This is a genomic window from Pedobacter sp. UBA4863 (assembly GCF_002399615.1).
In the GTDB taxonomy this organism is placed as follows: Bacteria; Bacteroidota; Bacteroidia; order Sphingobacteriales; family Sphingobacteriaceae; genus Pedobacter.
Genome location: NZ_DHDZ01000041.1, coordinates 7,880 through 53,521, shown reverse-complemented (window position 1 = coordinate 53,521; position 45,642 = coordinate 7,880). Strand labels below are relative to the sequence as shown.

The following is a 45,642-nucleotide window of genomic DNA, read 5'->3' as shown; positions in this document are numbered from 1 at the left end:
GTTTTAAGTGAATTTAATGGGGTTTGCTAGGGCTTGACATGTGGCATAGCCTAAAAATAAGACCTAAAACTCACGTTAATTAAACCTCCCCATACACAAAAACGTCCTAATTTTCTAAAAAACGAAAAAACAAGTAACAAAACTGTCTTTTTGCTATCTTACTACCGAAACTAAACGATAGCTATGTTAAGCGTAAAGAATATTGTAAAACAGTATGCCACGCACCGTGCCTTAGATAAGGTGAGTTTGGAAGTAGAGAAAGGCAAAATCTTCGGGCTTTTGGGACCAAATGGCGCAGGCAAAACTTCCCTCATTAGAATTATCACTCAGATTACCGCTCCAGATACCGGAGAAGTATTCTTCAACGGCGAACGCCTAAATACCAAACACATTTCGCAAATTGGTTATTTGCCCGAAGAGCGTGGTCTTTATAAAAAAATGGAAATTGGCGAACAAGTGCTTTACCTTTCCAAACTAAAAGGATTAAACAGTGCCGAGGCCACCAAACGTATTAAATACTGGTTCGAAAAACTAGATATGAAAGACTGGTGGAACAAAAAAGTAGAAGATTTGAGTAAAGGGATGCAACAAAAAGTACAATTTGTAGCTACTGTTTTGCACCAACCAGAGTTAATTATTTTAGATGAGCCTTTCTCTGGCTTCGACCCCGTAAATGCAGATATTATTAAAAATGAAATTCTGGAACTGAACAAAAATGGTGCAACTTTTATCTTTTCTACGCACCGCATGGAAAGTGTAGAGGAACTTTGCGATAACATTGCATTGATTAACAAATCGCAAAAAATATTGGATGGTACAGTTGATGAAATTAAGGCCAGCTACCGCAGCAATACCTATTGGGTAGAATATGAAGGCGATTATAATGTTACCAACAACGAAGTTTACGATGTTTTGCAAACCGAAAATGTAAAAGCGAACACCTTGGTTAAGCTGCAATTAAAAGAAAACCGCAGGGCTAACGAGGCTTTATCGTTGCTGCTGCCTCATGTAAATATTCACCGTTTGGATGAAGTAATACCCACCATGAACGATATTTTTATTGAAAAAGTGAAAGGACAAAACCATGAATAAGATTTTACCCATTATCCAAAGGGAATATTTTTCGAGAGTGAAGAAGAAATCGTTCATTGTGATGACTTTCTTAACCCCCTTATTAATTGCTGGCGTTTATGCCATTATTGGGTATTTCACTTACAAAGGAATTAAGGATACCCATGATAGCGTAGCGGTAGTAAGCACCAACAAAACGCTTACAGAAAAACTGCAAACGAATGACAACATCGAATATACTTACATTAATAAAAGTTTGGATAAAGCTAAAAAAGGTATTGGCAAGGCAGAGTACGATTATATCTTGTATTTGCCAGAATTTACTTTAGATACGCCCAAAGGCATTGAGCTGTTTGGCACCAAACCAGCGGGTATGTCGCTAAACCGACGTGTTTCTGGTGATATTGAAGAACTCATTAGAACTCAAAAGCTAAAGGAAAGCGGTATTTCGCAGAGCGATTTAGACAAACTAAAAACCGATGTAGCTATTTCTACCAAGAAAATAGCCGAAACCGGTGCCGAAGAAGAGTCGAGCGCAGGTGCGAGTACTTTTATAGCCTTTACAGCCGGCGTATTAATGTTTATGTTCATCATGATGTACGGCATCCAAGTAATGCGTGGCGTAATAGAAGAGAAAACCAGCCGTATCATCGAAGTAATGATTTCGTCGGTAAAGCCTTTTCAATTAATGATGGGTAAAATTGTAGGTATTGCCCTAGTTGGCCTAACTCAATTTATGCTTTGGATTGTGCTTACCTTAGCCATCAGTACCGCAGCTGTAAGCTTATTTGTAAACAAAGAAGACGTTAAAGAAATTGCTACTGCCCAGGCACAAACTCAGGTAACTACTGCAGGCAGTACGCAAATGGCTGTTGCCACCCAAGCCGGGCCAATTGGCGATATCCAGAAAAGTTTAGCCGGCTTAGATGTAGGTAAAATTATATTTGTATTTATCTTCTTCTTCTTGGGCGGCTATTTATTCTACAGCGCTTTGTATGCGGCCATCGGTTCGGCGGTAGATAGCGAAACAGAAACCCAGCAGTTTATGATGCCGGTAATGCTGCCGCTGTTACTAGGCTACGCTTTATCGCTTAGCGTAGTTACCAACGACCCTTATGGCAATACCGCTTTTTGGTTGTCGATGATCCCATTTACCTCGCCCATTGCCATGGTTGTTCGTATTCCGTATGGCGTGCCTACTTGGGAACTGGTCCTATCAATGGCCATATTAGTGGCCGGTTTTATGGGCACCGTATGGATAGCTGGGCGAATTTACCGTGTAGGTATTTTAATGTATGGCAAGAAAACTACTTTTAAAGAAATGTTTAAGTGGTTTACCTATAAGAATTAAGTAGTACTACGCAAATCTATATTAAAGTAATAGTCCTTTAAAATGTGGGACATATCACATCTATTTTTGAAAAAAAGATGTAATATGAAAACAACAACAATGATAGGAGCTTTATTTTTTACAATCAGCGGCTTCTCCAATTTAAAAGCTAAAAGTCAACAGACATTACCTTTTGTAATAAAATCCACAGTTGACACAAAAGCTAAAGGCCATAAAATTAGTAAATGGGTAAATGACCACCAACGTAAAAAGTATATAGTAGTCATATCCAATGGTTCAGTAATAGAGATAGATTTACAAGGAAAATGGTTAAGAACTACTCAACCATTACCAGAGAACAAACTTCCTTCTGCACTTAAAAGTGCTATAAAGCCTTACTTGAATAAAGGATTTGAAATAGATAATTATATTTTGATAGATGACGCATTTAACGGAAAGTTTTACATGGTAGATATTACATCTGACGATGAGGATTCTACGTTATCTATTGATATGAATGGTAAATTACTTAAAAAAGAAAAAAGATAACAAATAACCCCAAAGTAAAGTTATTGGGGTTATTTTTTATCTAAAAAATATTTTTTCAATAGCAAGCGTTAGCATAAAACTTGCTTATACTTATCGATATTTCACCCCAAAAAACTGACACAAAGCTGGTTCTTGTATGACAACATGAGACGCACCAACGACGGCAAATACTCTTTTGCCATTTTTCACTTCTGTTACTAACAACTTAATCATATGTTTGTCTCTGATTTCATTAGAAGTTGCAGCTATTTTTTGCAACACATTAATATTAGAATCCTTTAAAGATTTTGGTGCAATCATATCTAATTTTACTTTTTTCCAATTGTTAAGGGAAGGAAGAATCTCGTCAACTGCTTTTTGAAAACTAGATAGGTCTGTAGGTACATCTGTAAAGTTAAATATTTTAGAACGTTGAAGATAAGTAAACACTAAACTATCTAGTGCAGTTTCTGAAGCTCCCTTACGTATTTGTTGTTCTACCTGCGTTAAAATCACTTGCACAAGTATTTCTTTATCATTAAACCCCCTCTGCAGTTCTTTTATTACTGTTATACTTGACGGCTCTAGTGTGTAATCTTTAATACCTCTTTTATTAGCCAAGAATCTTACAAAGCCAGGCTCACCCTTTTGAATTATTGCTTCATTTATATTTTCAGGCAAATTACTGTTCCGATCTGGATTACCTCCCTCCCATAAAACAACTTCTGGCTTAAAAGACAACCAAGCGCTATCAATTTTCTCTAATATCTTATCCTTTGGATCATAAGTGTGTGAAGATCCGAAATAAAACAATTCTCCTCCAGACGCATGCTTATATTTAACAATATAAGGTCTCTTATTCACTCGGTTCAAATCTCTTTTCCCCAACTCTTTGAACTCTTCATGACTTAGAGGTTTTAAATCTGAGAAATCTGCTTTCGTTTGAGAAAATCCATTTTTTACACATAAAAAAAGTAATAGAAGTAAAATATATCCTTTCATAATCATATTTAATTGTTTAAAAATATTTCTTTATTAATAAAATCAATAGTCACCCCTCGATATTTATCTAACAAATTATTGCCAAAAAAACCAACGGCGTCTGAACGAGAAAAATAGCCTCTTTCAGGCTGAACAATAACATATAAATTTCGCAGTTCAATCTTATCTAGCAAAACAGAGTTTATCTTATAAACAGGAATATCAATACTACCTCCAATCCCCTTTGCTTTTAGATTAGCTACTATCTTCATTGATGAATCTACATTCATTAGTGATTTAAAAATAGATGTTGTCGTATTTAAATATACTTCCTTTGTGTCAAATAAGGAAGATCCGCTATCGTATCTAAAATAAGTTGAAACAATATTGTTTATTTTTGCTTTAATCCGTGGAATTCCATTTTCTAATTCAAATGGAACTACAGTTGCTAATCTATCTGTTACCTTTTTAGACAATGTCATTAATCTATTTCTAAAATCAATAACTACCACAAAATGCTTAAGAAAATCCATACCGAGAATACCATCAACTTTTTGACCCGGTGGAGCTAGCGAGCTGCTTAAATCATATTTTGTAAAAATTAGATCATTTACAGTGTAACCTCCAGTTGAAACAGATTGTATTTCAACATATGGAACAAAAATTTTACCTGCACTACCTTCTACATAGTCTTTCTTTAAAGTGAGTAAAGAAAGACTATCAGCTATTTTTGTATCAATAGCCGATACATTAGCTCCGGTATCAAATAAAAAGAGTAAACTCTTCGAAGTATTTATTTTGACTTTTAAAAATATGAGATGCTGAAAATATTCAAATGAAAATGCCTGCCCTTGAGCATATGATTTGATAGTAGATGTAAATACTAAAAAAACCGCCAGTATTTTTAATATAGAATTAATCATTTAAATATTTACTAAAAAAACAAGCTTCTAAGTTAGGTCTCAAAACAAACAATAAAGGGTTAATATTCAAACAATCCATTTTGAATTATCAGAACAATTAATTTAATAATCAATTAATTTACAGCGTACACTTACAGTATTTTCTTACAAAGATAATCTAAAAATTGTCCTAAAAAATTAGTACCAATACCAATTTTTAAAACACTGTATTTATACGAAAACGCAAGTAACATAAGCAGGTTTAATATAGTTCCGTTATACGCCATACTCAAAGAAAATCACTTCTAATTTTTAGGCAATTAAGTATTTATACCTAATTGAACTTTATCGCAATTACCCTCTATTTTACTCTAATTGAATACTATAGTTTTACAATTCAATAAATTGATAATAATTAGTTTAAAATTAAGCAGTACTTAATTTATTTTAAATAAAGACTTTATTGAATCTACTTCTATAAAACATTAACCTTTTGAAGTGCTGCTTCCCATTTCCCTCTTTAACAATGAAACAATCCGAGTTTTATACACAGACAACATATTGGAAAAAATACAGCAGTTTTTTACCTCGAGAATTGCAATATAGGGAAACAAAATTACCTGTAGAAACCTATTGGAAATGGAAAGATTTCAATATCCATATAGACAAAATGGAAGTTAAGCACACACCGGTGAAGGTTATTATTCTACACGTTGCAGGAGGGAATGGAAGAATAATAGGAAATTTTGGAAATTACCTAAACGAAATTGGATATGAATATCTAGCTCCGGATTTAATTGGTTTTGGACTTACAAAAAACCCAAAGAAAAGAAATATAGAATATGCTGATTGGGTAAATTGCATTTCAGATTTGGTGGATGAGGAATATCAAAAAGATTTTAAGCCCCTTGTATTATTAGGTTTGAGTGTTGGAGGTATGTTAGCTTATCAAGTTGCGAGTAAAAATGCAAAGGTTAAAGGTATAATAGTTACCACTTTGGCTGACCCTCGACAAAAGAAAGTGAGAGACGATTTATCAAAAAACAAGTTTTTAAGTCGTGTGGGTCTGCCCATTGTAGAGTTTACAAAACCACTATCTGATCATTTCAGCTTACCTATTAAATGGCTTTGTAAAATGAATAGGATTACGAACGATCGTAATTTTTCTTCAATTTTTTTAAATGATAAACTTGCAGGAGGCAATAAAATTAAGCTTAGATTTCTACGGACATACATGACCTATCATCCTCCAAAAGAACCAGAACAATTAGCCAATTGCAAAGTACTACTTTTACAGCCCGAAAAAGACAATTGGACGACGTTGGAGACTAGTAAACCTTTTTTGACAGAATTAACACGACAAAAAAGTGCGTCTTACTCCAAAATTGCGGTCACTTTCCATACGAAGAGAAAGGATGGTCGACGATGAAAAAAGAAATACAAAAGTTTTTAGAAAATACAACTACTTCATATCAAAGCGTAAGCAAATGAAAAAAGCTAAGTTTTTAAAAAGTGAAAAATTATGGAACTTTAGCCTAAAAATACAAAAAAGATGCATATTAAATATAACAAAATTGGAAAAAACTATAATACTACACGAAAAGCTGATCCACACCTAGTTGAAAAACTGTCTCGGTTTTTACCTACTAAAACAGGTCATCTTAACCTTGATATTGGTTGTGGAACTGGAAACTATACCATCGCTTTAGCTAACAAAGGTTTCAGTTTTGTTGGCATAGACCCTTCAGAAAAAATGCTTAGCGAAGCTAAAATACGCAATAGCGACAGCAGTTGGCTTAAAGGAAAAGCAGAACGAATACCCGCAAAAAACAACGTATTTAATGGCATCATCGCCACTTTAACTATACATCACTGGGCAGATCTAGAAAAAGCATTTTCCGAAATTGATCGCGTATTATGCAATAGTGGTAAACTAATCTTGTTCACATCAACACCCGAGCAGATGAGAGGTTATTGGTTAAATCACTATTTTCCAAATATGCTTAATTCTTCAATCAACCAAATGCCTTCACTTATTGATATACAAAACGCCATTAAGCAAACAAATCTTCATATTACACAAGTAGAAAAATACTTTGTTAAAGAAGACTTACAAGACTGTTTTTTATATATCGGCAAAAATGACCCTACTCTTTATTTCAACGAAACAATTCGCAACGGTATTTCATCTTTTTCATCTTTAGCTAATATTGAAGAAGTAGCCCTAGGGTTATTGCATCTAAAAAAAGACCTCAATAATGAGGTGTTTTACAAAATAAAAACACGGTATGATAACGAACTAGGTGACTATGTTTTCATAACAATAGAAAAGAAGGAATGAAATAAAAAAAACTTGAATAAAACTATATTTTAATTTTAAAGAAATCAAAAACATGAAACCCTTAATAGTTTTACTCTTAGCATTTACCATTTCATCGTTAACAACAATGTTCATTAATAAGCAATGGAATTTTATACTATCAGGTAAAATTGCGATGTCAGTTATGCTTTTATTTACTGCATTAGGTCATTTTATCTACCCGAAAGGAATGTCGATGATGTTACCAGAAATTATCCCTTATAAAACACAAATTATCTATATAACAGGAATTATAGAAATTGCAGCCGCTCTTGGACTTTTTATCCCTGCTTTAAGAGGACTCACTGGTTGGCTACTGATAACGTTCTTTGTATTAGTGCTCCCTGCAAATATTTATGCTACGATAATACACCTCAACTATGAAAAAGGAACTTTTGATGGCAATAGTTTAAACTACTTATGGTTTAGGTTACCATTACAGCTTCTATTTATCATTTGGACATATTTTTTTACCATTAAACACCAGCAATCAAATAAGAAATAAAGCCCTACTTCTATTTAAAATAAACACTTAACTAGCAAATCAAAGCGCTCTACTGTAGTGTAGTTGTACTAAACCTGTATCAAATGACTCAACCCTAAACAACTTAAGCCGTTGTTCAAGCCTGCCTTCTTTAAAAAGTGCTATTCCGCTACCAAGCAAGACCGGAATAACAGAAATAATAAACTCATCAATAAGGTTATTCTTTAACAGCTCGTGTATTGTTTCCGCTCCGCCATCGCAATAAATATTTTTTCCATTTTTACCAGATTTTAGTTGTTGAACTAGTCCGATCAAGTTTCCCGTATAAAAAGTTGTTTTGCCTACATTTGGCCGCTTAGTTCTAGTAACCACGTAAACATCTCGATTCATATTGTCGAAATGAGAAGTACCGACTTGGCTCAGCACCCAATCGTAAGTTTTTCTTCCAAGAATTATAGTATCAATTGTTGCCATAAACTCTGCGTAACCATAATCCTCTCCTTCTTTTTCAACCAAACCTAAAAAACTTAGATCGTTACCTGGTTTTGCAATGTAACCGTCTAAACTTGCCGCTATAAAAACTGATAATTTTCGCATTACTGTTATATTTATTTAGCTTGAATTGCTTTTATTGCATACGCTTTTCTCCAAGAAATCCGCGGGGTATCTCATAGAGGCTATAAAAATCTAAAAAACACAGATAGCTTGTTGTAAAACAAGCTATCTGTAAGTTCAAAACAACCTATTAATTTAATCAATTAGCTTATTTTAACTTGACTCAACTTTCTTACTACTCCGTAATTAAAAATATACCACACAGTTAATCTTAATCTATCTTTAAAATTCACTATTTTGTATCAAAGGTTAACCCTAATCTAAAAGTTGAATTACTGCTCAAAAAAGGATTTCCGGCAACCCAACCTGGGGTTTTAAAATCAGATTCAACAAATGCTGAAAACTTCCTTCCTAGAATTAGATTTGCCTTTAAACCAACCATTCCCCCAAATTTTGCATCTTGGTCATAAAACAATTGATTACTAGGTTGAAGCCAAGCCATCAACTTCGGCTGCAGTGAAATCGGGCTATATTTTTTTAATTGATAATCGGGTAGATAAACTTCTACTCCAGGCAGAGTGAGCTCTTTATTTCTATAAGCATGCAAGCTCACTAAAAAGTTCCTTCCATGTTTAGAAAAAAACACGTCAGTGCTCAAACTATAACCAAAAGAGTTTAGATAATGCCTAACAGCAAAGTTAAAACTCATTTGATTTCCTAACTTGATACGGTTAATTCCCAACATAAATGGTGAAATAAAATTAAGATACTGCATTTTCCCCATTTTCTTTAGGTAATTATATTCATTATCGGTAAGCTTAGTAGATTTTACTGCCCTATCTATGCCCACACCAGAAGGATGAACACCTCTATTAGCATACGGTTCTAAAGGTCTATGTAAATCATATACCCAAGCTGTAAAATCCCAACCTACGTAGTCTCTATCCTTGACTTTTACTCCATAGTAATTCATACTATCTATACTGTTATTAAAATCGGGGCGCTTAAATTGATTTACATAATCTATCGCATGCTTTGTAAGTAAAAGATTTAACAGAACATTGGCATATTTTGTATCCTTAAAGAAATTATCATTCTGTAAACTCCTAATTAATAGAAATTCACTTTCAATTCCAGCCGCAAAACTACGAATCATCTCTTGTGGATTATCTCTTTTGAATCGCACCATATCTTCATCAGTAACCTTACTAATAGACCCATTGGATATACCGCCAGCAAATAAATTATAAGTTTCATCATAAGATGAAATTTTATTTATGGTTAGTCCGTTACGATGAAACTCCTCATGCAACCATTGAGGTGAAAACACAACTAATTTATAGGTCAACAACAGATCAACCAGTCCAGAAGACAAATTGGCCGTTACCCTATTCAAGAATTTATTTTTCTCTAGCGGTATGAAATTTTCCCAAATTAAATTATTCAGATAATAATTACCTGCATGCAAACCCTTAGTAAGCGATAATGCTTGCTCCATGGAGGTACTTTCGTAACTATTTAAATAATTCTTTAAGCGGATATCTACTACATCTATTTTTTTTGCATGCATCTTAGTAGCATGTTGTAAAAAAGGCAAATCAACCAGAGGTACATCTATCGCATAGCGATATTGTCCGTATTTACTTTCTTGTGCTAGCCCCTTAATGGTTAATAGTACAAGAAAAAACATCAATTTATACTTCATTTTAATTTCTTTTTTAGTACAAATTAATTTCAATAGGGTGTGATTGCATAATGCCATTTATAGCAGGCAACATCACTAATTTAGAAGATCGCCAGTAACAAGCTTTTCCAAACTGTGTTCCACCAACAAAGATTTCACCATTTAAGCGTTGTAAAAAACTAGCCTGCGCTACAGGAAATCTTGCATCCACTTCCAAATTTATTCTAGAAACTGGAATTTCCTCCAAACTTGTTTGCGTATCGATACGCAAATAAAAGGCCTTATTAGTATTTCTCTCCACTCCAGGCAAATACAAAACATTTCCTTCTACCATGCCTTTACCAAAGCTATATGAACGGTCATCCAAGAGTAACTTATGCCTCATCACTGTATTCTTATCAATGTTTAAAGCAAATACAAACTTTTCTTGCTTATTTGTGGTACTATTTACCGCAGTTATCATTATTAATACCTTTCCCTCAAAATCGCTATATGCATCCGAGATTACATATTGCTTATAGCCGTTTAAGCTTAAGTTAGCAAACCAACGTGTACCTCGTTGATGGCTCACTGTTAAGTTTATTGCATTCGTTACATGCTCAGCGTGCAAACTCACCAAGCCAGCTTTAGTAAACAGGCAGGCAAAAGAAGGTTCTAAAGGCATATCTATCTTGCTAATTTCTAACATAGTAGATATTTTGTAGATATAGCTTACTTTTTTATAGGTTACTGTTTCGGTATATGCATATACATATAGGTTGCCTTCTGCATCTTTAGAAAAAGAATGTAGGTACTCGTGCCTATTTGCCGCTAAAGCTATAGACAATTCATTTGACAACACTTTTTTACCTTCATAAGTAAATAAAACAATTCTACTATAATCGTTAATCAATTCTGTTCCAAAATATGTCAAATTTCTATATCCCAATGATATGATTTGATGTAAACCGTATAGTGTAATTTTATGGTGATTATTTGGAATAAAGTCTGTTACAGGCCGCTCATTATCTGTCCAAAGCGTAGCCATGCCCACTCCAGTAGTATTTGTCGCCGAGAAACCTAACACCTGTACCTTAAAGCTCTCTTTACGAGGTTCTATTATGTGATTTTTGCTCGATTTTTTACAGCTAAATAAACAAACGGTTAGGAAAATAATTATTAATCTCATATTCATTTTTTGTATTTGCCGACAAAATTCAACAAATGCCATGAAGAAATATTGAGTAGTTATACCTAATAAAATTTTCAAGTACTTGAATAAGCTTCTTACTACTCTCAATTAAAATCAATTAACGTTAAGCATGTAGTTAACCAGCTAATTATCTTACTATTTTTATCTATACTAAGAGAGTCTTTTATAAAAGCAAACAACTAGACTACAACAACTTAAAATATTTTATTAGTTTTGCTTAATCATTGTAAGAATATCGATGCTCTTAACTAAACTCCTATACCCTTTATATTATTTATTTAGTATTAACACTAGCCTTACCTTATTGGCATTCTATTTAAGAATAAAGAATCACTATCGTTATTTTCTGGCAACACTCGTTTTCATTTTAATCTATAGCAATGCTAGCAGCCTTACTATTAAAAAAGACACTGCCCAAGTTTATGTGTTGCTTCAAAAAGCTAAAGATATGGCCGTCCTCAATAAAAAAGATTCTGCAGAGGTTTATTTTGAAAAATCGGGAGCGTTAGCTCAAAAACTTAATTTTGATAATGGCTTTCTACAATATACTGGCGACTACACCAACTTTCTTTATACTGAATTACGCTATAAAGAGGCTTTAAAAATTGCGGAAAAGCAACTTAAAAAAAGCCTAACTATTGGAAATAAAAAAACACTTGCTAATGCCTATAATAACATAGGTTTATTATACTACAACATGTCAATGATGACAAAAGCCGTAGAGTATTACATGAATGCTCTAAAAATTTCAGAAAGTTCTAAAGATCTTTTTAATCAACGTAAATACAATTCCAATTTGGCTTCTCTATTTATCGATATAAAAGATTATAAAAAAGGATATAAATACGCTTTAAAAGGATATCAAATTGCAATGCAATTAAAGGACTCTACCACTATTGCAAGAAGCCTAGCTAATTTAGTTGTGGTTGAAGTACACCTACAAAAATATCAAGAGGCAATTGTACATTCAAAAAAACTGATAGAGATTTCCAAAAAAAATGAAGATCATGATACGATGACTACTGGCTTAATTAACCTGGGCGACATCTATAATAGGCAAGGTAAGTATGAACAAAGTATGCAAGTGTTAAAACTTGCAGAAAATAACCTGAAAAATGCATCCCCTGGATACGATGCTTATGTTTATCATAGTTTAGCCTCGAGCGCTAGAGCACTTGGAAATTATACTTTGGCAAATACTTACTTTGAAAAAACAATTATCAATGCTGCCCAAGTAATGCCCCTAGCTGATTTAAAAGGCGTTTATTTATTAGGTTCGGAGCTTAAAGAAACTAGCAAAGACTTCAAAAATGCTTTAAAGTTTAGCCAGCTACACCAAAAAATAAATGATTCTTTAGAGGATATATCGAACCGACAAGCGATACATGATGCCGAAACAAAATATCAAACCTCTGTTAAAGAACGTAAAATTGCCGAACAACATTTAGAAATTGCTAAACACAATAATGAAATTAATAAAAAGAATAACGTTATTTTACTTACATCCTTAATCATTTTAGTGCTGGTTGCTTTTGGTACAATTATTTTTATCAGCTACCGCCAAAAAAACCGAGCATTGCTAATGGAACAAGAAGTAAAACTATTAGAAGCATTACTAGCAGGAGAAGAGCGTGAAAGACAAAGAACTGCTAGAGAGCTACACGATGCCGTGGCCAGTACACTTTCTGCCGCAAAGTTACAGTTACACTTATTTCATCAATTTGGAGTACAAAATTTTGATGAAAACAAAACCAAAACGCTTGCCCTAATTGACACAGCTGTTAAAGAAATCAGAAACATATCACACAACATGGCTCCAAACCATCTCCTAGAAGAAGGTTTATTCTACGCTACTGAAAATTTCTGCAACAGTGTTTCAAATAACCAGTTACAAATTACTTCTTATTTTATTGGAGAGTTACCAAAACTAAATGCAGAACATGCTTTGTTGATCTACAGAGTAGTGCAGGAAGCTGTAAACAACATCATTAAGCATGCACAAGCAACCGAGGCTGTAGTGCAACTTACTACAACCTCAACTCATTTAGACATCACAATAGAAGACAATGGGCGGGGATTTGAGATAGATAAAATTGATAATAAAGGAATAGGAATTTCTAACCTCAACAACCGAATAAAACTTCTTAATGGCAGCTTTGAGCTACAATCTCGAATTGGGGAAGGCACAAATATTTACATCAATATCCCTTTACAGCTCATTACAAGGTTAACTACCGATAATTATCTAACTTTCTCTTAAGCGCTTTAATTTCTTTTTGTTTTACACCATATCCGTCAGTAATGTCCCAAATCATATTATCTATGTCTCCATATATTTTTAGCCACTCTGGCGTGATATAATCTGGTTCATGTGCCGCAACAGGATCCCAATGCTGCTTCACTCTAAGTTGAGGTTTATTTTTGACTACTTCTAAGAATTTCAACAAATTCACATCGGTAGTAACTACAAATTGTTGAAAATTATTCCTTGATATGGGATAATTCATCTCTTCTCCCTGATTATCATACCAAGGCATAGAACGACTCTTATTTAAACAGGCCATACCTATATAAATCGTTGTAGTGTCTCTACCTCCCCCTATTCGTTCGGTGGGTGGTACAGGTATCAAGTACCTTTCTATAGAAAGTCCATTTTGCTTATCATGATCCATACTAACACCAATTAAACCAGCAGGAAACTCAACATATACTGGTGGTGTTCCAGGCATTCTATCATTCACTAAATTTACATCAACATAAAAATAATTTACATGGGCATATAGCTTTTCTATATTGGGATCAAATTTATAGTGTTTACGTTCTACAATACGAATTCCCTCTGGCAAATGTAGAGGTGTACCTAAAGGCATTTCGTCGCTTTCGCCTAAACCTGGTCTGTCTTTAGATGAAGCTATTATAATTTTATCATCATCTGGATCATAAGCCTCCAAATCATCACCCTTTTTACTACATGCACTTAGTAATAAAAGACTAAACACAGAGAGTTTAAATAAAAAACTTTTCATTATTGATTATATTCTATTTTAAAACAATTATCACATTGTCCATCAATTTGCGGTTCAAAATCCAACAGCAATTCATTTACAAAATCATCTTCTGTATTCCATTTTCTTAACTTGAGAATTTCTCCACGATATTTAGCTGTTATTTTATAGGTGCCTATAGGAATATCTTTTAGTTGATACCCATCTGCAGCTTTAAGAATCAAAATTGAGCCTTCGGTATCATCTATTAATTTGCCTTGTGGCACCAACTTAAATTCAATATCAGCCTTATCAATATACACCCCAGGATAATTATCTATAGTAATTAAACCTCCGTAAAAACCACTAAGAGGAGAAGCCTTCTCCCCAGTTAGCTTCCATGTAAAATTCCTCTCAGCCCCCTCCCCTCCAAAACTCGCGTTATCGTTTGGATGCAAATAAAATTTATAACGTTTACCTCGATACTCTTTCTCAAAAATCGCAAATGCGTACCAAGAACCATGAGGCACCTTTAAAAGATATTTGCCATCTGAACCTGTTTTTGTCCTGATAGTAGTATTAAAGAAAATATCATGATCTATAATTATAGTAGCATGAGACAAAGGCACTCCGAAATCATTCGAAACTAACCCTTTAACCTCTCCTTCCTTCGTACTTCTTTTATCTTTTTTACAGCTAAGAACAGTTAACAATAATAGTAATGCTATCGTTATTTTCATTTTACAAAATTATTGGTTGAGCACTCGCAATTCTATAGCGCATTTACTTAAATAAAAAACATCGTAGTATTACTTAAATTAACATAATTTCATTTCACTTTCTTTGTAGGATTAATACTATATTTGACTTACCATGACCCAGTTAGCTATTGCAGATGATCATCAATTGATAATAAGCGGATTAAAAACGATATTAAGTGATTGTACACAGGTTGAAATCATATTTACAACAACTAGTGCAAAAACACTTTTAGAACAACTCGAAAACACATTACCGGAAGTTTTACTTTTAGATATTGAGTTTCCTGATGGTGACGGCATCACACTTTGTAAAACCATTAAAGCTAAATATCCGCATATTAAAATCGTAGCTCTTACCAATCACGAAGAAACAGTTTATGTTAAGAAAATGATGAGAAATGGAGCTGATGGCTATATTTTAAAAGGTGCTGACAAAAACTTACTTTTAGAAGCAATAAATACCGTAACTAACAACGTTCAATTTATTGATCAGGCTATTAAAAAAAATATTTTAGAAGAAACACTTTTGGGTAAGAAATCAGCTAGTAAAATTAAACTCACCAAAAGAGAAAATGAAATTTTAGCGTTAATTGCGAATGAATATTCTAATCAAGAAATTGCGGACAAACTCTTCTTGAGTGTTAGAACAGTAGAAGCTCATCGTTTAAGCTTGAGCCAAAAATTAAACGTAAAAAATATAGTTGGTCTTGTAAAAGAGGCTTATCTCAGGGGCCTAGCAAAATAGTGTTTTACCTCTCCCATTATCACAGTTAATTCAAAAAACATTCATATAAGGAGTTTTTACTTAAATCACACTTGTTAAAAAATGTAAAAAGCGACCAACGCCATTCGTCGTGAGCTGATTTTTAATAGTTTAGACTCCATAAACACACAATATGAAATCTAATTATTACAAATTACTTGGGCTTATCACGTTGTTTATAAGCTCATGCGCAACCATGCAAATCGATGTACCCCACAGCGAATTGGTACAATATCCCGTTAAAGGCACACAAGGCTTACAAGTTAACCAAACCGTAACCTTTGCCAATTATCAAACCCAATACATTAAGCGTTCATGGAACAAGGGCAGCAGCAGAGCTTTTGGCTTTAGCACCGGCCAACAAAGCTTTATGCTAGGCGCCGAAAAGAAAAAGAACGAAATGACTTTTGCTTTAACTACTAAAACAGGAGAAAATGCGGAAGTTTTCATGACCAATGCTTTAAGAAGTCGTAACCTTTTTGTGGAGACCAGCGATAAAGTTACCCTGAATGCTAAAAGATACCGAGCAAAAGATTCGCTTTTAAACAGCTGCTACGCTCACATCTATCTGGCAAACGCAGAAAAACCTTGGCAAATGCAAATAAATAATGCAGAGGTAGAAATGTATAAAAATGGCGTTGTTGGTAAAATCACACTCGATAAAGACAATTATTACACGGTTAAAACAGTCATCAAAACTAAACCGAAATCTATTAGCAAAATTCCTGTTGGCTTTCAGTTCGAGAACAAAAACGGAGAAATTGTAGCTGCAGTATCGTTAATAGACAATGGCACAATCTTCTTGAAAAAGGATGATGATAAAGAAAAATTATTGTTAAGTAGTGCTGCTTTGGTTTTGTTGCTACGTGATGATTTTGTAGATTAACAGCCTAAAAAACTGTTACATGAAAATTGCCGCCATAGACTTAGGCACCAACACCTTTCATCTCATTATTGCCGACACTAGCATTAATCAACTCAATATTATTTACAAGACCAACAAACCCGTAAAGCTAGGCGAAGACATTATCAAAGAAAACAAAATTATTCCATCAGGATTTAAAAGGGGCTTAAACTGTTTAAAGGAATTTCAAAACACCCTGAACGAGTATAATGTTTCGGTAGTGCGAGCCGTAGCAACCTCTGGTGTACGTAGTGCCACCAACGGCCAAGAATTTATCGATACCGTTAAAAAAGAAACGGGAATTGCTATTGATGTTGTTGACGGTGAAGAAGAAGCCAACCTCATTTACGAAGGGGTAAAGTACAGTGGGGCTATTCAAGGCAAATCGTTAATTATGGATATTGGCGGTGGCAGTACCGAGTTTATTTTTTGTGATGAGAACCGCTTTTATTGGAAAAAGAGCTTCGATATTGGTGCCGCTAGGTTAATGCAAAAGTTCTTCAAATCAGACCCAATTAATGCACTAGACCAAGCTAACACCCATCAGCATTTGCAAGAAACATTAACTGATTTAGTAGAATTTGGAAAAGACTTTGGTGCAACTACGCTCATCGGCTCTGCTGGTGCTTTCGAAACTTATGCCACAATGCTAAATCCATCTGTTGACGTCAATAAAATCTCTAGTGGAAAAATTGATATTGCAGCTTATCATCAATTAGCAAAACAGCTGATTAATTCAAATCATGAAGAACGCAGTCAAATGCCTAACCTCATTCCACTGCGTGTAGATATGATTGTAATGGCTGCCATAATTACCGATTATGTTTTGGCAGAGTTAAATTTAAAACACCTCGTTTTATCTACTTATGATTTAAAAATGGGCGTTTTAAAAAGCCTATCGAAACCGTAGGCAAACACGATTTATTTAAACCTAATTGCCTTTAGTGGGCTAATTCTACTCACTAACATGGAAGGAACAATTAGCACCAGCGTACAAATTACAACGGTAGCCAAGTTCAAAAGCAATACATCAGAAAAATGCACTTCAATAGGTACATAATCTAAATAATAATTAGTTTGTTCTAGCTTAAACAAATGTGTGTATTGCTGTAAAAAGCAGAGGCCTAAACCTAAAATATTACCTAAAAACAGTCCAATTCCTACCAAATAAATGGCATTGTAAAGAAATATTTTTCTAATACTACTGTTTTTCATACCCATAGCTTTTAAAATACCAATCATGTTGGTACGTTCCAATATCATAATCAGCAAAGCGGTAATCATGTTAATTACGCCCACAATGAGCATCAATATAATAAGTACCTTGGTATTCACATCTAATAAAGATAACCAAGTAAATATTTCGGGCGTGCTTTCCTCTACAGATCTAGACTTTAACCTGAGCTCTAAATTACTGTAAACATCATCGGCCACCGTTTTTAAAAGTTTAAAATCTTTAATACGTACTTCTATTCCACCAGTTTCTTCTGCTTGCCAATTATTTAAGCGCCTAATTAGGCTAATATCGCCTATTACAAAGCCTTTATCTATGTTTTCTATACCGATTTTATAAATCCCAACAATGGTTAGCTTTCTTTTTCGGGGCGGATTTTGAACAAAGTGCATCACAAAGCTATCGCCCGTCTTTAGCATCAATCGTTTGGCAGTATATTCGGAAATGAGTATTTGTTGTGCCCCTTTTGTGCTATCGCTAAAATCAATTACATTACCACTTACCAAATGTTTCTTGATATAAGCCCAATTGTAGGTAGAATCTATACCTTTATAATTTACCCCCTCAACCTCGCCATTGGCAACTATAATTGCGGGCTTAGTAGTAAACGGATAGAAGGAGGCAATTTGTGGATTATTCTTTAATCCATTAATGGTAGTATCGTTAGCAATAAATGGTGATTTTTCGAATGAACCATTCAAATCAAATCGGTAAATCTGGACATCACCCACAAAACCTCTTACTTTATCTTGTATCTCGGTTTTAAAACCTTTAATAATAGCTAAAGAAAGTATCATCACCGCTAAACTTAACATTACACCAGCTATGGCAATGCGAACAATTAGCTTTGAAAAGGTTCTTTCTGCTTTTAAAGAAATTCGGTTCGATATAAAATATTCTACATTCAACTTTTTGCAATAATTTGTAACTTAGCAAAAGTGCTAATTCAATTCCGTTTTAACCCACAAACATTCATAAAACCTAAAAATGAACAAGTTCACCCTCCTTTTAAAAATTTTCATCGTTATTTTTACACTTTCGGCCTGCGGACAAAGCAGCAAAAAAACGCAAAAAACAAAATCAACCGTCACTACTAAAAACCAAGCATCAACACAGTTTAAAACTGGGGCCGAACAAACCGAGCTTTATCTTCCTCTATTAAAAGGAAAACGGGTAGGCATGGTAGTTAACCCAACTTCGGTAATAGGTAAAACTACTACGGTTGACAGTTTGTTAAAACGTGGGGTAAAAATAGTAAAGATTTTTGGACCTGAGCATGGTTTTAGAGGCAATGCAAGCGCAGGCGTACACGTAGCTAACGAAGTAGATGCCAAAACAGGCATAAAAGTGGTTTCTCTTTATGGTAAACAAAGTACGCCTAGCAAAGAAAACTTAGCCGACATCGACATCATGATTTTTGACATACAGGATGTGGGCGTTCGTTTTTACACTTATATCAATACTTTACAACGAGTAATGGAAGCTTGTGCCGCCAATGGCAAAGAAGTAATGATTTTTGACAGGCCTAACCCGAACGGATTTGTGATTGATGGCCCTATTTTAGACCCTCAATTCAAATCGGGCATTGGTTTTCAGCCCATTCCTGTATCGCATGGCTTAACCGTGGGCGAATATGCGCAAATGCTAAATGGCGAAGGCTGGTTAAAAGACAAACTAAAATGCAAAATTACGGTAATAAAAAACACAAATTACCACCACGACATGCCTTACGAGCTGCCTGTTGCCCCATCACCAAACTTAAATACGGCACAATCTATCTTACTATATCCGAGCACCTGCTTATTTGAAGGAATTTACGTCAATTTAGGTAGAGGCACAAAATTTCCATTTACGGTTTTGGGTGCGCCATATTACAAAGGCATTTATGATTTCTCTTTTACTCCTACCGGGATAAAGGGCATGGCAGAAACACCACTTTTTAAGGACGAGGTTTGTTACGGTATTGATTTAAGAAATTACGACACCTCTATTTTTAGAAAAACCAGACAAATAAACATTCAATGGGTAATAGAACTTTACAAGGCATCGCCTAAAAAAGAAACTTTTTTCGACTCGAAGTTGAGCAACCAAATGCTGCCTATAGAAAAGTTAATTGGTGTAGCCAGTTTTAGGCAACAGATTATTGCAGGCAAGAGCGAAGCTGAAATTAGAGCAAGCTGGGAGCCAGGCCTAAGCAAGTACAAAGAAATGAGGAAGAAGTACCTACTATATCCTTAAATTGGAGCAAGGAATAAAGAACAAGGAGCAAGGAACAAAGATTATATGTCAAAGTCTTTTTTCCTTGTTCCTTTATCCAAAACTACCACGCCTGGTCGCCAACCAAAGGCACAAATCTAAAAGTATCTAGTTCAATTCTATCGTATTCGTTTTCGCTAACGCGAATTACGGTAATCATTTTCTGAGATTTTTCATCCCCTACCGGGATAACCAGAATACCGCCAATTTTTAACTGTTTCAACAATATTTCTGGTACAAAAGGCGCACCGGCCGTTACAATTATTTTGGCATAAGGAGCATGCGCTTCAATGCCTTTAGAGCCATCGCCCAAAAAGAAATTGGCATTGTACCCCATGCCAGGCAAAACTTTAATAGTTCTGGCATATAGGTTTTCTTGTCGCTCAATAGTATAAACATTGGCGCCAAGCTCCATTAAAACACAAGTTTGATACCCCGATCCTGTACCAATCTCTAGTACCTTATCTCCTTTTTGAATATGCAGCAACTCCGTTTGGTAAGCTACCGTATAGGGTTGCGAAATGGTTTGGCCATCACCAATAGGGAAAGCAATGTCCTTATAGGCTTGGTTCCAAAAAGTTTCATCAAAAAAGAAATGACGGGGAACTTTACCTATTGCCCTAAGCACCTTAGCATCAGAGATGCCTCGTTCCCTTAAAATTTCTACAAGCTGTTTTCTTGCTCCTTTTTCTCTGTAATTATCTACGAACTTATACGCCATTTGTGCCAAAAATAAGTTTAAACTCCATATTTAAGCAAACTAATGTTTACATTATTTACCAACAATCAACTTTAACATACTACTAAATGCGTTTTAACAACACATAATCTACAGAGATTTAAGATAATGTAACCTTTAACAACGTTCGGTGATAAATATTTTCTATTTTTGCGCAAACAGCATTGTACAGATGAAAAGATTTATTATCGGTATTCTTATATTAATTAGCGCTAAATCATTTGCCCAAGTAGATGGCAATTATAACTACAGCATTGGTATAAAAGCTTTCAACTTAATGCAAATGCCTAAAATATTACAGCAAGCAAATACCGACGACAATATAAAGTCTTGGGTAAATGGTGGCATCATTAGATTTAACGACAATCAGATGGCCTTTAGAATAAGCGGCTATTATCTTTATAAGAGAGATTTCACATTTAACAACCAATGCGATAACTGCGAAACGGCAAAAGGCAGTTTAAATGATTATGCCATTAAATTCGGATTTGAGAAAAACTTCAATTACTCCGTAATACAACCTTATTTTGCTGCAGATTTTGGTTTTAGATCCCATAGTTTCCGAGGCAATCTACAAGCTAAAAACCCTGCTCGTTTAAATAGTTCTTACGCTGCTAACACCAGTAAAAACGGAGGAACATTTAGCCCTCTGTTAGGTTTAAAATTCAATGTACTTAATCAGGTAAGTTTATTTGCAGAGTCGAGTATCGAATTTTACTATTCTTACGAACGTCAGGAAACTGTAATGGATGATTTATCAAATACCAGAACCTTTGCTAGGTACAACAAGTTAGAAACCTTCCTAAATCCAATTTCAATAGGCATACAATTTCATTTAGTAGGTAAAAACTAATACGGATCTACATCAATCTGCGTAATTACACTACGAAAATCTTTTTGCGAGTTAAAATCTTTGATAGTATCTAACAAGACTGTTTTCACTTTCTGTATGGCAGCCGTTCTTTCTATTTTAAGGATAATTTGTTTGATATAATAATTTCTAACACGGGCAACTAAAGGCTGTTCTGGCCCTAACACTCTTTTCCCTAATTGTGCACGCAAATTAACCGCCAAAGTTTGTGCTGCTAGGTTCAGTACATTTGCGTCTTTGTGTTTTACATTAACAAAAATTAAACGTGAGAAAGGCGGATAATTAAACTGTTTACGTTCTTCCAGCTCGTCGTTATACATTTGCTGGTAATCATTGTTAATTACTTGCTTAATAATCCGATGGTCGTCTGCATAAGCTTGTATGCAAACCTTGCCTTGTTTATCCCTTCTACCTGCCCTACCTGCCACCTGGGCCAACAACTGATAGCTTCGTTCAAATGCTCTAAAGTCTGGAAAATTCAACAAAGTATCTGCGTTAATTACGCCAATTAAACTCACGTTCTCAAAGTCCAAACCTTTGGCCACCATTTGTGTACCTATCAATATATCGTTTTTCTTTTCCTGAAAATCGCTAATGATTTGCTGCATTCCGTTCTTGGTACGTGTACTATCTAAATCCAATCTGGCTATTTTGGCATCGGGAAAAATCAGGCTCAATTCTTCTTCTATACGCTCGGTACCAAAGCCCTTTTGTTCTACATGCACAGAACCGCAAGCAGGACAAACATTGATACTACTTTGATGATAACCACAATAATGACAATGTAGCTTGCCGCTAGATTTATGATAAGTTAAACTCACATCGCAATTCACGCATTTTGGGGCATAGCCACAAGTAGCACAAATTAAAATAGTGGCGTATCCCCTACGGTTCTGAAATAAAATAACCTGTTCCTTTTTCTCTAGCGCATCGGCAATATCATCAACCAAAACACTGGTAAAGTACGAAATCATTTTTTTTCTCTTGGTTTCTTCGGCAATGCTTACCACTTCTTGCAAAGGTAATTGCACGCCCCCAAAACGTTCGGTAAGTTCCACCAAACCATACTTATCTGTTTTAGCGTTATAATAACTTTCTAAAGATGGCGTAGCCGATCCTAAAACTACTTTAGCTCGATGCAAATGCCCTAGATAAACGGCTGCATCTCTAGCTTGGTATCGTGGCGCAGGATCATATTGCTTGTAAGAATTCTCATGTTCTTCGTCAACTACCACCAATTTTAAATCTGAAAAAGGCAATAGCACCGCAGACCTTGCTCCCAAAACTACCTGATAAGCGCCACTAAGCACTTTGTTCCAAATTTCAACACGTTCATTATCGTTAAACTTAGAATGATAAACACCAATTTTATTGCCGAAATAAAGTTTTATTCTTTCTACAATTTGCGTAGTCAAAGCAATTTCTGGCAGCAAGAACAACACTTGTCCGCCATTAGCAATGGCTTCTTCAATAAGTTTAATATAAAGTTGGGTTTTACCTGCGGCAGTAACACCATGTAGCAAAACCACATCCTTGGTTTCAAATTGTTCTTTAACTTTTGCTAATGCCCCTTTTTGGTGATCGCTCAGCTCAAAATTAATATCAAACAGCTCGCCATCGCTACTTAACCTGCTTACGGGTCTTTTTTCTATATAAAAAACACCTTTATCGGCCAATGCTTTTAGCGCCGCTTGCCCGCTCCCACTTTCTTCTATTAGCTGGTTTTTAGCTACAAAACCTTTACCCTTACTTAACTTTAGGTATGCCAACAAAGCGTCTAATTGTTTGGGGGCTTTTTCTAATTGCTCAAAAAGCGCTTTCAAATTAACATCGTCGTGGTAAAAATCGTGCAACTTTACAAACGATTTTAACAGTGGCTTGTACTTATCAACCACTTCTTCGGCAGCTACAATTACTTCTTTGGCAATTAAAGAGTTTACTATCGGATAAACTGTTTTTTGTCCTAAAAGACTAGCAACCTCATCAATACTGATACGATGCTGCTTGTGCAACACCTCGAAAATAAGTTGTTCTTTATCGCTTAAATCTAGTTCTTCAGGCAATTCTTCCCTCAATAACAATACTGTTTCGCTAGCTAACTTTAATCCGGTAGGTAAGGCCGCCGACATTACATCGCCTTCGTTGCACAAATAATAAGAGGTAATCCAGTTCCAAAATTCAAATTGCTTTTCGTTAACTACCGGATAATCATCTATTACATCAATAATATACTTTGCTTGGTAATGTGCTGGTGGGTTTTTGCCAATGCTTTTTACCAGAGCCGTGTAAATCTTGTGCTTACCAAATTGCACCACTACCCTTTTTCCTACGGCAACTGCCTCATTAAGCTCATAAGGCACTCTATAAGTGTAGTTAATTGCTAAAGACAGCGGCAAAACTATCTCTACAAACAAGGTTTCCCGCTCCAAAAAATCCGACTCCGCAAAATGCATTTATTTATCTTTTAAAGCCGCCAAGAACAAGAAAATCCAACCTATAATAAAACAAAGGCCACCAATTGGAGTTACAGGACCTAAAAACTGCGCAAAGGAAAGACCATAAGCGTCTTTAATAGCAAGCAAGTACAACGAACCAGAAAACAGTACAATACCTATGCTAAAAAACACGAACGACAAACCAATTAGCTTATTTTTATAACGGGCAAAAGTAGAGAGGTACAAAATAGCAAAGGTATGGTAAAACTGGTATTCTACCCCTTTTTGCCAAGTTTCGAGTTGATTTGCAGCAACAATGTTTTTCAGTGCGTGAGCGCCAAACGCACCTAATATTACCGCTAATGCACCAAACAAAGCAGCAGTTAAAATTATTCGTTTATTCATATATGGTAACGGCTTTAAATGATGCTAATTTAAGAAAATGCCATTACAATCCCGCTAATCATAAAATTAAATTAAATTTGCTGTAGCTGTTATGAGAAAGATTATTATCCTACTAATTTTATTGACGCTTGGTGTAGCAAGCATGACTTATTTATATTTTTCTAATTTAAATAGAGAAAATACCGCTTCTGACAATGCCTTAAATATACTATCGGCCAATGCGCCAATTATTTTTGCTTTCGAAAACGACAAAACCTTTTACGATATTCTTAGCGGGCAACAAATTATAGACCACATACTTGGCCCAGAAAAGAGCAGGTTATTGAGCTTATTAAGAGAAAATGTAATAAAGCATCACAAAATCAATCAAATTATTGATGGCGAAAAAATTATTATTGGGTTTTTGCCTAGCAAAGCGAACCATGTTGATTTTGTATTGGCTACCCAAACTAAATTAAAACAGATAGACCTCTCTTTACTAAAGCAACTTAAGGCTACTGTTAACCAAGAAAAAAATATTTACGAAGTTAAATTTGGCGATAGTGCTAAATGTTATTTAAGCTTTAACGGGCAATCTATTTTACTCTCTAACAATGCAGCAAGCTTAAATAAGCTAAGCGCTTTTAAAAATGAAAAAAATGATTTCGCTTCCTATATCAAGCAAAACAGTAGGATTAAAAACACACTGGCAAATATCTATATCAACTACCAACAATTGCCCGTACTTCTTAAAAACATACTAAATACCAACCTAACGGGCGAACTAAGTATTTTTAACAAACAAAACGCCTACGCTGCGCTAAGCTATAATTTTAGTAGCGATAAGTTTTTACTAAATGGCTATACCAATTTGCAAGAGAAGCAAAGTTATTTAAGCCTGTTTGTGGGGCAAAAGGAACAAAAAATAAACATAGATCAGTTTTTACCAGAACAAACTGCCAATTATACTTTTTTTGCAATAACCGATTACAAAAAATGGAGCGATGATTTAAAAACGCAACAAAAAGAGCAAAAAGAATATGCCAAAATTGAGCAGCAACACAAAGCAATCAACGAAAAATACAGGGTAGATATCGCACAAACCTTTCCTCAATACTTTAATGAACAGCTCGCTGTTTTTCAATTAAAAAGCGGAGAAAAACTAGGGATCATTGAAATAAAAAACGGCGACAAACTTGGACAATTACTTTTAGACTTGAGCAGCGAATATGCGCCAGACATAAGAATTTTTAAAGAATCTGCTATACTCTACCATTTTTTTGGAGAGCCTTTTAAAAAATTCGAGCGACCATTTTACACCATTATCGACAATCATTTTGTAATGGCAAATTACGCCAGTAGCATTCAGGTATTTTTAAACAGCTACAAGAACAACGAGCTGTTAATTAAAACCGATGATTACGCACATTTTAAAGACCAAACATCGAGTACGGCAACCGTTGCTTTTTACATTAACCATAAAAACAGCAACAACATTTTAGGAAGAAACCTAAAGCCAGCTTACTATAAACAATACAAAGCAACGAACGGCCTTAAAAACTACAACGCTTTTGGTTATCAATTATCTGCCGACAATGGTAAATTTCTGAGTAATATTCTCCTGCTTAAAAACCAAACAAAAGTTGATATAGACACCTTACAATAGCTTATTTACATGTAACATCAGTTTTATGAAAAGATGCCTAGCTATATTTCTTCTAGTTGCGCTTGCCCACCAAGCACAAGCGCAACAATATGCACTCTTTAACACTAAAACTTTGTTCGATTCTTTTGAGAATCCCGCACAAAAATCTTTTACACTGGACTCTTCCCGTAACATTGCATCCAATTTCCTTATCCCCTACATGGATTTAAGTAGCTTAAGCAAAGGCGCCTCAAATGAAGCCATAAGAAAGCTAATGGAGCGTGGATATAGCCAAAGCAGAATTGGAGCCTTTAAAAATCCTGAGGTGATGCGTGAAAACATAAATGTATATTTAGTAGCACTGAGGTTATTCAAATACCATAAGTACCACAGTGAAATGGGCTTTTCATGGCAAATAAAGTCGGAAACACAGGTTGACTACGACAAAAACATTAGCCGTGGACTTTTTTACGACACTTTTCAGCAATTTACAACCATACCCAGAGCTAATATATTTAACAACAACGGCAAGCTGCAAACCTATCACCAAATCAGTTTTACCTATCGTGAAAACTATACCAAAAGATGGGCATTGGGCGCAAAAGTTAGTTTATTAAGCGGTATCGGTTACGCAGCATTTAATGCAAGTAAATCATCGGCCACCGTTACCACTAGCACTATGGATGTAGCTATGGCCGCAAAGTTTAGGCTCAATTACCCAGAAGGTGGCGAACTTAACTTTAAAAATGCCCTACCGTTTAAAAATTTAGGCACAGCAATTACTTTAGGCACCACCTACACTACCAAATCTGGTATTTTTTTAATGGCCAATGTAAAAGACCTCGGCTTTATTAGGTGGGGCAAAAAATCGTACTCTGGCGCTTTTGATATTACGGCAACCAATGTGCCTCTTGTTGGAAATACAGGCGAACCGGCAGAAACAAAACTTCAACGAGCCTTAGACGAAATGGCCAAAAACAATACACAACAAAAAAGTTTTATTGCCCCTATTAACAGCAGGGCCGATTTTCTGATCTCTAAAACTTTTGGACCTTATATACCCAGTTTAATCATTACCAAAACAATATTTAATAAATATGGCGAAGCTGCTTTAGTAAACACCCTAAAATCTGGCACTTTTTCTTTTAGCGTTATACCAAGCTACAATACCGACAAAAATTTTAGGCTAGGCACCCAAGGAATGATACAAACCCCAAACTTTGAAATGTTTTTAGGCACTAATGACCTATTGCAAAGCTATTATGCCAGCAAAGACATCATTAAGAACAACCAAGCTATAGAAACTGGCTACAACAGGGGCTCTGTTTATTTAGGGATGGCCTTTAAAATTGGCTACATTGTAGAGCACCCCATGAATAGGAGTTGGATGCCGGGCGTTGGAAAAGAAAAAGAACGGAAAAGTTTCTTCGGCAGTATCTTCGGTGTTTTTAAGAAGAAGAAATAAGCCTTTGGTTCGTAATTTTCGGTTAACAATTCGCAACACTAAAATCATGAATTTATCAAGCCTTTTTCTTAGGCGTAGTAAATACAAAATCTTTTAGGTAAAAAGGTTCGAAGTAAGCCACATCTTCAAAATTTTTAACTTCATATGCCGCAAAAGCCAAATTGCTCATACAACTTGCACTATTAAAATTTTCGAGGTTAAAATGGGCATTCGGATTATCAATTACTGCTTTACATTTTTCTGCACCATCGCCAATAAACGAAATAAAATGGCCTTGCAATTCTAACACAAAGCTTTTATCATCTACAATTTTTGCGTGGGTATGTTCAATTTCGCCTAAATGATGGTCAAAAACAGCTGTAAACACTTCCATTCTACGGGCATCAATCATTGGGCAAACTAAACCACCAAAATTAGCGTGCTGCAACAAATAGCCATTGGCCATCATTTTCAACGTATTAATTGCGATTAAGGGCTTATCCAATGCAAAGCACAAGCCTTTAGCCGTAGAAACGCCTATGCGCAAACCCGTGTAAGAACCCGGGCCTTTGCTTACGGCAATGGCATCTAACTTATCGTAAGTTAAACCTGCAGTTTTCATCACTTCTTCTATAAAAAGCGTTAAGCTAGCGGCATGTATATTGGGTGCTTTTTCTTCCTTTAAGGCAATAGTTTGTCCGTTTACCGAAATTGCTACCGAACATACGGGCGTTGCTGTTTCTATTTGAAGTATTGTTGACATTGGATAGTTGAAAGTCTGATAGTACAAAGTTAAAAGTTTAATCCGTTTTCAACTTTTAACTTTTAAATTTAAGGCACAGGATCGTGGCCATGGCCACCCCAAGGATGACAGCGGCCAATACGTTTTATTGTTAGCCAGCCGCCTTTAAATGGGCCATATTTCTTAATTGCTTCTACCCCATACTGCGAACAAGTGGGCGTGTACCTACAACTAGGTCCCAATAGTGGAGAAAGCAACCATTGATATAATTTAATGAGCCCTAAAAATAGCCACGAAAACAATAGTTTAATTATTTTCATTGTTAATTTGCGTTAATAGCTTCTTAAACAGTTGGGCCAATCTTTTTTCTAAGAAAGCGTAGGGGTAAATTTCTTTTCCTACATATTGTAGGCTCAGCAATAGCAGTTCTTCTTTGTTGGCCAAGGGCTCATATAATAAAATTTGCTTTTGCAGGCGATACGCTTCTCGGGTACGACGCTTAATTAAATTTCGGTCGTTAGCATGCTTATAGCGCTTTTTAGCTACATTAATAACTACCTGAGCGGGAAACTTGTGAGGTTGGGCATCGAAAATAAAAGTTGCCCTATAAGGATATAATAAAAAAGAAGAGCCTTTTTTGAATAGCAAGTCTAACGACTTTTTGCTACATAAACGCTCTTCTTTAAAAAATTTATTCATCTTTTTGATTGCTAAATGCAGGAAATTAATTGCTGCTCTCACCTTAACAGGTGGCAATCAAAAATTATGCTTTATGACGACGCTCGTCAGAAACGGTCAATCTTTTTCTTCCTTTTGCACGGCGAGATGCTAATACTCTTCTACCGTTAGCTGTAGCCATTCTTTCGCGGAAGCCATGTTTGTTTCTTCTCTTTCTTTGCGAAGGTTGGAAAGTTCTTTTCATAACAATATAATATCTTAACTAGAGTTTTTAAATAAGAGGTGCAAATATAAAGTGATTATTTCAAAAATGCAACAACTAACCGCTTTATTTTTAATAAAATCAAAGATAGCAATTATTAGCTTAGCATAGTTCCTTTATTGGCCACTATATTTCTGTTTATTTTTCAAAAACCGCAATGAGCTGCCCCATCATGTTCAATCGTATGCGTAAACTCCTTAAGTTTAATGATGTGCGTAAACAGTTTCTAGCTCGGCAACTTCTACTTCGCCATCTGCGGTAAGCTCAACTAATTTTACGTTCTTAAGCTCATTAACCATTAAGGGATCGTATTTTGCTTTAACTTTTACATAGTTTTTGGTAAAGCCGTGCATAAAACCATTTTTCTGGTCGTCTTCAAACAATACCTGTGCTTCGGTGCCAATTTGTGATTGGTAAAAAGCTCTTCTTTTCTTATCGGACAGGATATGGAGCATTTTATTACGCTCAAAACGGGTGCTACCAGCAACTTTACCCTTCATTACAGCGGCTTCGGTTTGCTCACGCTCCGAGTAAGTAAATACATGTAGATAAGAAACCTCCAATCCGTTCAAGAACTCGTAAGTAGTTAAGAAATCTTCTTGCGTTTCGCCCGGAAAGCCTACAATTACATCTACTCCAATACAACAGTTAGGCATTAGTTCTTTAATTTTCGCTACCCTATCTACATATAGTTCACGCTGGTAACGGCGTTTCATTAAACCCAAAATCTTGTTAGATCCAGATTGTAGCGGAATATGAAAATGCGGCACAAACCGTTTTGAAGTGGCCACAAATTCAATAATATCATTACTCAGCAAATTAGGTTCTATAGACGAGATGCGAATTCTTTCAATTCCTTCTACTTCATCTAAAGCTTTCACCAAATCAAAAAAACGATCTTCACGTTCACCTTCCCTGATACCAAAATCGCCAAGGTTTACCCCGGTAAGTACAATCTCTTTCACCCCACTTGCGGCAATTTGCTGTGCTTTTTGTAACACATTTTCGATGGTATCGCTACGGCTACCGCCACGAGCTAAAGGAATGGTGCAATAGGTACATGGGTAATCGCAACCATCCTGAACTTTCAAGAAAGTACGGGTCCTATCGCCAATAGAATAAGCGGCAATAAAATTATGGTTTACTTTTTCAATATCTTGCTGGTGTACCACCGCTTTGGGCTGCTTGGTTAAATCGGTAATAAACTCTACAATCCTAAATTTTTCGGCAGCGCCCAAAACCATATCTACCCCCTCTATTTCGGCAATTTCTTGTGGTTTTAGCTGCGCATAACAACCTACAATGGTAACGTAAGCATTTGGAGAATATTTAAGCGCTTCCTTCACTACCTTTCTACATTTTTTATCTGCATGATCGGTTACAGAACAGGTATTGATGACGTAAACGTCTGCCGCATCGGTAAATTCTACTACGCTGTAGCCTGCATCGGTAAACAGCCTACCTATTGTTGAGGTTTCAGAGAAATTCAGCTTACAGCCGAGGGTATAAAAAGCTACTTTTTTCATTCTTTAAGGATGCAAAGATATGAATTAGATGTGATTATCGAGATAGGAGAACTGAGACTAAAAAAAAGTCTTACAAATAGCTAACAATTATTTTTTTTGATTATAAATTCTAATGTATTTCCTTTTAACTGCAAAACTGTATTTCTTTTGGCTTTGCTACTGGGCCAAATACCAATAACCAAGTACAATGCTAGCCACTTATGCTCCATTAAAACTTAAACAGTTTCTTAAAATCAAAAAAATAGGTACATTTATATGGAATGTTCCGTAAGCTATTAATTATAATATTACTTATATGCGCCGTTTCGCCACTTAATGCACAAAAAGTTGGTTTAGTTTTTAGTGGTGGTGGGGCAAAAGGCTTGGCGCATATTGGTACCTTAAAAGCCCTAGAAGAAAACAATATCCCGATAGATTACATTACGGGCACTTCAATGGGCGCTATTGTTGGCGCCATGTACGCAGCAGGCTATTCGCCCCAACAAATTGAAAAAATTGCCTTGAGCAACAACTTTCAAAACTGGGTAAACGGGCGTTACCAAAGCGACTATAATTTCTACTTCCAGAAATCTACATCAAATCCATCGGCAATAACTGCAAAAATGGCCATCGATACGAGTTTACGACTTAGCTTTAGGCCCAACTTAATTAATGACATACCTTTAAATTTTGCCTTGCTAGAGCTTTTTTCGCAAGCATCGGCAGTTGCCAAAGACAATTTCAACAATTTGCTTGTCCCTTTTCGTTGTATGGCTTCCGATATTTTATCGCAAAAGAGTATTGTAGTGAGCAATGGAAGTTTGGCCGAAGCCGTTAGGGCCAGCATGACCGTTCCTTTTATTTATCGGCCAATAAGGTTAGACGACAAGTTTGTGTTTGACGGCGGCATCTATAACAACTTTCCTGCCGATGTGATGACGAAAGAATTTAAGCCCGATTTTATTATAGGCGCCAACGTTTCTTCAAAAACCTTTAATGAGTACCCCAAAGATGATGACAGGCTATTGAACCGATTCTTGATTTATATGTTTTTGGCAAAATCTGATTCTACCTTAGTTGGCGAAAACGGGGTGTACATAGCGCCAGATCTTACCAATTTTAGTTCTACCAACTTTTTACCCGTAGCAGAGCTGATTAAACAGGGCTATGATGCTACCATGGCAGAAATGGACAAAATTAAAGCTAGGGTTAACAGAAGAGTTACAGCCAAAGAAATACTTCAAAAACGATTGGACTTTAACACCAAAAAAGCAGCGCTGATTTTTAGCAGCGTATCGGTAACTGGAGTAAACTCGCAACAACGGAAATATGTAGAACGTCTTTTTAAAAGCAACAGTAAAACTTTTGATTTGGACGATATTAAAAAAGGTTATTACAAATTGGTTGCCGATGAGGTTTTTGAGGCTATATATCCTAAAATTAGCTATAATACCCATACCGATAGCTACATTTTTGAAGTAGTGGCACAGCCTAAAAAGGCCTTAAAAATAGACTTTGGCGGCAATATTTCTACACGCCCCATTAGCAATGTATTTTTAGGCATACAATACAATTACCTTAACAGAAAAGCCTATACTTTTTCTTCTAATTTTTATTCGGGACGTTTTTACGAATCGGCACAGCTTGGAGGCAGAATAGATTTCCCTACTAAACTGCCTGTGTTTTTAGCCGCAGAACTCACCTACAACAATTGGAACTATTACAATACCAGTAAAATATTTGTAGAAAACCCATCGCCAACCTATATAGACCAAGCCGACCGTAAAATTGATTTAAAATTTGGCCTACCTCTAAATCGAAATGCACGAATTATACTAAGCTCTTCATTTATCAACAATAGCGATAATTACAGCCCTACCGGAACTTTTGTTGTTGGCGACCTGCTGGACAAGACCATCTTTAACGGGTTTAGAACTAGCCTCAGCTTTGAAAAAAACTCACTGAACAGGAAGCAATATCCAACTAGAGGGCAGCACCTGCTTTTTAGTGTAAATTACACTTCTGGCAAAGAAAACTATTATGCAGGTAATATTCAGGCTAACCAGTTAGGCTTAACAACTGCACCACCGTGGTCAAGAAATTTAAGGCAATGGTTTCATGCCAAGTTTAGCTACGAGAACTATGTTTTGCATACCAAAACCTACACCCTGGGTTATTTGGCAGAAGCGGTGGTTTCAAACCAGCCACTTTTCAGCAATTTTCATGCAACCTTATTGGCATCGCCCACCTTCTATCCGCTACAAGATAGCCGTTCTACATTTCTGGAAAACTTTAGGGCATTTAACTATGCTACAGGCGGAATTAAAAATATTATTAATATTCATAAAAAATTTGATTTACGTGTAGAAAGCTATGTATTTTTACCCTATCAGGAATTTAAAAAAATTAACACCCAACAGGTAGGTTTTGAAGACACTTTTAGCAAATGGCATTATGCCGGTACAGCCGGGCTAGTTTATCAATCTCCATTGGGGCCAATTAGTTTAAGTTATAATTTATACGATGAAGCCAAACACCGACATGGGGTGCTTTTACACATCGGTTATTTAATTTACAATAAAAGATCTTTAGAATAAGATGAGATTAGCCGTTTTTATTTGTTTATTACTATCATCAGGCCTAAGTTATGGCCAAGCTACAGGTATTAATAACTTTATAGTTAAAGAAAGTTTACTAAAGAATAGCAAAATAGCTATTATAGCTACCGATAGCTTAGAAAACCCCATAGAAACCATTAATGGTTCTTATACTTTTAGTGTGAGCGGTTTTACACAAGAACTGAACTTTAGTAATGGTGTGGCCATTGTTCCACTTGCCATAGATAAATCTACCTTTATATACATTAAGCATCAGAACGACAATGGCACGCACAGTAAGCTGATGTATATTTATAAAAAAGATGGTAATTTAAGCCCTATTACCATTAGCAGAATTTTCTTCATCATTGTGCCGCTAATTGTTATTGTATTGGCTTTTGCCTTCAAGAAGTTTATTTACATGGCGGTAATACTGCTGTTGATTTTCTTTTTCTTTGGCTACAATAAAGGCTTAAACATTGGCACCTATTTCGAAACGATATTTGATTATTTGAAGAACCTGATATAGAGTTATCACTGGTTAAAAAGGCATTCCAATACCAAAATTATACTGTAAGAAACGGTACCTATCGGGACTGTGCGTAACAAAGTAATTTGATTTAAAAGCCTTGCCGCCATTAATAAACTTCCCAATTACCCATTGCTCGCCGCCCACAAACTGTGGATCTTTAATTTTTAACCCCACATCGAACCGGAACACAAAAAACTGCACATCGTACCTAAAACCTAAGCCTGTACCCAGCGCTATTTGATCGGCCAATTTATCAAATTTGAAATAAGTTTGCGGTTGCGGATTACCGGGTGCCACATTCCATACGTTACCTGCATCTAAAAAGGTGGCTCCGTTTAACTTACCGCCAAAAAATTTACGAGCCAACAAAAATCGATATTCTAAATTGGCTTCTATGCGCATTTCGCCTAGTTGGTCGATACCATAAGATACTTTTCTAGCTTCTTCTGTTTCAATAACATCTCTATTGTAGTTGCCTGGCCCCAATGTTCGTGCCTGCCAAGCTCTAACGCCGCTAGAACCTCCGGCATAAAAAAACTTTTCGAAGGGAATAAAGGTAGAGTTGCCGTAGGCATAGCCCACCCCTGCATTAATTCTGGCCACAAATTGATTTTCTCCACTTAGTTTTTTATACCAACGTAAATCTATTTCGGGCCGTACATACTGATTAAATGGCAAACCCAAAATAGTGCCAAAATCTCCATTTGCGGGATCGTGCTTACGTCCCAAAGTAGTATTGGCAAGCTGCAATAAGTTGCCTGCACTTTCTATATTTCCTCTAAAATATAAGAAATTTGCTTTCTGCAATAGTTTATCGGCATTTAGCACAAAAGCATATTTGGTGCCTAAAGTAAAGTCTTTTCGGGCCAATAACGCGGTGTAATATAAATTATTTAACAAAGTGTTTTCATCTATATTAGAGGCCAAGGTACCAAACCTGTACTCGAAATTTAAAGGCGTAAAAGAGTGAAATTTAGATTTTGTTTCGAACCAATCGTAGGTAATATAGTTAATAAAAATACGCCTAACGGAAACGTCTTTTTGCAGGGCATACAAATAACTCGACGAAAAAGTAGTGGTTGGAATTCCGTTTTTACCCATTAGCGGAATTCTAAAAGGAACCATGATACGTGGTACAGTTAAGCTTGCACTAATAGAAAAATCTCGTTGATAAATATCAGAAAAAATAGAGCTCCCAGCTACGCCTAGCCTAGATTGCAAGCCACCTTTAACCTGAAGCTGAAATTTTTCGCCTCCTTTTAAAAAGTTGTTATTGGTATAAGTATTACTTAGCGTAAATCCAATTGTAGCATTGTTAAAAGGTATTTCACCCTCTATTCTATTGCTCATTCTTTTTTGTGGCGTAAGCAAAATTATTGGATTTAGGATGTCTGCGCTATCCTTATCTTTTAAATAGTCTATTTTTACGTTTTTAAACAGGTTAAGTTCGTAAAGCCTATCGTAAGTAAGTGTTTCGTTAGTGATGTTGTAACCATCGCCCTGCTTAATAAAATTATACCGCACAATAGGGTTACGCCTAAACTTTTTTGATAAATCTGTAAAACGAACACCATTGAATATTTGCTTATTTAACTTAAGCGAATCGGTAAAACCATCGGTATTTGGCGCAATAACAATATTTATTTCGCCAATTCTATATTTCTTATGCGCTTTTTGAGCACTGTCTATAGGCTTATCTATAATAAGGTTAACCTTTACTTTGTTATTGTTTTGGTTCGAATCTGGTTCGAACCTAACGTACGGCCTTACAAAATCGTAATATCCATTTTGGCGCATTAAATGGTAAATCTCTTCCCTTTCGTAAGAAAGTGAATCTTCATCGTACTGCATACCCTCACTAAGATGCGAAAACTTATTTTTTGATCTTAAATAAAGCGACTTAATAGAATCATCGGGTATTTCGCGGGTAATTTTATTTATCATAAATGGCTCACCCGTGCTGGCAGTAAACTTTAGCTTTGCTTTTTTATTTTTAACTGCTATTTCTGATTGTACCTTGGCATTAAAAAAGCCTTTACTTTTTAGAAATTTCTCAATTTGGGCACGAGATATTTCTACCAAAGTACTGTCTAATATTGGTGGTGGCGAACCCAAAGGTTTAATATTTGTTTTTCGGTATTTACCATTTTTAGTATTAAAAATATTATAAATGGCCACATTAATACCAAACCCTTCTATGGGCTTAATATCTTTCTGTACATATAAATAGGCTGCCTCTTCGTAGGCTTTGTCAATACTATCAATCTTTACATCTCTAACAATAGCCTGATAATCTTCAATATATTTTGTTGACGCACACCCTGCTATAAAAACAAGAATAAATAGTAATATTGCAAGAAGTTGAATGTCCTGTTTATTGTTGTTAGTATATGCTTTCAAAATCTCAAATCAGTTTTATAAAATCGCTTCATCAAAAAAAGTACCGTAAAGAAAACGGAATTTTTATTATTGAGGGAATAAAATCTACAGTAGAATTTTTAAAATCTGACTATCAGACACATAGCATTTACTACACCCCAAAAATATCGGCAGCTTTACCTAAAGTTAATGCAAATATAAGGTTATTTGAAGTAACAGAAACCGAACTGCAAAAGATTAGTACACAACAAACACCACAAAGCATACTGGCTTTAGTACACCTCCCCGCTCCACAAGACATCAACTTAACTTTATTAAAGAATAAATTTTCATTGGTATTGGACGATGTACAAGACCCGGGCAATTTGGGCACTATTATACGTACTGCCGATTGGTTCGGTATCAAAAACATTATTTGCTCTGAAAATACGGTAGAAGCCTATAACCCTAAAACTGTACAGGCTACCATGGGCTCGCTGTGTAGGGTTAACGTTGTTTATACTTCATTAAACCGTTTTTTAACTGATGTAAAATTACCCATTTATGGTGCTTTACTAAATGGTAAAAATATATACCAAACCAACTGGGGCAAGGAGGGCTTGATTTTATTGGGGAACGAGGGGCACGGTATTGGCAAGGAATTGATTGAAAAGATTAATGTACCCGTTACCATACCTCGTTTTGGCGAAGCAGAATCTTTAAACGTAGCGGTATCGGCAGCTATTTTTTGTAGCGAGATTAGCAGGCAGTTTTAAGTTTAGAGTTTACGATTATGCGAATAGGCAGTTAACCAAATAATATAAGTAAAAATAATTCTACATATTAGTTTGCAACCTTGCTTTTAATTGTTATTTTTGCAACCTTGAAAACAAGGGTCGAGTGGCCGAGTGGCTAGGCAGAGGTCTGCAAAACCTTGTACAGCGGTTCGAATCCGCTCTCGACCTCAAGATTAAAAAATTTAAAAGAAATAAAAGTTTATTGTTATGGCAGTTACTAGATTAAAAAGAAAAGACAGATACAACAAAACTGTTTCTCGTTTAGAAGTTAAAGCTTTAAAATTGGCAACCAACCTAGAGTTAGGCAGCCGTTCTACACAAGCTAAAAACGACCAATTAGCTAAAAACAATGCGGTATTAGCTGCTTTAGCTAAGTAATTAAGCGCAAAGAAAAACAAAAGCTCAGGGTTTTAAAAACTCTGGGCTTTTTTTGTTTATATGTAAAAACTTACCAAATAGTGCAAGCAAAACAAATAAAGGATTGTTAAGTTATAGCAAAACTAATCTTGTAAGCATGAAAAAAGACAGCATTTTAGTAGAAAGAACCTTTAACGCCCCAATAGACAAGGTATGGCGTGCTTTAACTGCTCATACCGAAATGAAAAAATGGTATTTCAACATCGAGAAATTTGAGCCAAAAGTGGGTTTCAAATTCGATTTTATGGGAGGCTCTGATGCTGGACCACAATATTTGCATTTATGCGAAATTACCGAAGCTAAAGAAAATGAAAAACTTGCACACACTTGGCGCTATGACAATTACCCTGGGAATTCGCTAGTTTGTTGGCAATTAATGGACAAAGGAGAGCAAACCTTGGTAAGGTTAACACATACTGATGTGCATACGCTAGCTGAGGGTGGGGCAGATTTCGCCAAAGAGAACTTTATTGAAGGCTGGAATTACATTGTGCACACCAACCTAAAAAACCACCTAGAAGGCAAAAGTGATTAAAGTAAAGTTTTACAAATACGCTTAATTAAGCCCGGACCTTCGTATATAAAGCCGGTGTACAACTGTACCAGCGAAGCTCCTGCTGCTAATTTTTCTTGTGCATCTTGTGCCGAATGTATCCCTCCAACTCCAATAATAGGGAAAGCTTTGCCAGATTTTTCTGACAGATAACGGATTACCTCTGTAGAACGTTTGGTTAATGGCTTACCACTTAAGCCCCCCATCTCTCCTTTTAAGTTCTCGGGAGCGTACAAACCGTCTCTACTAATGGTAGTATTGGTAGCGATAACCCCTGCAATACCCGTTTCTTTTACAATTTCGATGATATCATCCAATTGTTCATTGGTTAAATCTGGCGCAATTTTTAATAGAATTGGCCTCGAAATATCATTTTTACTATTCCGTTTTTGCAAGGTATTTAAAAGCTCCATTAATGGTTCTTTTTCTTGCAAAGCTCTTAAACCTGGTGTGTTTGGCGAACTTACATTTACCACAAAATAATCAACCACATCAAATAGACTGTCAAAACATTTAACATAATCAGAAACGGCATGTTCGTTAGGCGTATTCTTGTTCTTACCTATGTTTCCACCTACAATAATGTCGGGATGCCTATCCTTTAGCAAACGTAAGCGCTCTGCCATGGTATCTACTCCCTTATTATTAAAGCCCATACGATTAATCAAGGCCGCATCTTCTGGCAGACGAAACATACGAGGTTTATCATTACCGGGCTGTGGCAAGGGCGTAACGGTACCCACTTCTATAAAACCGAAGCCCAAATTGCTCAACGCTTCTACATATTCGCCATTTTTATCGAAACCGGCAGCCAAACCCACCGGATTTTTAAACTTCAGTCCGAAAACTTCACGCTCTAAGCCTTTAAAGCTTACATCATAACTGCCCCTTATCACCGATTTTCCAAATGGAAGAACATCGTTAAACCATTTAAGGCGTTTAACCACAAAATGGTGCACATTTTCAGGGTCGAATTTAAAAAAGATAGGTTTTACCAAACGATACATGATGCGAAGATAATAAAAAAGGAAAATTATATTTTCTCAAGAACTGTTTAAATTTTTAGCGTAAAAAACAACGAGCAGAAACATCAATAAATTTGCTATTAGCATTGCCAAATATTAGGCTTAGCTGCTGCAATAATTACTATTTTTTCTATTTGTAGCGTTTAACAGAGTTACTACGTAATAACTAAAAACCTAAATCAAATGAACCAGATTAAAATTTTTCATTATTGCCTAATTCTTTTCATGGCTTTTTCAATTAGTGGTTGTAGTAAAGAAACCAGCAAGAATAAAGACGAGCAACAACTTGAACAACTCTATACCAAAATCAAAACCTTGGCAGAAAGTAGCATTTGCGGAACAACTACAAATTATGAACTTAAATTTATAGCCATAGGCTCAAAAGCATGTGGCGGGCCAACCGGATATCTGGCTTACAGTTCTAGTATCACCGTTGAAGAATTTGAACATTTCGTTAAAAGATACACTGCTCTTCAGTCAAATTATAACAAAAAATGGGGCATTGTATCAACTTGCGACATCACCCCTCTTCCAAAAGCTGTAACCTGCGAAAATGGAAAGCCTAAATTAATTTACTAACCAACCCTAAATTTAACTCAACATGGAAAACCTCATCTTGTACGTCAAAATATCAATAGAATTCTTTTACAACAAATATTTATCCTAATTTCATGCTAACTTTTAGGAATAACCATTAGATGAAAAATTTGTTTATCGCAGTCTTATTATTGATTGCCAATTTCGCTTACGCACAAAATTTTAAATATGCCTTTGTAACCGACACCCATGTTGGCACAGCTACCGGCGAAGAAGATTTGCGCAGAACAGTAGCCGACATCAACACCCAGAATGATATTGATTTTGTATTGGTTACTGGCGACATTACCGAAATGGGCACCAATGAAGAACTGAAATTGGCCAAGGAAATCCTCTCTGGCTTAAACAAAAAATGCTATGTTATTCCAGGCAATCATGATACTGGCTGGTCAGAATCGGGCGGAGTTTCTTTTATTAAAGAATTTGGTTATGATAAATTCACTTTCGATCATAATGGTTTCCGCTTTATAGCTTGTGCCTCGGGGCCTTATGTACGCATGAGTGATGGGCATATTCCAAGAGATGCTACGGTTTGGCTAGATAGTTTGTTAAAAAAAACACCGAAAAACATGCCTGTAGTTTTCATTAACCACTATCCTATTGATAACAGCCTAGACAACTGGTATGAAGTTACCGACAGGCTAAAGAAAAAGAATATCCAGTACGCCATTTGCGGACACGGGCACCAAAACAAAGCATACAATTTTGAAGGTATTCCCGCTACCATGGGGCGTTCTAACCTCAGGGCAAAAGACAGCATTGGTGGCTACAACATTGTGAACATGATGAAAGACACTGTTTATTTCGCTACCAAAAAACCTGCCCAACAGCTTTTGCCTACTTGGCGAAAAATTGCTTTAAAAACTTTTGTTAGCGACACCCAAACATACGAAAGACCTGATTTTACCATCAACCAGAAATACAATAATGTAAAGGCAGTTTGGACTTACCACTCGAGTGCCAATGTAGTAAATACACCAGCTTATGATAAAAACCTGGTTGTTTTCGGTAACAGCATTGGTTTAATTGAGGCTTTAAATAGAAAAACTGGCAAACGTGTTTGGTCTTATCAAACCCAAGGTGCAATCTATTCATCGGCAGTAATTAACCACGGCTTGGTTATTTTCGGTTCGGGCGATGGCAATGTATATGCACTAACCTTAGCTAACGGAAAATTAGCTTGGAAAGCCACTGCACAAAAATCGGTATTAGGTACGCCAGTAGTTCACGCTAGCACGGTTTTTATTGGTGCCAGCGATCATACTTTTAAAGCACTAGATGTTAAAACAGGCAAGCAAAAGTGGAGTTTTACAGATGTTGAGGGCAGTATTGTGGGCAAACCTTTAATTTATCAGGACAAGATTATTTTCGGTTCGTGGGGCCGTCATTTATACGCCTTAAACATACATACCGGTTCGTTAGTATGGAAATGGAATAACGGCAGTGCTAACAGAATGTTCTCGCCAGCAATGGCTACACCAGTAGCAGTAAACAACACCATTTACATAGCTGCCCCAGACCGAGTACTAACAGCAATAGACGCTACAACTGGGCAAACCTTGTGGCGTAATAATGAGGCAAAGGTTCGCGAATCTATTGGTCTGTCTGCAGATAGCACCTTAGTTTATGGCAAAACCATGCAAGACGAGATAGTTGCTTATAAAACTACCCGTACCGATGAGGGGCTAGCCTTAAAACTAAATGTGGGCTATGGCTACGAACATACGCCATCAGATTTGATAGAACTAAACGGCAAACTATTTTTCGGCACCAAAAACGGAACTATTTATTGCATTAGCCCAAAAGAACAAAAAACATTGTGGGTGCATAAAATAGATAACTCTATGGTAAATACTTTTAAAGTAATTGATGAAAACACTTTATTGGTAAGTACTATGGATGGAAAGGTTGCAGTTTTGAAAGCAAATTAAAGCCTAAAATGCCGTTAGTTACAACCAGCGGCATTTATCAACACATTTGTAACCTGTTAGAAACTGTTTAAATTTGGTTCAAAGAAAAATTCATAAACAACGGGGACTTCCGTTTATCAGCTCAAAGCTGTTTTTGTTAAAGACGTCAAAAAAATCTGTATTCTATTTTAAACCGTTTCTTATTTCACCATTACAAAAGCTTCTTGCTTGCTACCTACCCATTTGTACTTATAAATGGTAGCCTCTTGTTGGCCGTCTTTAGATTTTCCGTTATGGGAAATATAGAAATAGCCATCGCCCAGTGGGCATAAACCTGTAGCGCCCCATTTAAACCTCCAACCATTTATCCCAGATTTTTCGTCTTTTGGCCCAGCATTTAATAAGGATAGGGTTTTTACTTTTACCTTTTTATTATTAACAATAGCAAAACCGCTTTTAGATTTGGTTTTGCCATCAATTACAAACAAATCGTAATTTGGAAATTGTGATTTTGAACCACGATATACCGCAGCAAAAAAATGTCCAGAATGTGCATCGTAGGCCAAGTTTTGAACACCATACCGACTGTTTCCTGTGTACACAAAGTATTTTTGCGTGGGTTTGCTTGGTCCAGATTGATGCAACTTTTCTTGCGACAAAGGTGCTGCCAATTTATCCCAATTAGTTAAATCGTATTGTAAAATTACTTGGTTATCGTTATCGTTTCTAGTAGTATCGCCATACACACCATAGGCTACGTATAGGTATTTTTTACCATCTTTGGGGTTATCTACCGATGGCGCTATGGCCACACCATCAATTCCAGAACAAGCAAAACGATGTTCTACTTCTTTTTCGCCAACTTTAACTTTTGCTAAATAATCAACCACTGCTTCTTTAATATAAACGGTACGCAATAAATCTTCTTTCTCAGCGTCCATGTCTATTTTGTTAATACGTTTCGTATCGAAAATAGCTACGTAAAAACCTACTTCTACCCTATCTGTAACACCTAAATGTTTGTTAATACCTTTGCCAATGGCATCGTTTTTATATTCTAGCGAGCCATAAATTCTACCCGTTTCTGCATCAAAATCTAAATCGCCCAAATGTCCTACAAACCCGGTAACGCTACCTAAAAGCTTTCCACTAAAATCCATTTTAAGTAATTTATTGGTAAACGAGAGATAGACAAAACCATTAGCGTGATCTACAGCCACGCCCTGAATGTGCATTTTACCCTGCTTGCCAGAATAAAAAGAATTTGGCAACTTACTCAGGTCGGTTTTTTGAGCTAAGGCAAAAAAATTAATTAGCAATAAAAATAAAGGCAGCAATAAGGTCTTTTTCATTTTGGTTCAATTATTCCGATAAGTATTAGTCAAAAATAATATAGTTTTCGAAATGTTTACAATATTTTACATTTTACTTTCGATATATTTAAAATCATTTCTATTTAATTTGAATAACCCTACCACATACCTCTATAAAGCGCAAAAAAAACCGACACTATTTATTTTAATGTCGGTTTAAATTTAATGTATTGCAAAGGTTACTTCTTGCCAACCACTACCCTAGTCATGGCATTACAATCTAGGTATTGGTTTGCAACGGCTTTTAATCGCTCTGCGGTAATATTTTTAACGGTATGGATATAATTATCGTAATAACTATAATCTAAACCTGCAAAATGGATATTCTTAAATTTATCGGCATGGGAGAAAGTATTCTCTAAACTGCCCAAAAGCGAGCCTAACATATAATTACGAACCAAGCCAAGTTCTTCGTCAGTTATTAAATCGCTTCTTAAAATATTAATTTCTTTCTCTATTTCTGTTAGGGCGCTTGCACAAACATCAACCCCTACTTCGGTAGCTAAAAAGAAATAACCTGCATGCTTTAACGAAGCAATTCCAGAACCAATACCGTAAGTATAGCCTTTTTCTTCTCTAATGTTTGCCATTAAGCGAGAACCGAAATAACCACCCAAAACACAGTTAAGAATTTGCAACGAAGGAAAATCTGCATGCGTACGGTTGATACTTAAATTACCCATTCTAATTGCCGACTGTAATGCCTCTGGCTTTTCGATGTATAAATCTCTACCTGCTGGCGCCTCAAATTGGAAATGGTTTTTAGATGCTGGTGCTGTATTTTGCCAATTGCCGCCAAAAACAGTATCTAATACTTCAAAATCTTTAGCTAAAAACTTGCCTGCTATAATAACTGTACAGTTTTGAACTTGAAAAGCCGACCGAAAATAAGCAACCAAATCGTCTTGCTTTAACTGGTCGTAGTCTGTTAAACTGATATCGGAACCATACGGCGTTTGACCAAAAATAGCGTTAGCAAAATTTTTACGTGCTAAAAAATCGTTTTTTTGAAGGCTCACCTGCAATTTTTGCTTTTGATTTTGCTGGTAAATAGCTAACTCGTGCTGAGGGAAGGTACTTTCGTTTAAAACCGACCACAAAATTGGCAACACCGATGGCAGGTGTTTAGTTAACGAATAGAGTGTAATAGTTGTAAAATCGGCATTGTATTCTGTTTGCAAAAAAGCCCCGTAATAATCTACTTTTTCGGCAATTTCCTTAGCTGTTAAGTGTTTTGTTCCACTATTGATTAAACCATTTACTGCAATAGCTTGTAATGGTTTTTGTGCATCCCAATTTACGTTTTCGAAGATAAACTCGATACGCACCAATTCTTGTTCGCCAGCATTAACAACGTACACCGGCAAGCCATTTTTTAACTGTTTTACTATGGGTTTAATAAAATTGATCTCATTTACCTGCTTAAAGGCAGGAGCAACTGTTCTGTTAAGCATTGGCTAAGTAATATAAGGTGGATGATTTTTCTTTCTTAAAAGTAGCTTGTGCCGCTTTTTGGATTTGCTCGGCAGTGATACTCAAATACTTGTCAAGTTCTACATTCAACAAAGTTGCGTCGCCCAAAAGTTCATAATAAGCTAAATTCATGGCTTTATCCAACAAACTCATTTCGGTAAATACCATAATCGATTCTGATTTGTTTTTTACTTTCGTTAGCTCGTTTTCGCTTACTAATTCGGCAGCTACCTTATCAAGTTCTTTCCAAATGGCACTTTCAGCATCTTCCATGGTTACTCCTTCTACCAATTTACCCTCTACAATAAACAAACCTTCATCTAAACTGCTGGTGATATAGGCATTAATATCGCTAAACAATTTCTGCTCTTTTAGCAAACTGTTATATAAACGAGAAGATTGGCCTTGCGATAAAATATCAGATAACAGATCGAAAGTTTGGTAGCTCGCAGCTAACCTTGCTGGCATTTTAAACGCCATGTAAATTGCGTTCAAAGGCACATCAGCATTTACCGTTAAGCTCCTTGCGGTGGTTTGTTCAGGCTCTGAAGGTAAGTTTCTTATATATTTTTCTCCTGGCGGAATTGGGCCAAACCATTTTTCGGCAAGTTCTTTTACTTCTGCTGTTTTTACGCTTCCACCTACTACCAAAATTGCATTTTTCGGGCTGTAATGCTTCTTGAAAAACGCTTTCACATCTTCCATTTTTGCATTTTCTATCTGCGCCAAATCTTGTCCAATAGTTGCCCAGCGGTACGGATGTTTCTGGTAAGCCAAGGGGCGTAATTTTAACCAAACATCGCCATAAGGCTGGTTTAAATAACGTTGCTTAAACTCTTCACAAACTACATTTCGTTGCGTTTCTAGGCTGTTTTCAGAAAAAGCCAAGCTCAACATCCTATCACTTTCTAGCCAAAAAGCAGTTTCGATATTAGTTGCTGGCAAAGTAATGTAATAATTAGTGATATCGTTACTAGTGAATGCGTTGTTCTCGCCACCAACTCGCTGCAAAGGCTCATCGTAACTTGGTATGTTAATGGAGCCACCAAACATTAAATGTTCAAAAAGATGCGCAAAACCCGTCTTTCCCTCCTCTTCATCCCGTGCGCCAACATCGTACAATATATTTAAGACTGCCATTGGGGTTGTTGGGTCTTCATGCACCAAAACTTTTAAACCATTGGCCAGTGTAAAACGATTAAAATTTACCATAGGCGACAAAGATAAATGAATTGTTGTAACCCCCCAACCCTAAATGGGATATAGCCAATAAAACAACAGCCTAAATAGGTTATTTAACCCGTAGTGCATTATCAA

42 protein-coding genes and 1 tRNA gene are annotated in these 45,642 nt (G+C 35.9%); 22 read left to right on the top strand and 21 right to left on the bottom strand.

The window, feature by feature from the left end:
- Nucleotides 1-183: 183 nt before the first annotated feature.
- The 3 genes from B3I52_RS11155 to B3I52_RS11145 all read left to right on the top strand — a co-directional run bounded on the left by B3I52_RS11155 (nt 184) and on the right by B3I52_RS11145 (nt 2,950).
- Nucleotides 184-1,092: an ABC transporter ATP-binding protein gene (locus tag B3I52_RS11155; RefSeq protein WP_293301273.1), complete on the top strand. Its 909-nt coding sequence runs from the start codon at nt 184-186 to the stop codon at nt 1,090-1,092.
- Nucleotides 1,085-2,422, top strand: a complete 1,338-nt coding sequence (locus B3I52_RS11150) for an ABC transporter permease (protein WP_293301271.1) — start codon at nt 1,085-1,087, stop codon at nt 2,420-2,422. The genes B3I52_RS11155 and B3I52_RS11150 overlap by 8 nt, the downstream gene beginning before the upstream one ends.
- An 84-nt stretch (nt 2,423-2,506) precedes the next feature.
- Complete coding sequence (locus B3I52_RS11145) at nt 2,507-2,950, top strand: PepSY-like domain-containing protein (protein WP_293301269.1); 444 nt, start codon at nt 2,507-2,509, stop codon at nt 2,948-2,950.
- Nucleotides 2,951-3,040: 90 nt separating this feature from the next.
- Here B3I52_RS11145 and B3I52_RS11140 read toward each other — a convergent pair whose 3' ends face one another.
- Nucleotides 3,041-3,931 (bottom strand): hypothetical protein, encoded by an 891-nt coding sequence (locus B3I52_RS11140; protein WP_293301267.1) that lies wholly within the window; start codon nt 3,929-3,931, stop codon nt 3,041-3,043.
- 8 nt (nt 3,932-3,939) lie between these two features.
- Nucleotides 3,940-4,833 (bottom strand): retropepsin-like aspartic protease family protein, encoded by an 894-nt coding sequence (locus B3I52_RS11135; RefSeq protein ID WP_293301265.1) that lies wholly within the window; start codon nt 4,831-4,833, stop codon nt 3,940-3,942.
- 505 nt (nt 4,834-5,338) lie between these two features.
- Here B3I52_RS11135 and B3I52_RS11130 point away from each other — a divergent pair.
- The 3 genes from B3I52_RS11130 (at nt 5,339) to B3I52_RS11120 (ending at nt 7,676) form a co-directional block, all read left to right on the top strand.
- Nucleotides 5,339-6,241: an alpha/beta hydrolase gene (locus tag B3I52_RS11130; RefSeq protein WP_293301263.1), complete on the top strand. Its 903-nt coding sequence runs from the start codon at nt 5,339-5,341 to the stop codon at nt 6,239-6,241.
- A gap of 123 nt (nt 6,242-6,364) precedes the next feature.
- Nucleotides 6,365-7,153 (top strand): class I SAM-dependent methyltransferase, encoded by a 789-nt coding sequence (locus B3I52_RS11125; protein WP_293301261.1) that lies wholly within the window; start codon nt 6,365-6,367, stop codon nt 7,151-7,153.
- A gap of 52 nt (nt 7,154-7,205) precedes the next feature.
- Entirely contained in the window at nt 7,206-7,676 is a 471-nt protein-coding gene (locus B3I52_RS11120) for a DoxX family protein (RefSeq protein ID WP_293301259.1), read from the top strand.
- Nucleotides 7,677-7,715: 39 nt separating this feature from the next.
- Here B3I52_RS11120 and B3I52_RS11115 read toward each other — a convergent pair whose 3' ends face one another.
- From B3I52_RS11115 to B3I52_RS11105, 3 genes are all read right to left on the bottom strand, one after another.
- The gene (locus B3I52_RS11115) at nt 7,716-8,252 is read right to left on the bottom strand and encodes a dihydrofolate reductase family protein (protein WP_293301257.1); all 537 of its coding nucleotides are present in this window, start codon (nt 8,250-8,252) and stop codon (nt 7,716-7,718) included.
- Nucleotides 8,253-8,502: 250 nt separating this feature from the next.
- Complete coding sequence (locus tag B3I52_RS11110; protein ID WP_293301255.1) at nt 8,503-9,915, bottom strand: hypothetical protein; 1,413 nt, start codon at nt 9,913-9,915, stop codon at nt 8,503-8,505.
- A gap of 13 nt (nt 9,916-9,928) precedes the next feature.
- Entirely contained in the window at nt 9,929-11,062 is a 1,134-nt protein-coding gene (locus B3I52_RS11105; RefSeq protein WP_293301253.1) for a hypothetical protein, read from the bottom strand.
- A gap of 328 nt (nt 11,063-11,390) precedes the next feature.
- On the opposite strand from B3I52_RS11105, the gene B3I52_RS11100 reads away from it, so the two are divergent.
- A complete protein-coding gene (locus B3I52_RS11100; RefSeq protein WP_293301252.1) occupies nt 11,391-13,346 on the top strand; it encodes a tetratricopeptide repeat-containing sensor histidine kinase in 1,956 nt (651 codons plus the stop codon).
- Here the strand turns inward: B3I52_RS11100 and B3I52_RS11095 are convergent.
- Both B3I52_RS11095 and B3I52_RS11090 read right to left on the bottom strand, forming a co-directional pair.
- A complete protein-coding gene (locus tag B3I52_RS11095; RefSeq protein ID WP_293301251.1) occupies nt 13,318-14,112 on the bottom strand; it encodes a hypothetical protein in 795 nt (264 codons plus the stop codon). The two genes, B3I52_RS11100 and B3I52_RS11095, sit on opposite strands and share 29 nt — an antisense overlap.
- Nucleotides 14,112-14,810, bottom strand: a complete 699-nt coding sequence (locus tag B3I52_RS11090; RefSeq protein ID WP_293301250.1) for a carboxypeptidase regulatory-like domain-containing protein — start codon at nt 14,808-14,810, stop codon at nt 14,112-14,114. The genes B3I52_RS11095 and B3I52_RS11090 overlap by 1 nt, the downstream gene beginning before the upstream one ends.
- A gap of 133 nt (nt 14,811-14,943) precedes the next feature.
- On the opposite strand from B3I52_RS11090, the gene B3I52_RS11085 reads away from it, so the two are divergent.
- The 3 genes from B3I52_RS11085 to B3I52_RS11075 all read left to right on the top strand — a co-directional run bounded on the left by B3I52_RS11085 (nt 14,944) and on the right by B3I52_RS11075 (nt 17,408).
- A complete protein-coding gene (locus tag B3I52_RS11085; protein WP_293301248.1) occupies nt 14,944-15,576 on the top strand; it encodes a response regulator in 633 nt (210 codons plus the stop codon).
- A 151-nt stretch (nt 15,577-15,727) separates the two neighbouring features.
- Nucleotides 15,728-16,480, top strand: a complete 753-nt coding sequence (locus B3I52_RS11080; RefSeq protein ID WP_293301247.1) for a hypothetical protein — start codon at nt 15,728-15,730, stop codon at nt 16,478-16,480.
- Nucleotides 16,481-16,499: 19 nt separating this feature from the next.
- Nucleotides 16,500-17,408, top strand: coding sequence for an exopolyphosphatase (locus tag B3I52_RS11075; RefSeq protein WP_293301245.1), 909 nt, complete (start codon nt 16,500-16,502; stop codon nt 17,406-17,408).
- Between the two features lie 11 nt (nt 17,409-17,419).
- Here B3I52_RS11075 and B3I52_RS11070 read toward each other — a convergent pair whose 3' ends face one another.
- A complete protein-coding gene (locus B3I52_RS11070) occupies nt 17,420-18,640 on the bottom strand; it encodes an ABC transporter permease (RefSeq protein WP_293301243.1) in 1,221 nt (406 codons plus the stop codon).
- 79 nt (nt 18,641-18,719) lie between these two features.
- Between B3I52_RS11070 and B3I52_RS11065 the strand changes: the two genes are divergently transcribed.
- The gene (locus B3I52_RS11065) at nt 18,720-19,970 is read left to right on the top strand and encodes an exo-beta-N-acetylmuramidase NamZ family protein (protein WP_293301241.1); all 1,251 of its coding nucleotides are present in this window, start codon (nt 18,720-18,722) and stop codon (nt 19,968-19,970) included.
- Between the two features lie 82 nt (nt 19,971-20,052).
- Here B3I52_RS11065 and B3I52_RS11060 read toward each other — a convergent pair whose 3' ends face one another.
- Entirely contained in the window at nt 20,053-20,709 is a 657-nt protein-coding gene (locus tag B3I52_RS11060) for a protein-L-isoaspartate(D-aspartate) O-methyltransferase (protein WP_293301239.1), read from the bottom strand.
- 190 nt (nt 20,710-20,899) lie between these two features.
- Between B3I52_RS11060 and B3I52_RS11055 the strand changes: the two genes are divergently transcribed.
- Nucleotides 20,900-21,580 carry a hypothetical protein gene (locus tag B3I52_RS11055; protein WP_293301237.1) on the top strand — a complete coding sequence of 227 codons (681 nt, stop codon included), beginning with the start codon at nt 20,900-20,902 and terminating at the stop codon, nt 21,578-21,580.
- Here the strand turns inward: B3I52_RS11055 and priA are convergent.
- Both priA and B3I52_RS11045 read right to left on the bottom strand, forming a co-directional pair.
- On the bottom strand, nt 21,577-24,051 hold the full coding sequence (priA, locus tag B3I52_RS11050; RefSeq protein ID WP_293301235.1) for a replication restart helicase PriA: 2,475 nt from the start codon (nt 24,049-24,051) through the stop codon (nt 21,577-21,579). The genes B3I52_RS11055 and priA overlap by 4 nt on opposite strands.
- A complete protein-coding gene (locus B3I52_RS11045; protein WP_293301233.1) occupies nt 24,052-24,438 on the bottom strand; it encodes a DUF423 domain-containing protein in 387 nt (128 codons plus the stop codon).
- Between the two features lie 91 nt (nt 24,439-24,529).
- On the opposite strand from B3I52_RS11045, the gene B3I52_RS11040 reads away from it, so the two are divergent.
- Together B3I52_RS11040 and B3I52_RS11035 are read left to right on the top strand one after the other, a co-directional pair.
- Nucleotides 24,530-26,083, top strand: a complete 1,554-nt coding sequence (locus B3I52_RS11040) for a hypothetical protein (protein WP_293301231.1) — start codon at nt 24,530-24,532, stop codon at nt 26,081-26,083.
- A 25-nt stretch (nt 26,084-26,108) separates the two neighbouring features.
- Nucleotides 26,109-27,527: a DUF5723 family protein gene (locus tag B3I52_RS11035; protein ID WP_293301229.1), complete on the top strand. Its 1,419-nt coding sequence runs from the start codon at nt 26,109-26,111 to the stop codon at nt 27,525-27,527.
- Nucleotides 27,528-27,582: 55 nt separating this feature from the next.
- Here the strand turns inward: B3I52_RS11035 and tsaB are convergent, their stop codons facing one another.
- The 5 genes from tsaB to mtaB all read right to left on the bottom strand — a co-directional run bounded on the left by tsaB (nt 27,583) and on the right by mtaB (nt 30,714).
- A complete protein-coding gene (gene tsaB / locus B3I52_RS11030; protein WP_293301227.1) occupies nt 27,583-28,269 on the bottom strand; it encodes a tRNA (adenosine(37)-N6)-threonylcarbamoyltransferase complex dimerization subunit type 1 TsaB in 687 nt (228 codons plus the stop codon).
- 68 nt (nt 28,270-28,337) lie between these two features.
- Nucleotides 28,338-28,568 (bottom strand): membrane protein insertion efficiency factor YidD, encoded by a 231-nt coding sequence (gene yidD / locus B3I52_RS11025; RefSeq protein ID WP_293301225.1) that lies wholly within the window; start codon nt 28,566-28,568, stop codon nt 28,338-28,340.
- A complete protein-coding gene (locus B3I52_RS11020; protein WP_293301223.1) occupies nt 28,555-28,947 on the bottom strand; it encodes a ribonuclease P protein component in 393 nt (130 codons plus the stop codon). Before B3I52_RS11020 ends, yidD begins: the two co-directional genes overlap by 14 nt.
- A 64-nt stretch (nt 28,948-29,011) precedes the next feature.
- Entirely contained in the window at nt 29,012-29,170 is a 159-nt protein-coding gene (gene rpmH, locus B3I52_RS11015) for a 50S ribosomal protein L34 (RefSeq protein ID WP_013632808.1), read from the bottom strand.
- 221 nt (nt 29,171-29,391) lie between these two features.
- Nucleotides 29,392-30,714, bottom strand: a complete 1,323-nt coding sequence (gene mtaB, locus B3I52_RS11010; protein ID WP_293301222.1) for a tRNA (N(6)-L-threonylcarbamoyladenosine(37)-C(2))-methylthiotransferase MtaB — start codon at nt 30,712-30,714, stop codon at nt 29,392-29,394.
- 260 nt (nt 30,715-30,974) lie between these two features.
- Here mtaB and B3I52_RS11005 point away from each other — a divergent pair, with 260 nt between their 5' ends.
- Both B3I52_RS11005 and B3I52_RS11000 read left to right on the top strand, forming a co-directional pair.
- Nucleotides 30,975-33,290, top strand: a complete 2,316-nt coding sequence (locus B3I52_RS11005; RefSeq protein ID WP_293301220.1) for a patatin-like phospholipase family protein — start codon at nt 30,975-30,977, stop codon at nt 33,288-33,290.
- Between the two features lies 1 nt (nt 33,291).
- Complete coding sequence (locus B3I52_RS11000) at nt 33,292-33,819, top strand: hypothetical protein (protein WP_293301219.1); 528 nt, start codon at nt 33,292-33,294, stop codon at nt 33,817-33,819.
- A 12-nt stretch (nt 33,820-33,831) separates the two neighbouring features.
- On the opposite strand, the gene B3I52_RS10995 is transcribed toward B3I52_RS11000, so the two are convergent.
- Entirely contained in the window at nt 33,832-36,222 is a 2,391-nt protein-coding gene (locus B3I52_RS10995) for a BamA/TamA family outer membrane protein (protein ID WP_293301217.1), read from the bottom strand.
- Here B3I52_RS10995 and B3I52_RS10990 point away from each other — a divergent pair.
- The 4 genes from B3I52_RS10990 (at nt 36,213) to B3I52_RS10975 (ending at nt 37,929) form a co-directional block, all read left to right on the top strand.
- The gene (locus B3I52_RS10990) at nt 36,213-36,956 is read left to right on the top strand and encodes a TrmH family RNA methyltransferase (RefSeq protein WP_293301215.1); all 744 of its coding nucleotides are present in this window, start codon (nt 36,213-36,215) and stop codon (nt 36,954-36,956) included. The two genes, B3I52_RS10995 and B3I52_RS10990, sit on opposite strands and share 10 nt — an antisense overlap.
- Before the next feature lie 118 nt (nt 36,957-37,074).
- Nucleotides 37,075-37,145 (top strand) — tRNA-Cys (locus B3I52_RS10985).
- Nucleotides 37,146-37,184: 39 nt separating this feature from the next.
- On the top strand, nt 37,185-37,355 hold the full coding sequence (locus B3I52_RS10980; RefSeq protein ID WP_293301213.1) for a spore protein: 171 nt from the start codon (nt 37,185-37,187) through the stop codon (nt 37,353-37,355).
- Nucleotides 37,356-37,491: 136 nt separating this feature from the next.
- Nucleotides 37,492-37,929, top strand: a complete 438-nt coding sequence (locus B3I52_RS10975; RefSeq protein WP_293301211.1) for an SRPBCC family protein — start codon at nt 37,492-37,494, stop codon at nt 37,927-37,929.
- Here the strand turns inward: B3I52_RS10975 and B3I52_RS10970 are convergent.
- A complete protein-coding gene (locus tag B3I52_RS10970; RefSeq protein ID WP_293301209.1) occupies nt 37,926-38,954 on the bottom strand; it encodes a quinone-dependent dihydroorotate dehydrogenase in 1,029 nt (342 codons plus the stop codon). The two genes, B3I52_RS10975 and B3I52_RS10970, sit on opposite strands and share 4 nt — an antisense overlap.
- 201 nt (nt 38,955-39,155) lie before the next feature.
- On the opposite strand from B3I52_RS10970, the gene B3I52_RS10965 reads away from it, so the two are divergent.
- Nucleotides 39,156-39,551, top strand: a complete 396-nt coding sequence (locus B3I52_RS10965; RefSeq protein WP_293301207.1) for a hypothetical protein — start codon at nt 39,156-39,158, stop codon at nt 39,549-39,551.
- Between the two features lie 119 nt (nt 39,552-39,670).
- A complete protein-coding gene (locus B3I52_RS10960) occupies nt 39,671-41,500 on the top strand; it encodes a PQQ-binding-like beta-propeller repeat protein (RefSeq protein ID WP_293301205.1) in 1,830 nt (609 codons plus the stop codon).
- Nucleotides 41,501-41,679: 179 nt separating this feature from the next.
- On the opposite strand, the gene B3I52_RS10955 is transcribed toward B3I52_RS10960, so the two are convergent.
- From B3I52_RS10955 to B3I52_RS10945, 3 genes are all read right to left on the bottom strand, one after another.
- Nucleotides 41,680-42,831 (bottom strand): hypothetical protein, encoded by a 1,152-nt coding sequence (locus B3I52_RS10955; protein ID WP_293301203.1) that lies wholly within the window; start codon nt 42,829-42,831, stop codon nt 41,680-41,682.
- 200 nt (nt 42,832-43,031) lie between these two features.
- A complete protein-coding gene (locus tag B3I52_RS10950; RefSeq protein ID WP_293301202.1) occupies nt 43,032-44,306 on the bottom strand; it encodes a M16 family metallopeptidase in 1,275 nt (424 codons plus the stop codon).
- Complete coding sequence (locus B3I52_RS10945; RefSeq protein WP_293301201.1) at nt 44,299-45,537, bottom strand: M16 family metallopeptidase; 1,239 nt, start codon at nt 45,535-45,537, stop codon at nt 44,299-44,301. The genes B3I52_RS10950 and B3I52_RS10945 overlap by 8 nt, the downstream gene beginning before the upstream one ends.
- Between the last annotated feature and the right edge of the window lie 105 nt (nt 45,538-45,642).

What these genes read in the sequence shown, in the direction of transcription:
- B3I52_RS11140 (WP_293301267.1), bottom strand. Translation starts at nt 3,931, where the DNA reads ATGAAAGGATATATTTTACTTCTATTACTTTTTTTATGTGTAAAAAAT.
- B3I52_RS11075 (WP_293301245.1), top strand. Translation starts at nt 16,500, where the DNA reads ATGAAAATTGCCGCCATAGACTTAGGCACCAACACCTTTCATCTCATT.
- B3I52_RS10945 (WP_293301201.1), bottom strand. Translation starts at nt 45,537, where the DNA reads ATGGTAAATTTTAATCGTTTTACACTGGCCAATGGTTTAAAAGTTTTG.
- B3I52_RS11045 (WP_293301233.1), bottom strand. Translation starts at nt 24,438, where the DNA reads ATGAATAAACGAATAATTTTAACTGCTGCTTTGTTTGGTGCATTAGCG.
- B3I52_RS10950 (WP_293301202.1), bottom strand. Translation starts at nt 44,306, where the DNA reads ATGCTTAACAGAACAGTTGCTCCTGCCTTTAAGCAGGTAAATGAGATC.
- mtaB (WP_293301222.1), bottom strand. Translation starts at nt 30,714, where the DNA reads ATGAAAAAAGTAGCTTTTTATACCCTCGGCTGTAAGCTGAATTTCTCT.
- B3I52_RS10975 (WP_293301211.1), top strand. Translation starts at nt 37,492, where the DNA reads ATGAAAAAAGACAGCATTTTAGTAGAAAGAACCTTTAACGCCCCAATA.
- B3I52_RS11150 (WP_293301271.1), top strand. Translation starts at nt 1,085, where the DNA reads ATGAATAAGATTTTACCCATTATCCAAAGGGAATATTTTTCGAGAGTG.
- B3I52_RS11080 (WP_293301247.1), top strand. Translation starts at nt 15,728, where the DNA reads ATGAAATCTAATTATTACAAATTACTTGGGCTTATCACGTTGTTTATA.
- B3I52_RS11005 (WP_293301220.1), top strand. Translation starts at nt 30,975, where the DNA reads ATGTTCCGTAAGCTATTAATTATAATATTACTTATATGCGCCGTTTCG.
- rpmH (WP_013632808.1), bottom strand. Translation starts at nt 29,170, where the DNA reads ATGAAAAGAACTTTCCAACCTTCGCAAAGAAAGAGAAGAAACAAACAT.
- B3I52_RS11000 (WP_293301219.1), top strand. Translation starts at nt 33,292, where the DNA reads ATGAGATTAGCCGTTTTTATTTGTTTATTACTATCATCAGGCCTAAGT.
- B3I52_RS11105 (WP_293301253.1), bottom strand. Translation starts at nt 11,062, where the DNA reads ATGAGATTAATAATTATTTTCCTAACCGTTTGTTTATTTAGCTGTAAA.
- B3I52_RS11065 (WP_293301241.1), top strand. Translation starts at nt 18,720, where the DNA reads ATGAACAAGTTCACCCTCCTTTTAAAAATTTTCATCGTTATTTTTACA.
- B3I52_RS10955 (WP_293301203.1), bottom strand. Translation starts at nt 42,831, where the DNA reads ATGAAAAAGACCTTATTGCTGCCTTTATTTTTATTGCTAATTAATTTT.
- B3I52_RS11020 (WP_293301223.1), bottom strand. Translation starts at nt 28,947, where the DNA reads ATGAATAAATTTTTTAAAGAAGAGCGTTTATGTAGCAAAAAGTCGTTA.
- B3I52_RS11090 (WP_293301250.1), bottom strand. Translation starts at nt 14,810, where the DNA reads ATGAAAATAACGATAGCATTACTATTATTGTTAACTGTTCTTAGCTGT.
- B3I52_RS11130 (WP_293301263.1), top strand. Translation starts at nt 5,339, where the DNA reads ATGAAACAATCCGAGTTTTATACACAGACAACATATTGGAAAAAATAC.
- B3I52_RS11135 (WP_293301265.1), bottom strand. Translation starts at nt 4,833, where the DNA reads ATGATTAATTCTATATTAAAAATACTGGCGGTTTTTTTAGTATTTACA.
- B3I52_RS11120 (WP_293301259.1), top strand. Translation starts at nt 7,206, where the DNA reads ATGAAACCCTTAATAGTTTTACTCTTAGCATTTACCATTTCATCGTTA.
- priA (WP_293301235.1), bottom strand. Translation starts at nt 24,051, where the DNA reads ATGCATTTTGCGGAGTCGGATTTTTTGGAGCGGGAAACCTTGTTTGTA.
- B3I52_RS10965 (WP_293301207.1), top strand. Translation starts at nt 39,156, where the DNA reads ATGAACCAGATTAAAATTTTTCATTATTGCCTAATTCTTTTCATGGCT.
- tsaB (WP_293301227.1), bottom strand. Translation starts at nt 28,269, where the DNA reads ATGTCAACAATACTTCAAATAGAAACAGCAACGCCCGTATGTTCGGTA.
- B3I52_RS10970 (WP_293301209.1), bottom strand. Translation starts at nt 38,954, where the DNA reads ATGTATCGTTTGGTAAAACCTATCTTTTTTAAATTCGACCCTGAAAAT.
- B3I52_RS11060 (WP_293301239.1), bottom strand. Translation starts at nt 20,709, where the DNA reads ATGGCGTATAAGTTCGTAGATAATTACAGAGAAAAAGGAGCAAGAAAA.
- B3I52_RS10960 (WP_293301205.1), top strand. Translation starts at nt 39,671, where the DNA reads ATGAAAAATTTGTTTATCGCAGTCTTATTATTGATTGCCAATTTCGCT.
- B3I52_RS11155 (WP_293301273.1), top strand. Translation starts at nt 184, where the DNA reads ATGTTAAGCGTAAAGAATATTGTAAAACAGTATGCCACGCACCGTGCC.
- B3I52_RS11040 (WP_293301231.1), top strand. Translation starts at nt 24,530, where the DNA reads ATGAGAAAGATTATTATCCTACTAATTTTATTGACGCTTGGTGTAGCA.
- B3I52_RS11145 (WP_293301269.1), top strand. Translation starts at nt 2,507, where the DNA reads ATGAAAACAACAACAATGATAGGAGCTTTATTTTTTACAATCAGCGGC.
- yidD (WP_293301225.1), bottom strand. Translation starts at nt 28,568, where the DNA reads ATGAAAATAATTAAACTATTGTTTTCGTGGCTATTTTTAGGGCTCATT.
- B3I52_RS11095 (WP_293301251.1), bottom strand. Translation starts at nt 14,112, where the DNA reads ATGAAAAGTTTTTTATTTAAACTCTCTGTGTTTAGTCTTTTATTACTA.
- B3I52_RS11125 (WP_293301261.1), top strand. Translation starts at nt 6,365, where the DNA reads ATGCATATTAAATATAACAAAATTGGAAAAAACTATAATACTACACGA.
- B3I52_RS10990 (WP_293301215.1), top strand. Translation starts at nt 36,213, where the DNA reads ATGCTTTCAAAATCTCAAATCAGTTTTATAAAATCGCTTCATCAAAAA.
- B3I52_RS11085 (WP_293301248.1), top strand. Translation starts at nt 14,944, where the DNA reads ATGACCCAGTTAGCTATTGCAGATGATCATCAATTGATAATAAGCGGA.
- B3I52_RS11055 (WP_293301237.1), top strand. Translation starts at nt 20,900, where the DNA reads ATGAAAAGATTTATTATCGGTATTCTTATATTAATTAGCGCTAAATCA.
- B3I52_RS11035 (WP_293301229.1), top strand. Translation starts at nt 26,109, where the DNA reads ATGAAAAGATGCCTAGCTATATTTCTTCTAGTTGCGCTTGCCCACCAA.
- B3I52_RS10980 (WP_293301213.1), top strand. Translation starts at nt 37,185, where the DNA reads ATGGCAGTTACTAGATTAAAAAGAAAAGACAGATACAACAAAACTGTT.
- B3I52_RS11115 (WP_293301257.1), bottom strand. Translation starts at nt 8,252, where the DNA reads ATGCGAAAATTATCAGTTTTTATAGCGGCAAGTTTAGACGGTTACATT.
- B3I52_RS11110 (WP_293301255.1), bottom strand. Translation starts at nt 9,915, where the DNA reads ATGAAGTATAAATTGATGTTTTTTCTTGTACTATTAACCATTAAGGGG.